We start from the raw sequence: 57,671 nt of genomic DNA, 5'->3' as shown, positions 1-57,671 counted from the left end.
CTCTTTCTATTAGGCGTTATCGGTTATGCTGCACTCTGTGTATACGCAAGTATTAATCTTTTGCCGTTATCGATGATAGCACCCTTGTGGTTATTTGGTCCTGGTGCAATATTCGAACTCGTATTTCCCCTTTGGTTAATGGTTAAAGGCTTTAATAAACCCTAATTAGATTTACTTCATCCGTTTTTTAAACCGGCTAAAAGTCTCTGGTGTAACGCCAATGTAACTCGCTAGATGTATTTGAGGCACTCTTTGAAGTAATTCAGGGCGTTCTTCACACAAAAGCTGATACCGCTCTTGAGGTGTTTTTAGCTTAAGAGCGGTATAATGTTGTTGCAATTCACTAAATTGCTTTTCAAACATCTGTCTTTTCATATGACTAATCTCTGGAGATTCCGCCTTGGAATCTTCATCCACATCTGTACAATCTACGAATACACAGTTCTCTAAACAAACTAAGCTATACCTTGAACAGCCCTCATTATCTTGAAAACTAAACATATTAATGGGTTGTCCCTCCGTATAGAAATCCACTGTAATTGCCTTTCCTTCTTCATCTGTCACATATTGTCTGATCAATCCACTTATGACATAATAGCTGTGACTTGGGATATCACCTTGCTCTAACAGTACAGTGCCTTTGCAAACCTCTTGTATGGGCACCTCGTCCAGCATATTGGCAATGCGCTCATCACTTAGACCTGTATATGCCTTTAATGCATCTACTAAGACCCCTTTACTTTGATCCATTTTATCCATCGCTATGACATCCTTTCGCATTATCAGAGTATATCTTATAAAGCTTATATGAATAGTATACCAGATTCAGCTTTTTTCAAATCAGCGATTTTCTAATGCAGAACAGATCATATGGACAACGCGTTCAGCGTCCACAGCCCCTTGAGCTTCATTAGGTGAAAATTCAGTAATCACCATGCCAGCAATTCTCTCATCTTTGCAAACCGCCTTTAGCAACTGTGTAACCGTCTCAAGTGGTAACCCCTTTGGACTTGGCATATAAACACTGCTCAGATCTGCTTGATTAATCACATCTAAATCCAAATGAATAATTACTTTTGCATCTTTATCAAGCCCTCTATGATAAGCCTCAGCCACTTTTGCTGGCCCTTGATCTAAAACAAGTTCTTTATCCAATAAATGGATTCCCTCTATTGGAAAAGAGTCATCAATATTGCTCTTATCAAACCCCATAGAGGTTATCTTAGCGTTATTGAACTGGGCCGGTTTTTGAATCCATTTATTTTTATGAGTAAGAAACCACAGTGTGTAAGCAGTAGCGCCCATACAGACTTCTGGATCTGGTATTTTCATATCAATGTGATGATCTATGGAGAGTATTTCAGCACGCTCTCCATATTGATTATGAAAATTCATAAATACACCTGTAAATGTACTGCAACCTCCTCCAAGTATCAATGTCAACTCATCTTCAACAAACCATGTCTTTTGATCGATAATTTTTTGCCATAGTATCTTAGGTGCAGGCCAATTTCTGACAGGTGCAATATTGTGTCTGAAAGATACATTATCTACTTCTAAATCACCCAAATCTAAAACTTGATGATGTTTTTCAAGTTGCTCTCTTAAATTTGCATTTCTAAAAAATTTTGGTCCTAACTCTGTGCCCGTATTTAGCGCACCTACATTAGATGGTATTCCAGCAAGTCTTATTTTCATCTTAGCCTCCTCGAAACTAGTAAAATACAATTTAAAGTGTTACAATCAATTTAAGCTTATCACATCTCTTCGTAACTATCAATACCATATTTAGGAGGTTACAGCCGTTGAATAATAAAGCCATCGATCTCGCCAATTCAGTTTGGTTTAAAAATAATAATCAGGGAGAAATACTTTACGACCAAAGTTGGTTTACAGAGCATTTTTTAACCGAGGATTCGACACTGGAAATACCACTAAAGGCTAGCTTTATAGAGCAGTTACTCACACTTAGGACACTGCTTTTAGAAATCCTGTCCACAGGTGAAATTTCTGAACTACAACGTGAACAACTTGATGAATACCTCTCCAAAGCAATCTATCACCCTAAAATTTCATACAAGGATGGTATCATGTCTTCAAGTTGGTTTTGCGTATCCGATTATGAAAATCAACTGCTCAGCGAAATCGCTCAAGATCTTATCCGCCTTTTTTCTGAAAACAAAATAGAACATGTAAAAACATGTTCTAATGATGAATGTCAGTACTATTTTATAGACCACAGTAAAAACAAAAGCAAGAAATTCTGTTCAAGCAAATGTAATAACCTAATAAAAATGCGTCGATACAGAGCCAAGTGAAAATCTTTCGCGAAAGCCTCTTGAAAACATTTTCATTATGTCTTAAGCTTGCGCTCTTTGATTTCATAAAGGTCATGTCTTCTATTTTTTAATAGAGTCACGGTTCCAGATTTCCTTGAACGCTTCAATAATTCAAGATCAAGATCACCTACTATTACCATCTCCAGATTCGGAGTACATTCAGCCATGATACCATCTCTTGGGAACGAAAAGTCTGAAGGTGTAAAAATGGCTGATTGGGCATATTGAATATCCATGTTTTCAACATGCGTCAAATTGCCCACAGTCCCTGCGATCACCGTATAAACTTGATTTTCAACCGCTCTCGCCTGAGCGCAATACCGCACACGCATATACCCTTGTCGCTCATCTGTACAAAACGGTGTAAAGATAATATTGGCACCTTTTTCAGTGACGATACGCGCCAGTTCTGGGAATTCCACATCATAGCATATCAATATCGCAATTTTGCCGCAATCTGTCTCAAAAACATTGATTTGGTCCCCAGTTGAAATCCCCCACCACTGTTGTTCATTAGGCGTTATGTGTAATTTGTATTGCTTTTCTATGGTGCCATCTCGTCTAAAGAGGTAAGAAATATTATAGATCTTACCATCTTCTTCAACAAAATGTGACCCGCCGATGATGTTGACGTTATATCTCACTGCAAAATGTGTGAAAATTTCAATATATTGCTCCGTAAAAGTTGTCAATTTTCGAACCGATAAGCTGGGTGTATCTTGATCCATAAAGGATAACAACTGCGTGGTAAATATTTCTGGGAAGACCACAAAATCAGATTTATAATTAGACGCCACATCTACATAGTACTCACATTGATGTGCAAATTCTTCAAAGGAATTGATTTTTTTCATCATGTATTGAATAACACAAATCCGCACAGGATAAGCGGTTTTGAAATGATGTTTACTATTTGACTGGTATTCTATGTTATTCCATTCCATCAGTGTGGCGTATTGAAGCGAAGCACGATCATCCGGTAAGTATTTCTTAATAATCCTCTTTAAAACAAACCCACTGCTCAATTGAAAAGTCAATATGGGATCATAAAGATTAAGCGAAATGACTTCTTTAACATATTCTCTTGGCGTCATTTTATCGGCATATTGAGCGTAGCCAGGAATCCGCCCTCCGATAATAATGCTTTTTAAATTTAGTTTCTCTGCAAGTTCTTGACGCGCTTGATAAAGCCTTTTCCCAATTTTCATATTTCTATAATCTGGATGAACCATCACTTCAATACCATATAGATTATGGCCTTCAGGGTTATGATTTGTGATATAACCATTATCCGTTATTTCAGCCCATGAATGCTGATCATTATATTCATCAAAATTGATAATCAAACTTGAACTAGAGCCTATGATAGTATCCTCCAATTCCACACAAATTTGTCCTTCAGGGAAAATATTTAAATGACTTTCTAATTCTGGTATTGTCCATGGGTCCATATTAGGAAAACATAACTTTTGAAGATTGATAATAGCTTCAAAGTCTTTTCTTTGAATTGTTCGAACGGTTACAACTTTTTCGAATTTTGATAAATCTAAATCGGGCATATGACCTCCTTGAATGCTAAGTTTTATACATTATCCCTAATTTTAGATACCCAAATTCCTTATATCTAAACGGTTGGAGCGTTTCAATGGCCTACGCGTTCATCGGCAATTCGACATGTAAGATAACCTGAAAACAGTGAATTTTGATTTTTCATAGAAGGATTCTAATATAAATGTTAAAATAAATGGAAATAGACGAGGCGTATTATTCTCAAATAAAACTCATAAAGGAGGCCACATGAAAATAACCTTAGTTGGACTGGGAGCAATTGGCGCATCCTATGCAGCACTGCTCAATGCATGTCCTGAAGTTGAGCTCAGCATCGTACTTGATGAAGAGCGACTAAAACGCTATCAATCAAGCCCATTTAAAATAAACGATGAGGTTCAAAATTTTTCTTATTGCAATCAAAATGAGGCTGTCCCCCCTGCCGATCTCGTAATGATCGCTGTCAAATATAACGATTTAAGAGATGCCATTGATGCCGTTAAAAATCATGTTGGAGACCACACTGTAATCATGTCTCTGTTAAATGGGATTGACTCTGAAGAAATTATTGGCTCCGTGTTTGGCATGGAAAAAATGATCTACAGCATGTGTCTTGGCATTGATGCTCAGAGAACTGGATTTAATGTAAACTATGGTTCTGTGGGCAAAATTGTATTCGGTGAAAAAACGGGAGAAAAATCGGATCGAATCCAAGCAATTGCTGATATTTTTAAAAAAGCTTCACTGCCCTTCGAATGTCCAAAGGACATGTATAAAAAACTATGGTGGAAATTCATGATCAATGTCTGTGGCAATCAGCCTACTGCCATTCTCGGTGCAAATTATCACTTTATAAATACCCCTGATGGCCACGAACTCATGCGATTGATTATGGAAGAAGTCAGACAGATTGCCCTTAAAAAAGGTGTGGAAATTACCGATTCTGATTTCGATGCTTGGTTAGAAATTTTAAATACATTGGTTCCTGAATCAAAGACCTCCATGCTTCAAGATATTGATGCAGGAAGACTTACAGAAGTGGATATGTTTGCAGGTGTTATCAAACAGCTTGGCAAAACTTACAATGTACCAACGCCGTATAACAACCTCATGTATCATATGCTCAAAGTAAAAGAACAAATTTACTTGAAATAGGGCCATTTTAAGTGTATATGATGCCCATTGGCTTAAATAAAAAGAGATCACATACCATTAAAAGCGCTTGGCTTAATGGCATGTGATCTCTCTTTATTTTTTAATATTCTGCTTACAACTGGGTATAATACAGCTATGCAACTGTTGGTTGACAAATTTCCATGCCTAGTTGGTAGTGGTAAACCTCAATAATTGGTATACTTCTATCATCAAATAACGAAAGGATAAACACTATGACTCTCGAAGCAAAAATAATGAAATACAGAAAGGAAATGGGATGGTCTCAAGAAGAACTGGCAGATAAATTGAACATTTCTAGACAGTCCGTTTCAAAATGGGAGAGTGGCACAAGCACACCAGAGCTCAATAAAATTATATTATTAGCGGATATTTTTGGTGTATCTATAGATACCTTAGTAAAAGATGATGTAGAAAGCTATGTTACGATAGATCCAGAAAATAAACTTAAGCTTAAAAAAATGAGTATTGATGATGTCACAAGATATGAAGCATTGAGAAATAAAAAAACTCGAATCATAGCCAAAAACGTCATGATTTGTATTTACGCTTGTGTCCCTCTATTCTTTTTATTAGCTATGAAACAAGGTGGCAAGCTGGGCATCTCCACAGAGGTTTCTGTAAGTGTTGGTTTAGCAAGTATGTTCATAATGGTTTCATTTGCAATTAGTGGTTTTTTTAAAGCCGATATTAATCGCAAAGACTATGATTTATTTGAAAAACAAAATTTTACACTGGAATATGGTATAAAAGAAATTTATCAAGAAAAATCAAAACATTATCGTCCGATTCGTAGCCGTAGACTCTCCATAAGTATTTCTATGATCATCATAAGCGTTTTACTGCTTATAATATCTGGCATATATCACTTTTCATCTATGAATGTACTCCTGATGTTTGATGTCATGATATTGCTCATTGGTGCAAGTGTTGCCATCATCATAGATACCGTTTCCAAATACAATACCTATCAAAGCATACTTCAGGAAGGTGTCTATTCAATTTCCGCTAAACAAGAAATGCCTCTCTATCAAAAATACGGTGCAGTCTATTGGCCAATCATAGTGGCTATTTATCTCGCTTGGAGTTTCTGGACCATGGATTGGGGAACGACTTGGATTGTCTGGCCTGTATCCGCCGTATTGTTTGCAGCACTAATGGGCCTTGTAAACTTGTTAAAAAACAAGAGCGACATCTAAATTTCTAGTACTTCTTCTATAAAAAAGATGGCTAATGCGCCATCTTTTCTTGTTATATCATTTGATATATGTTTATTTAAGTCTTATTTTTAAGAGTTGATCCTTCGTGATCACAGAATACTTGGCATTGGGTGAACTTCCTTTAGAGTCAGTTAACAGTAAACCCGTCACAGTTAACGAAAAATCAGGCACTCTTGTGAAATTCGAATCAGATACAGTGTTAATTTTATCTAGCACGGTCTCCGCCTCAGAATTTAACAAGGTATTTAAGGTTAAAAGCACACCATTTTTTAGATCAAGATTTACAGACTTTTCATCATAATGAGATTCTCCATCCTCTGTTAAATAGTTATTGTATATTTGAATCGTCGCATAATCGCCAAACTGATATGATTTATACATATCGATTTGATAGTCAGAAGTTGCGCCCGACGATTCTACAAGTGCCTTTGTTGCAGATTGAATGAGCTCATTTACACGTTTCGTTATGGATGCGTCCACGCCCTCATAAGTTAATGTCACAATTTGAATATCGCCTTCACTGGCTACATTCTTTTCAAAGCGGTGTTCAATATACGGATTATTTAGTCTATAAGCGCCTACGATATCCATGAGGTGATTATCTGTATTGAGGGTTTCGGCCATCATTTCCTTGGCAATCTTTGCAAAACCACTTGTCTCATGACCTTCTATGGCAACTGTCATTTTTTTGTAGTAAGAATCCGATGCATTTACCAACCTGTAGAGATAAGTGCCCTCAGGGCCTATGAGCATTCTGCTTACATAGGTACTATAAAGCTCTGTCAGTTCATCTTTAGCAAATCCGTTTGGTGCTTTTAACAGCATTTCTTCCATTGCATAAATTCTGTTCACCAAAGCCTCAACATTTTCTTCACGGAATAGGTTCTTATCATCATGGAAATCGACCACCATTTGGAATGGCTCTGTAAAAGTGGCTTGATACCCTTTTATCTTCACCCAATCTGTTTCCAAAACAGGCGTCTCTTCATATCTAACCATTGTCAAATCACTGTCTGCTACAGATTGATAAAAAGAACGCACCTTTTCATTTTCAATTTTACTGATCTTATCGGGCGCCAACACACCACCCATTGTGATGTTTAAAGCATCCATATACGCCGGTTCATATAGAATACCCTCATGGCTTCTCTGAATGAGTGCGGTTTGCATCTGAAGCAATATTTCAATCATTTGATCTGCTTCTTCTGGTGAAGCTTCTTTGATGTTATTTCTCACATAGGCTGCCACCAAAACACTGTCAGCATCATTTAATATTAAATTCTCTAGATTTTGAATCCGTTCACTTTTAACCTGTGGCGCTTCTTGATCAATCTCCTCACCTTGAGTAGAGACATCTCCTTGAGTGGTGATGACCTCTTGAGTAGTAATGTCTTCTTGAGTGCTTGCCTCTTCTTGAGTGCTCGCGTCTCCTTGCGAGGTTGTGTTGACCTCTACCTCCTCTGTGATTTTTTGAGGCGTGTTTACAGCGCAACTGCTCATAACAAACATGAGTATTGCAATAGCCCCTATTTTGATTACATTATATTTCAAAACTTGCCTCCTTTAAGTCTAATATTACTTCACTTCAAATACTGCCCTTATTGTATTAGACTAAACAAAAGCATAAAAAGTTCCCTTTTAATGTTTTATAAAAACTGCTTCTATAAATTATATCGTTAAAAATAACCCACAAAAATCTAGACTATTGTGAGTTATTTCTATAATCGATATTACATTATTTTATGTTAACATATACACGCTTAATTATAAAATTGGTGGTGTTCCTTCTTCGTTTGCTACGGCTGCATCGATTTGAATCAGGGCATCGTTCGTTATAGCCGATACGCCCAACAGCTCCATACGAAATAGAAACTTTGGACCTCCAAGTTTTTATTTTTCAGTACACAAATCCCTTATATCCTGTTAAACTGATAAGGTCACAATAAAAAACGCATTACATTAAAAGGAGATTGATATATTTAGACTTTGGGGACAAATCGTAAAGCAAAATAACACCGTTAAAAGTTATGTTTTTGAGATAGATAACGAAGATTTAAGTTTTGAAAAAAAACTATCCAAAGGCATAGAAGATTTATGTAACCGCTTTGATATTGCAAACCCAATGTGGCTGCAAGATAACACATTGGAAATGAATCAAGTCAATAAGACAAGGTTTAAAGCACAACACTTTATTGAAGAAATAGATTTTGATTATTTTGAAATTGAACACCTTATAGAGTCAGTAAATATTGACGCATAGTTTAACCTTCCACGAGTCTCTCTAAATTCTTTAAAGGAGGCTATACTCATCATCCTGAGGAGAACATAATGGTTTTGATTTTATTAAAAAGAATTGGATTACCGATTCTTCCATACGGGCTCTCTTTTATTTAAAAAAGCATCTACGCCTTCGTGCGCATCTTCAGTTGTGCACAGTGTCGCAAAATGATTGTTGGTTAAATCCAATGCCTTTTTAAAATCAAGATCCTCCATTTTATAAAATGATTTTTTCCCAAGCTGAAGCGCTAAGGGACTTTTATTTGCCAATTTTCTCGCATAGTTTAGCGTTTCTTCTTCTAAATTTTCGGCAGGAACCACTTTATTGATGAGACCAATCCTCTGAGCTTCAAAGGCATCAATCAGTTCCCCCATCATGATTAATTCTAAGGTCTTTTTTCTACCCAAGCTTTTTAACAAAGGCACTGCTGGGCCCATACAAAATAGACCTACATTGATGGCTGTGGCTCCAAATTTAGCATTGTCTGCTGCAATAGCTAAGTCACATGCTGCAACAAGTCCAATACCATTTGCAACCGCTATTTTCTGCACAGAAGCAATAACCGGTTTGCCCATACTTGCAATCGTTGTATTCATTTTTTCCATTAAACCTACCCATTCTAAATACTCGATATTGCTTTTGCCTTCTAAATCATTTATATCTATCCCCGTACAGAAATTTTTTCCACTGGCATTGATAATAATGACATTTACACGCTCATCATTTTCAAATTCCAAAAGCGCATTATTCAATTCTATTGCAAGCGGCACATTGAATGTATTATTAAATTCAGGTCTATTTAGTGTAATCATGCCGATTTTTTCATTTTTACTGACAATAACACTTGTATAATTCATGCTATTACTCCCTTTCATAAAAAATCATCCCTTGCCAAGTTGACCGTTTAAATAAATGATGTTAAATAATTAAGTATTATAAAAAATGAACAAGGCATTTTACGAATGAACGCACCGTACCTTGTCACATTTTATATGGTCTCAACTTTTAAACACTAACGATTTATTGAAATTTTAATATTTGATAAATTTATCTCCAGAGGCCCCACAAATGCTACATTTATCAGGAAGCATTTTTTCTATATTACCGCATATAGGGCATAAATAATAAAACACTTCTTCTTCCTGATCAATATTTTCTAATGCTTCCTTATAGAGTCTCGCATGCACTTCTTCCGCTTTCATCGCAAAGGTAAAAGTCATAAGAGCAGCTTTATTTCCTACCGCTTCAGCTTCCTTTACAAATTCAGGATACATTTCCTTATACTCATGGGTTTCACCAGCGATGCCATCCTTAAGATTATCCACAGTTGAACCAATTTTTCCTGCAACTTCAAAATGTTTCAGAGCATGGATCGTTTCAGCATCTGATGCAGCCTTAAACAGTTTAGCTGCATTCATTTTTCCATCTTTTTCAGCTTTTTTAGCATATGCCAAATACTTTCTATTTGCCTGAGATTCTCCGGCAAAAGCCTCCATCAAGTTATCTAGTGTTTTGTTTTCACTCATTTTTTATCCTCCTCATTTGTATTCTTCATCGTTTTAACTTCTAATCATATACTAACCCTATAATAAACATACGTCAATAATCTCTAGAGCCCTTTAATAAACCCTATGCTTTACATCGCTTGAATTTTCGTTCAAAATAATCTGAATTTCTTATTATTCCGATTGAAACAATTATTAATATCACACCCGCAGCTTTTGTAAAAGACATGTACTCCCTTAGTAAAGCCACGGATAAGCAGATGGACACGATAAGTTCCATCATACTCAAAACACCAGCTTTTGACAAATCAATGCCCGTTGAAATGCCGCCGAAATATAGAACATAGGGAATTGAAGATGATATCGTTCCCAGGCCAAAAGCTAATAGTAAAAAATCAGGGTTTTTAAATTGATTTACCAAATCATTTATTTGTATCATTGGTAAAGTGAATATGAAGCCAAACATAAACGCATATAAAACAATGGTTTCTGGCCTATATTTCTTCAAAGCAAGTTTACTGAACACACTTACAAGTGAATATGAAAGTCCTGAGGCTATCCCCAATAAGACACCTGTAATGGATAATTTTTCAAAATCTACAATACCACCTGTTATTGCCAAATAGCTACTTATGACACATAAAATTACTCCTAATATTTTTATACGGCTCATCTTTTCATTAAAAAACAAAATAGACCAAATTAGTAAAAATACAGGAGCTAAATATAATAAGACTGTCGCAGATGCCACACCAATCAATCTTATCGAATTAAAAAAAACATAATTGAATACAGTTTGAGTGGTCAACCCCATAATTGCAGTAATCAAAAGACCTCTTTTATCAATTCTTAGTAATTTTTTATTCTTGAATCCCAAATAGATCATTAAAGATAGAAAACCAAAGAACATCCTGATAAAGGCTATATTTTCTACACCGACACCCAGAGTTATAATGCCTTTCACAATTATTCCAGTTGAACCCCAACAGATGCCTGCAAGCATTACTAATATATAACCTTTGTTAAATTCATCATTTCGATCCATTTGTCAACCTCACTCTTTTTATCTTATGAATTGAGATCTACTATGGGAGCAGAAAATTCAGCTCCCATAGTTTAAATTGATAAATCATACCTTATGCTTTTAAAATTCATTTTTTTGCATTTTTTTCAACGACATCCATCCAGCACGCCACTTGGTGACCTTCAGAGATTTCAATCAATTCAGGTTCCTCTGAATGACATCTCTCCGTTGCGTATTCACATCTATTCGCGAATCTACAAACTTTTTTAGGTTCGATTGGAGATGTAATCTCTCCCTTTAAAATGATCCGATTAGATTTATAGTGTATATCTGGAACAGGTATAGCTGATAATAGAGCAATCGTATATGGGTGACAAGGATTGTTAAACAACTCCTCTGAGGTAGCTTTTTCAACGATTTTTCCCAAATACATAACAGCGATTTCATCAGAAAAGTGATTTACTACAGATAAATCGTGTGTTATGAAGAGATAGGTCAGCCCAAGTTCCTTTTGGAGGTCTTTCATCAAATTGAGTATCTGCGCCTGAATCGAAACATCAAGCGCTGAAACAGGTTCATCACAGACGATAAACTTTGGATTTAATGAAAGCGCCCTAGCGACACCTATACGCTGTCTTCTACCGCCGTCCAGTTCATGAGGATACGTATTCACCAAACGTTCTGCTAAGCCAACGATTTCCATTATCTCAAGAACTTTTTCCATCATTTCAGCTTTTGTTTTATATAATTTGTGAATGATCATCGGTTCCATTATCGTTTGACTAATTGTCTTTCTAGGATTTAAAGAAGAAAAAGGGTCTTGAAAAATAATCTGCAAATCCTTTCTTTTCTCTTCCATTTGAGATTTGTTAAAACTCGCTAAATCTTCACCTTCAAAAAATATATTGCCATCTGTAGGCTCTAAAAGTCTTAAAATCGTACGACCTGTTGTCGATTTACCGCAACCAGATTCTCCAACGAGACCAAGTGTTCTCCCTTTACTAATTTCAAAGTCAATATTGTCTACAGCATGAAGCATTCCGTGAGGCGTTTTAAAATATTTTTTTAAACCTTTTACTTGAATCAATGGTTTATCCACGTTTTATTAGCCCTCCCTTTTCTATGTTATCATCATTATAAAGATGGCATTCAACAAAATGCTGGTCATTTCTGTATTGCTTCTCTGGATATGCTTTTGAGCATATATCCATTGCATAATCACATCTTGGATGGAAAGGACATCCTGTTGGAAGATCTGTCGGATCTGGCATCAAACCTTTAATGGGCTTTAGTTTTGCCTTCCTATCCTTTAGATTTGGAAGAGAGTTAAAAAGGCCCTCCGTATAAGGATGTCTTGTATTGTCGAAAATATCTACTAAATTGCCATGTTCAATGATTCTCCCTGCATAAATAACAGAGACTTTGTCGCATATTTCTGCAATAATGCCGAGGTCATGAGTAATCATAAGCATAGAAGTATCGTATTGATTTCTAAGATTTTTCATCAAGGTGAGTACTTGGGCTTGTATTGTAACATCAAGAGCAGTTGTCGGTTCATCTGCGATCAAAAGTTTTGGTCTACAGGCAAGTGCCATGGCAATTACAACACGTTGTTTCATCCCACCAGAAAATTGATGCGGATATTCCTTACCTCTCTTAGGTGGAAGTCCAACAAGTGTAAGCATCTCATGCGTCTTTTTAATGGCCTCTTTATAACCACCCGATTCATGGTATTCAATAACTTCTGCAATCTGATCTTCTATAGTCATTACTGGATTTAAGGATGTCATAGGGTCCTGAAAGATCATAGAGACATCATTGCCTCTGATCTTTTCCATTTCCTTATCTTTTAAGCCTCTAATATTTTTACCTTCAAGCTCAATGATGCCATCCACAATGACGCCAGGAGGCGATTGTATCAAGTCTAATACAGAGAGCGCTGTTGTCGTTTTACCTGCACCTGTTTCCCCAACAAGGCCATGCGTCTTACCCTTTTCAATTTCTAAATCCAAACCGTTTACAGCTTTAACCACGCCGTCTTCAGTTCTATATTCAACTTTTAAATCCTTTATATTCAATATCAGTTCTTTTTCGCTGTTCATATGTCCCCCTCTATTTTAGTCTCGGGTCTAAAGCATCTCTTAGGCCATCACCTAAAAGATTTAAAGACAAGATTGTCACCATTATAGCTAATCCAGGAAATAGAGTCATATAGCTATACTCTCTCATATAAGTTCTAGCACTTGAAAGCATAGCGCCCCATTCCGGTTGTGGTGCGGAAACGCCAAGACCTAGAAAACTGAGTCCAGCTATGGTCAAGATAATAGTGGCCACACTGAGAGTGGTTTGAACGATTACCGGTGCTAAACTGTTGGGAATAACGTGCTGAGTTATTATTCTGAAGTTATTGGCGCCAATTGCCCGAGCTGCTTCAACAAATTCCACATCTCTGACAGTCATGACAGAACTACGAACGATCCTAGCAAATCTAGGGATACTGGATATAGATAATGCAATCATAAGATTTATGGTACTGGTGCCTAAAGCGGCTACAATGGTTATCGCAAATAGAGTTCCTGGGATCGCCAAGAAAATATCCATGGCTCTCATGATGATATTGTCTACATATCCACCATAAAATCCAGAAACAGCACCCAGCATCCCACCTACAATAAGAGCAAGAACAACGGTTATAAATCCAATGGAAAGTGATGTTCTAGAGCCATATATGATCCTTGCCATGATATCTCTCCCAAGTTCATCTGTTCCAAAAGGATGTTCTATTGAAGGAAATTGTAGTCGTTCGCTTATATTTTGGCTAATGATGTCTTTATCGTAATCATATATAAAACCCGAAGCAATTGAAAGGATTATAATAAATCCAATGATCACCAATCCCAATACGGAAGTTTTATTTTTCTTAAGTCTATGCCATATTTCTTTCAGTTGATTCTGCTTCTTATATTTTTTCTTGATCTTTAAAGCATCAACAGGGTTCCTATTATCAGTCATCATGTCCTCCTTTAAGAGTATTGGTTTTTAATACGTGGATCAACAAAAGCATAAATAATATCAACGATTAGATTTACAATTGAAAACGCCACGGTAAATACGATGATACAGCCTAAAACCATTGGAATATCTCTACCCTGTATGGACTGTATCATTAACCTTCCAATACCTGGAAGTCCAAAAACTGTTTCTGTGAGAACAGATCCCCCTAATAGAGTACCGATTTGAAGTCCCGCAACTGTAATCGTCGGTATCAATGCATTTCTGAGAGCATGCTTTGTAATAATTCTCTTATATGGTACCCCTTTGCTTCTCGCCGTTCTGATATAATCTTGGCGAATAACTTCAAGCATTGAAGATCGGGTAACTCTTGCAATAGCAGCCATACTTAAAAATCCTAAAGTAACGCCAGGCAAAATGAACGATTGCCAAGTCGAAGCCCCTGAAACTGGAAACCAGCCCAGCTTAAGAGAGAAGAACAATAATAGCATGAGTCCAAGCCAAAAGACGGGAATTGAAACCCCTAATAAGGCAATAAACATTGTCAAACTATCAAGCCACGTATTTTGCTTAACAGCAGCCAAAATCCCCAAAGGGATTGAAAGAATAATGGCGATTAAAATAGCGATTACTGCCAATTTTGCCGTTGTCGGTAGTCTTGCACCAATTTCTTCTGCCACACCGACTTTGGTTTTATAAGAGGTTCCCATGTCGCCCCTTAACAGACCCAAAAAGTAATTTTTATATTGAATTAGAACATTATCATTTAAACCTAATTCTTCTCTTAATTCTTCTATGGCTTCAGGACTTGCCTGCTCTCCAAGGATTGATTTAACCGGATCTCCAGGTGCCATATTCATAATCAAAAAGACTATGAAAGTAACTCCTATAATGACGGGAATAAGAGAGATAAAACGTCTAAATATGTACTTCCACATAAGCCCTCCTTGTATAACGCTTTTAAATATTGGTACACACTCTGAACTGTTTTCACTTAACAAACATAAAAAATTAAACCCATAATAACAAATAAATAATAGCAAATAATATAAAGAATTTCATAAGAAAAAGCTACTTCATCAATGCACATAAAAGAACATTGATGAAATAGCATAAAAAACTATAATTTATTGTCTATCATTTTAATAGCTATTTCCAACTCCACTCTTGAACTCTAAAAGATCCACCTGCAGTTATAAAAGTATTATCTAAGTTTGCTTTGTGCGCACTGATTATATAATTTTGATATAACGGCATTTGGTATGCCTCTTGGTTTAATATTTTAGAAGCTTCTTCAAGGATCAATCGACGCTCTTCTTGATCAACAGCTTTAGATGCTTTTCCTATTAGTTCGTCAATTTCAGGGTTATTTGTTCTTGTTTTGTTAGATGCATTTATATTTTCTGAATGGTATACGCCTTTTAGGAAACTTACCATATCATTCGTTGTATAGCCACCGATAAATCCAGTAAAATTACCAGCTGCTGTTTCTGATAAATAAGTTGCTAAGTCCATTGAACTCAAGTTAGCTTCGATACCAATTTCTTTTAAATTAGCTTGTATAACTTCTCCAGCTCTTCTCTTTGTATCGTTTGAACAAATGATATCGAGTTTAATTGTAGAAGGATCACCGCCCCAAGCTGCCATATGCGCTTTAGCTGCTTCTAAATCATAGTTATCAAAACCTTCAGGAGAGAAGCCCAATAAGCCTTCAGGTGTTTGTCCACCAGCTGGAATCCCTGCGCCATTTAAAGCAACTGTGATGACATCTGCTCTGTTGATAGCGCTGCAAAGTGCTTTTCTTACATCAAGGTTATCAAAAGGTTCTTTTTCATTGTTAACTGTAAGCCAGTTATGAGAAACACTTGGAACTTCTAAGACAGATACGTCTGGATTTGCTTTAAGACTGTCTAGAGAAGTTGAATCCAATTCGATGATATAATCGATTTCACCAGATTCTAATGCAATTGTACGTGAAGAACCTTCAGGTATAATTTTCCATACAATATTTTTTATCTTTGGTGCACGATTCGGATCAAAGTATTCTTCGTTTGCAGTAAACTTAAGTTCTTCACCTCTTGTCCACTCTACAAATTTATAAGCGCCTGTACCAATAGGATTTGTGTTGAAATCATTCCCAGCATCGATCAATGCCTTTGGTCTGATCATGTTCCCATGATGGCTTAAATCATAAAGTAATGCAGAAGAAGCACCATCCGTATATATTTTGAATGTTAAATCATTCACTTTTTCAACATCCACTACTGAAGTCGTATAAGTTCTTACCTCTGGTTTTGTTTTTGCATCTAATAAAGTCGCAATAACATCATCTGATGTAAGAACACTGCCGTCATGAAACTTAACCCCCTCTTTAAGTGTCATAACCCAGATGCTTTTTTCCCCATTTGCATCTTCTTCAATCGTGTATTCCTTAACAAGTTCTGGAATAGGGTTCAAATTATTATCTAATCGGAACAACCCATTGTACATCAATTGATTTACATAGTCTCCAGCAACAGCATTATGCCCTGTTGCAGATAAAGAAGGGGTTTCATCAGCTGTGGCAATTACAACTGTATCTTTATCTATAGCAGGCCCCGCTTTAACATTGTCAGATGCCGCTTTCTCTCCACTGCTGCTTTCACTGCCAGCTGGTTGTGCACTAGAAGACTCCTCCTTGCCAGAATTAGAGCATCCAATGATCGATACTGCTAATGATAAAATAACAAGCATGATCAACAAAGTTCTTTTAGTTTTAAACATAATCCACCTCTTTCATTTTTTTTGGTTCTTTTTTATAATATTTCTGTAATTATTATATAATCGTAATATCTACAGGTCAACTAATTCTTTTGAGCCCCGTAATAAATCTATATTTTTAAAATAATCTCAATGCTTAGTATATCAACATCTATGGAGGTTAAGCCTCTCTCTATAACGTCTGCAAATAATATATTATATACTGTGTTTTCCAATGAGATGCCAATAACATATCTGTTCAATTTATTTGAATTGTTCACCTATGCTGCCCCAATTTTTTAAGTATTCAGCCTTCGTGTATACCGGTTCAAATGCTTCAACGACCCTTTCCGCTTCTTGTGCCTCATTATATAAGAGATCGATGACACATAAAGTTAAAGCCTTTGCCGCACCAAGATAAGCTAATTCTCTGTCCACAAGGCGATAGTCATCTGAATGGAAGTTTCCAGAAGCACCTCCAATTCGAGCATGTATTGTGGGGACTATACTTGCAACATCACCGACATCCGAACTCCCACAACTGTGCTCTCCATGCTTTCTCACATTTGCTTCACCTAATAGTTGCTTTAAATTTTGATACATAATCTCTTGTAAATTTTCATTCGGCTTAATGGGAAAATAGCCTGGAAGCGTGTTTACAATGCATTTTGCCCCCATGGCATCTGCACCTGCATGCCATGATCTGGTCACTTTTTCTGTTGCACTTAAAATAGCCTCTACGTTAGCTCCGCGGACATAGTTTTCTAACCGCACATCGGAAGGAATGACATTTACCAGATCACCACCTCGTGTAATAATGGGATGTACTCTAATATAATCTTTCTCTCTGAAAGTTTCTCTTTGAGCATTGATGGCGGTCAAAGCAATCATCGCCGCATTGAGCGCATTCACACCTGCATGTGGTGCCGACCCTGCATGGGCTTCTTTCCCAATAAATTGAATTTCCTGCCCTACAAAACCGTTGGCAGAATATCCTGCTTCTGCTTTAATCCCGCTGTCGCCTTCGTTTTCGCTGGAAAACGTATGTTGCATAATCGCTACATCGACGTCATCAAAAGCACCTAGTTTGATAAATTCCTGTTTGCCACCTATGAAACTAATGGCACCACTTTGAATCAATTCATTTCTATAACCTATTTCAACAAATTCTTCTGCAGGAATTGCCATTATACTCACATCTCCTGATAAGCTTTCCATGATGTCAGTCTCTTTTAAAGCATAGGCAACCCCTATTATCCCTGCAATCATGCAATTATGCCCACAGCAGTGTGCAGCGCCTGTTTTGGGGTCACTATCAGGATGCTTTGGGGATATAACCGAATCCAGTTCCCCCATTACGGCCACATTGTACTTGGCACTCTTGCCCTTAATCTTCCCCTTTAACCCCGTGATACCAATCTTGTCCTCATAGGGTATCCCCATGGACTCAAAAACCTGCTTGACCTTCTCAGCTGTCTTAAATTCCTTATACCCCAATTCTGGCTCATTGTAAATGGAATCCCCTATGCTCAGAATAGTTTCCCTTCTCTTATCGATCGCATCCAATGCAATCTTTTTTAATACATCTTTTTCTATCTTCATTATAAACGCTCCTGTCATTTGGTTTTATTTAGGCAACGGGATAGTGATTTCATCTGTCATAGGGCACCTATAGGTTTTTCCATGCATAACCTCATCAAACTCTAACTTTGCCTCTTGGATAATCTTTGGATTTTCTATAGCTTTAATACCGGCAATCGCCATGACCTTTGCAGCCATGATCATGCCCTTTTCACCAATTGAACTGCCTGAACTTGCGGTAATTTGCCAACTGTGACCTGCTGCGCCTATATTATTTGTCGCAGTGGTAAACATAACACCAGGGACGATGTGTTGAACATCACCCACATCTGTTGAACCGTAGCCATTTTCATCTACAATAGCTTCAATTTCACTGTGGATGTGCATGCCTTCTGGAATCTTGCCAGAGCTAACCAGTTTATCATAATTGGCACTTACCTTGTTTAAGGCTTCTGCAAATTGAATTTCTGACTCAGTCCAATCTGGTGCGCCCACTTCTTGCATCGTCTCGTGAATAAGGTTCACAAGTACTTTGTTTTGCAGTGTGTTATAACATCCACCTAAAAATTCTATTCCAACTTCAGTTTCAGTCATCATAGCAGCACCTTTGGCAACTTTAAGCAGTCTATTGTAGGTCTCAACGACAACTTCTCTGGATAAGGCCCTTACAAAATACCATGACGAAGCCTTATCTGGGACTATATTAGGAGCGACACCACCTTCTATTGTAATATAGTGAATACGCACATCATCAGTGACATGTTCTCTCAGGTATTGCGTGCCAACATTCATCAATTCAAGTGCATCTAATGCACTGCGACCATTCTGAGGATCGCCTCCAGCATGAGCGGTTTGACCTTTAAAATGAAATTTTACCGTATTGAGCCCCGTGTTAACGCCTGTTGTCACCTTGTTTTTTGAACCTGGATGCCAAGCCAAGGCAATGTCTAGCTCTTTAAAAGCGCCACCGCGCGCCATAAAGCCTTTCCCAGTGAGCACTTCTTCCGCTGGACACCCATAGTAAATGATGGTGCCCTTGAGTTTCTTCTCTTCCATTTCTTTTTTCATGCCCAACACCGCACCCACATGAGCAACACCAAGCAGGTTATGACCACAACCTTGACCAGGTGCATCTGCAATTATAGGCTCTTTGATTGTCGAGATTTTTTGACTCATGCCCGGCAGCGCATCATACTCTCCTAAAAACCCGATTATAGGTTTTCCACTGCCCCATGTTGCTTTAATTGCAGTTGGAAGTCCCACATACTTCCGCTCCACTTCAAATCCCTGGGCTTCTAAAAAATCAGCTGTCCACTGAGATGCTTTCACCTCGTTGTAAGCCGTTTCTGGATTTTCCCAAATCTTCTTTGCAAGATCATAAAGTGGTGTTTTCATTTCTTCAATACCTTTTTGGGCTAATATCCCTGTCATTTTAATGCCTCCATTTTCCGAATCTTTGTTATGTCTCCCCCATTTGAAAGAACTATATTAAAAAAACAACCTTGCTTACAAATCAATTTTAAACAAGGTTGCTCTCGGGTTACCGATATAACCCGAATAAAAATTGAAGATTTTTCATGTATTATATACTTTTAGCTATTTTAAATACCGATCAAACCATTCCGTTATCTCTTTAAGCCTTCTGATTCTGTGCTTTGGTTTGCCAGATCTGCTGAGTTCATGATTTTCTTCTCTGAATAGACAGAGTCTGGATTCTACACCGTGATATTTTAATGCGGTGAACATCTGAAGGCCTTCTGCCATCCAGCATCTATAATCTTCTTCCGAGTGTATGAACAGTGTAGGTGTTTTAACTTTGTCAGCAAATTTTAAAGGGGATTGATCCCAAAGGTTTTGCATGTCCGTCCAAGGCGTTGAAGCTTGTTGATCCGCAACAAAGTAGTAACCAATATCCGTTGTGCAAAACTTGGAGATCCAATTAGAAATACTTCTTTGAGATACAGCTGCCTTAAACCTATCCGTATGCCCAATGATCCAATTGGTCATATAACCGCCGTAAGAACCGCCTGTGACACCCAATCTATTTTTATCGATAAATGCATATTGATCCAATATAGCGTCTGTGAATTGCATGATATCCTTATAGTCTATATCTCCAAATCTACCTCTTATATCAGAGAACTCATTGCCTCTGCCATCGCTGCCTCGTGGATTACAGAAGAAGACCGCATAGCCTTCATTTGCCCAATATTGCATCTCATGGAAAAAAACTGCGCCATATGCGGCCTTAGGCCCACCATGTATATTTAATATGCCCGGATATTTTTTATTTTCATCAAATGATACCGGCTTCATCAACCAGCCTTCTATTGTAATGCCCTCATCCGTTTTAATGACCAACTTTTCAGGTGTAGATATTTTTTTGGTTTCTACTACCCACTGATTAAATTGCGTTAACTGAGTCTCTTTTTGATCCTCAAACTTATAGAGTTCTTGAAGTTTATTGCCTCTCAAACCTATGAAGGCAATTTGCCCTTTGAAGACATCAAATCCATCCACTGCCCCTGTTTCTTTGGTGACTCTTTCACAATTGCCATCACGATCTATTCTATTGATATAGGAGCTGTCATGTTCTGTTGTTGTGAAATAGAGGTATTTATCCTCTGTTTTGATATTGCTGTAACTGCCATATCTCGTGTCAGAACCCACAGTATTTCTAAGGCTATAATCTAAAGTTGCATCGGTTAAAGCCTTAATTTCTCCAGTGCCATTTAATAGATAAATAAGATCATTTTTATTGATCCCAAAACCTTCCATATCAGAACCTGCGAAAATAATATCATCTTTTATAAAATCGACAAAGCTATACTTAAAGGTTTCTGGCATTGACAGATCTTTCAGACGCTCTGCCTCTATGGTGTATTCATATAGTCCAGAGCCGAGCTCCATCTTATCTTTAAATGTATTCCCAATGAAAACCACTTTAGACTTATCTGGTTTCAATGTGAAATACTCTACATTTGTGTAGGTTTCTGTAATGGGTTTCAGTGTATTCGCTTTTTTATTAAAAATATACAATCGGTTTCTCTTCTTGTTAGAATATCCCTTGCCGTTTTGCCAGAAGGGTATTTCATCTATGACTTCATAGTCTTTTTCATCATTGGAAAGACTGTCTAGAACTGGGGCATTAACATCATACAATGCCTTAACGATAAAAGTATCATCATCTATACGCTCTATTTCTGAAACATTTAAGCCAATCTCAAATACCTTTTGGGCTTCTCCACCTTCTATGGATATTTCATAATAACAAGTTAATTGTTCGCCATTTGTTTTTCTCTCTTGATCGACTTTGTCCCTTAAAGATGAAAAAAGTACAGTTTTGTCATCTTTAAATATAAACTGACTTTCTTTATCCCCTGAAGTGAGTTTGAAAGTTTTATCTTTATCTAAGTTGTAAATATAGATATTGGATAGATATCTGTTATTTTTTTCGTCCATTTCATGAAGCACGAAGCCTATATTTTTGCCATCTGGTGCATATTTTACGCCGGATAAAGACTTGTACTTGATCATGTCTTTTAATTCAATTTTCTCCATAATAGCCCTCACTTTTTGATTTATGTTTGATTGCATCATTTGACATTAATGTGAAATATTAAGGCTTTAAGCCTGTTTGATTTCAACCTTAATGGCTCAATATGTATTTTGATAATTCTGATTTATCTATCAATTCTATAGTATCATATCTTATTCTGATTACAAGGTACTTATATTCTATTGACACATTTATTCTATCAGCTCAGTTATTTCATCAAAATTTTTTTATAAGCCAAGTATATTAAGTTGTTTATATTTTGAGAATGCTATTGACAATAGTACGATTCCGTACTATTGTAAAAGTACTAAATCATACTTAGAGGTGCAATTATGAATCTTAAACAATCTGAAACAATCCATCGAATCAATTATTTGACTTCGGAAATGGAAGCACTATATCATCAAGCCTCTTTGAAGCTTGGTATTACAGATAGCGTTTCTATCATCTTATATACTATTTTGGATACAGGTGAAAATTGTTTACTCAGCGATATCTATAAGAAATCTGGCATTAGCAAACAAACTGTGAACTCAGCTATTCGAGGTTTGGAAGCTGATGATATTCTATACCTAGAAAAACACACAGGCAGAACAAAAAAAATTATCTTAACAGAAAAAGGAAAGGACTTTATGAATAAGACTGTGACCAAGCTTTACAAAGCAGAAGTACGGACTTTTGAATCTTGGTCAACAGAGGAGATCAACACGTACATCCACCTCATGGAGAAATACACAAATTGTTTTCGTGAGCAAGTTAGTAATTTATAGAAGGAGAAAACCCATGAAAATTATTACCATCAGTCGTGAATTTGGCTCTGGAGGGCGTGAACTTGGAAAGCGTCTTTCAGATATTATGAACTTTGACTACTACGACAGCGAGATTATTACTGCTGTTGCTAAAAATAGTGAATGTGATGCGAATTATATAGAGGAGAAGTTAAATCACCACAGTTTACAAAATTTTCCCATTTCTTTTCGAAATACAATCGCTTCTACAGCATATATGCAATCCAGCAAGGTGCCTTTTCTACTTGAGCAAAGAAAAGTAATTGAGGGCATTGCCCTCTTAGGTAAGGATTGTATCATTGTAGGCAGAAATGCTGATGTGATCTTAGGGCAATATAAGCCATTCAATATTTTTGTCTGTGCCACTATGGAGGCAAAGATAAAACGTTGCTTTGAACGTGCTTCAGAAAATGAACAACTTACAGAAAAAGAGCTCATCCAAGAGATGAAGGTAATTGATAAGATTCGCTCGCAGACAAGGGATATCCTTTCGAGCGCCACTTGGGGAAGACGTGATGCGTATCACTTAACAATCAACACAAGCGATTGGTCTATTAAAGATTTGACACCAGCTGTTGCAGACTTTGCAACGTTTTGGTTTGGGAAAAGAATATGAGGATACAGCTTTCAGATCGCTTTACCTATGGTAAATTGATAAAATTTACATTGCCATCTATTGCCATGATGATTTTTACATCCATTTACAGTGTGATAGACGGTTTTTTTGTCTCTAATTTTGCAGGTAAGATCGCATTTTCAGCAGTCAATTTGATCATGCCCTTTTTAATGATCGTGGCAACTGTTGGCTTCATGTTTGGTACTGGAGGGACTGCCATTGTCGCCAATACATTTGGGGCTGGTGATAAGGAAAAGGCCAATAGATATTTTTCCTTGTTTGTATATGTGGCTTTTGCACTTGGCGTCCTATTCGCTATATTAGGATTTGTATTTATTCGTCCAATTGCCACACTTCTCGGCGCAAAAGGCGACCTTCTCAGTCATTGTATTGTTTACGGTCGAATCATTCTTGTGACATTGCCGTTTTTTGTTTTACAACTTCTCTTTCAGAGTTTTTTAGTAGCCGCAGAAAAACCTCGACTCGGTCTTTTAGTCACAGGCGCAGCCGGTGTGACCAATATGATTTTAGATGCTGCTTTGGTCATTCTTCTGCCACTGGAATATAAGTTGGCAGGGGCAGCGATCGCCACAGCTTTTAGCCAGTTTATAGGCGGTGTTATTCCTCTGATCTATTTTTTAAGAAAAAATAACAGCATTCTTCGCCTTGGCAAAACTCACTTTGATGGCAAAGCACTTTTAAAAGCCTGTACCAATGGCTCTTCTGAATTTATGAGCAATGTCTCCATGAGTATCGTGGGAATGCTCTATAATATACAGCTTTTGAAATTTGCTGGAGAAAACGGTGTGGCAGCCTACGGTGTCATGATGTATGTCAGCATGATTTTCTCAGCTACATTTATAGGCTACTCTATTGGAGTCGCCCCTATAATTGCTTATCACAATGGCGCAAGAAATCACGATGAACTCAGAAGCCTTTTAAAAAAGAGCTTTTACCTACTTGGTATTAGCGGACTCGTTATGGTAACTGCTGCACAGTTGCTTGCAGGCTCTTTGACACAAATATTTGTGGGTTACGACAAAGCATTGGCCACCCTGACCGTTTCTGGATTTCGCATCTTTGCGCTTGCATTTCCTTTCATGGGATTTGCTATTTTCGGCTCAAGCTTTTTTACCGCTTTAAATGACGGTCTAACCTCTGCTCTAATTTCCTTTTTACGGACGTTGGTATTCCAAATCAGCGCCGTTTTGATTCTCCCAATCATATGGGGAATTAATGGCATTTGGGTTTCCATTGTTGTAGCAGAAGTGATGGCAGTCGTGTTTACATTAATATTCCTTATTGTAAAGCAAAAAAAATATCATTATTGAACAAAAGGAGCACCTTATATGAATTTTAAATTATTACCTGTCAATCAAGAAGATTTGGCAGAATATAAAAGGGATATGCAAGAGGCCTTCCAAAACGGAGCTGCTGGGTCAACAACTGATTTGGACATAGAGATACTTCCTGAAGAGGATATTAATCTGGTATTGTCAAAAAAAGAGACATTTGCATACAAAGCAGTTGTAGATTCAAAAATGGTTGGAGGGGCTATCGTTGAAATTGATGAAGAAACAAAGCACAATCATCTTGATTTTCTCTATGTAAAATACGGCATGCAGAGTCACGGTGTAGGACAAGCCATTTGGAAAGAAGTAGAAAAGCTCTACCCCGATACAGAGGTTTGGGAAACCGTTACCCCTTATTTTGAAAAGCGAAATATTCATTTTTATGTAAATCGCTGTGGTTTTCACATCGTGGAATTCTATAATTCTCAGCACAAAGACCCTCATACACCTGAGGAAATGACAGATGAAGATGATTTCTTCCGTTTTGAAAAGAAAATGAGCCCGCTTTAAAAGATTGTATTCATTTTTTTCAATCTTTTATTCAATCAAATTGAAAAAGGATTCTTGTAAATAATGCCTTTTCCCATGCACATTTACAAGAATCCTTTCTTTCAATTAAATAATTCTGACTTTAGAGTAATTTATTTGATGTTAAAGTTATTTATTTCGAGCTCATAGTTTATGCCTTAACCAAACTATACAATCTGCATCATTATATCATCTATCTTTTTGCCTTCTTCTAATACTTGAATCGATTCAAATTGATCGCTGTTTGTAACGATAACCACCGTTGTCGATCTGTATCCTGCCGCTTTTATGGCCTCAATAGGAAAGGATATGAGTTTTTGTCCACGTGTGATACTTTCTCCTGCTTTTACGAACATCTCAAAGCCTTCACCTTTCATTTCAACCGTATCGATGCCCACATGGATGATCATTTCGATACCGCTCTTGCTTTCAAGCCCCAATGCATGTTTCGTTTCTGCAACATAAATAATTTTACCATCGCAAGGTGCATATACCACATTGTCCTCTGGCTCAATTCCGGCACCTAATCCAAGAAGTCCTTCAGAAAACACGCCATCTGCAAGCTCTTTTAAGGGTATTACTTTGCCCGCAACAGGCATATATATTTCTTGATTGCGATTCAATTTGCTTTTTAACTTATCTAATAATCCCATGTTGTCTCCTTCTATCTGCTATATTAATCAAGGTCTTTGCCATTGGATGCAATCACCTTTTTATACCAGTAAAAAGAATCTTTGCGCCATCTGTCAAGGCTTCCATTGCCTTCATTGTCCTTATCAACATAGATAAAACCATATCTTTTTTTCATTTCTCCAGTTGAAATACTGACTAAATCAATACATCCCCAAGGTGTGAAACCCATTAAATCTACACCATCTTTAATGGCCTCTTCCATCTGTTTGATATGCTCTCTCAAATAATCAATTCGATAGGAATCGTGAATGACATTGCCAGCTTCCACCACGTCAACTGCACCCAATCCATTTTCAACAACCATCATTGGGATCTGATAACGTCCATACAACTCATTGAGCAGGTAACGGAGACCCTTTGGATCAATTTGCCATCCCCAATCGCTTGCTTTTAAATAAGGATTTTTCACGCCCATAATGACATTGCCTGAGGCTTTTTTAGCTTCTTCATCTGCTGTTGTGCATGTGCTCATATAATAGCTAAAACTATAGAAGTCCACCGTGCCCTGTTTTAATACTTCCACATCTCCATCTTCCATGTCAATAGAGATGCCGCCCATCTCTTCAAGCATGCGCTTAGTATAGTATGGATATTCGCCTCGCACTTGCACATCGCCACAGAAATAGTTCATTCTCATTTCTTGCTGAGCTAATACAACATCCTCTGGGTTGCAAGTATAGGGATAAATCGCCCCGCCTGCAACCATACAACCTATCTTGAACTCAGGATTGATTTCATGACCAAGAACAACTGCTTTAGCACTGGCAACAAACTGATGATGCGTCGCTTGGAACCTGTTCTGCTTCTGCTCTTTCGTAGCCACCGAATTGAAATCCTGTAAAGGACTGTCTTCACTTGGGATACCCCCAGATAGAATATCGCCGACTCCCATTACCATGCAATTTATTTCGTTAAAAGTGAGCCAATAGGTCACCAAATCTTTGTACTCTTTAAATACAGTCTCACAAAAATTTAAATAGAAATCAATACAGTCTCGACTTAACCATCCACCATACTGCTTCATTAGGTGATATGGAATCTCATAATGTGAAATTGTTACCAAAGGCTCCATACCATACTTCTTACATTCTTCAAAAACGGCCCTGTAAAAATCCAGACCTTTTTGATTTGGTTTATCTTCATCACCTTTTGGAAAGATTCTCGTCCAATTTAGAGACAAGCGAAATACTTTAAAGCCCATTTCAGCAAATAATGCAATGTCCTCTTTGTATCTATGATAAAAGTCAATGGCTTCATGTGACGGATAATTGTTTTCACTGCTGATCACATTTGTAAAATAACGTGGTGTGCTTACAGTGCCTGCTGTGATGTGGTCACAAACGCTTTCGCCTTTTCCGCCTTCATTCCAGCCACCTTCAAACTGATTGGCTGCTGTGGCGCCACCCCACAAAAAATTCTTTGGAAAACTCATGCTTATGCCTCCTAATTACTGATAGATACTCTCACCTTTATAAACAATCAACGTGGTTACAAAGGTTATAACGACGCCTAAAATAATACTGATCACCATAAATATAAAATTAGAACTTGTTGGCCCTACAAAACCTGCTATACCAAGGAGCCCGGCACTCCCCCCTAAACTGTACATATACACTTTCATTAAACCTGCAAAAGCAGCTGAACAAAAATTGCCAAACATAGCAGCATACAAAGGCTTCTTTAATTTCATGTTGATACCAAACATAGCGGGTTCTGTCACACCGCCGAAAATTGCGGTGATTGCACTGGAACTTGCCGTTGTTCTGGTTTCTTTATCTTTACATTTGAATGCAACCGCAGCAGCTGCCGCACCTTGATTGATATTGGATAAAACATTTGCAGTTGCAACGATAGGTTCATAACCAAGCGTTACTAAAGAATGGAACATGTACGGGAATAATGCGCCATGCATGCCTGTTAAAATTAAAAGCGGATAAATCGTTGCTAGTACTGCCACACCAAAGAATCCAGTAGTATTATATAACCACATGATCGCTGCCGCTAAATAATTCCCGAAAAAAGCACCTGCTGGCCCTATTAATCCAAGCGTTAACGGTAACATAACCAATATAGTTCCAAGCGGCACGATAATTGCTTTTATGGATTCTGGTGCTATTTTCTTAAAGAATTTTTCCACATGCGACATCACATAAACTGCCATGATAATTGGAAAAATAGTGCTTGCATAATTTGATGCGTACACGGGAATTCCAAAAATACTCATTGGTATGGCACCGGCTACATTGGCTACCATAGTAGGATGTATCATAATAGCGCCAAGAAGCATACCCAGTCCCATATTGGCCTTGAATTTGTTTGCAGCTGTCGCCCCTAAAAACACAGGCAGAAAATAGAAACCTGCATCCGATGCAAAAGTAAGGACTGCATGTGTTTGCATATCTGGTGTCAAAATGCCTGTCAACTCACATAGAATGATGACAACCTTTAACATACCTGCACCGATGATCGCAGGGAGTAGAGGTATTAAGCTCCCTGTGATCCCATCAATAATGCCTGCAAAGCTGATTTTTTTCTTACCCTTATCCAAATTTTCGTTAATGGCTTTTTCAGCTCGAATACCCGCTTTTTCGGCAACCATACCATACACTTCGCCAACAGATTGTCCAATGATAATTTGCAATTGTTCGTTGGACCACTGTGCCCCAACCACACCTTGCAGTCTTTTGATTTCATCTAAATTGACGATGCTTTTATCCTTTAATTCAAGTCTAAGACGTGTCATACAGTGCCCCAAGAAACTGATATTATCCTTTCCCCCAACCAATACGAGCACTTTCGAAGCTAACGCTTCAAATTTCTCTTTCTTTGTCATTTTTTTCCTCCTCATTTTTATTGCAACAATAATTGTGTTTTAAACCAATTATTGATTTGCCCTGATCCATTAATCCATGCGATTAGCAACATTTGTGTTGCCTTAACAAAAAAAACCGAGGAAACGTACAATAATCGTACGCTTACCCTCGGTTATGCCTCCATGACGAGTAACAATCCTCAGATGGATATATTATTTTTTAAAATGCGCTTGATGTGTATCATCAAATATAAAATCTCGTCCTCAGTGCTCTTTGATTTCAATCTTTCGTCGATGATTTCAGCAATATGCATTGCACATTCAAAGACTTCTGGACTTTCACTTTTTACAGCTTTAAACAATGCACTATTATCATCCACAAATTGCTTTTTTTCTTCAATGCGTTTCATATAATATCTTAGATGCATCACAAAGCGGTTATAATTAAAACCTTTTCGATCAATTTCCACTTGAAAGATGGCCTCGATTTCATTCGTGATATGCTGTATGATTTCATCCATATTCACATCAGAAGATGAGGTCACATGTTCCTCTTCTGCATTGACAAAATGCATCGCAATATTGGTGATCTCACTCTCTGGTAATTTGACAAAAAGATTCTTTTCAATGACTTTAACGGCGTATCGCGCCAGTTCAGTTTCCTTTGGATACAGTTGCTCAATATCATAGGAAAATAACATTTTCATTTTCTTATATTTTTTCATTCGAGCTAATGCAAAATTAATGTGGTCGGCAAGTCCTGGTAGTAGGTTTGGATTCAATTTACAATCTAAAGTTCTCTGTGCTTTTTTCACAATTATGGCAGAGACCTCAAAAATTTCGGGTGGGATTTCTTCTAATAACTTGTAATAGCTTCGATCCATCTTATAAAACGTCATTGAAATCAGACTTAAATCTGTGATTTTATAAGGTACTGCTGGAAACCCTAAGCCCTTCCCAAAGGCAACCAGCTCTTTCTTGTTATCGTCCTCGCATATTACAACATTATTATTAATTTTCTTAATAGCTTTCATGATCTACCCCCACATGATTGTATATAAGAAACAAAAAACTCTCTAAAACATACCACAAAAAAAACAGGTAATGCCTCAAAGAGTAACAATCCATACTATGCGACCAGTATAGACGAAAATATGTCTTCTGTCAATCTACTAATTTCATAAAATGCTAATTTTAGAATTCATCTTTAATGTCATTTTGTGCAATTTCAAGCGATTATCCCTCCAGAATCCAGTGATAAAAAATATTTTGAACATAGATCATTTTTGCCCCTGCAATCATGTAAAATTTACCTTCTTCAGATTGTATTTATTCAAAATACCGTTATTATTTTAAATACGCCTATGAGTATCAAATACAACTGAAGCGCAAACAGAGCATGGGCAAAACCTGCTGCGAACTGAAATAAAGGCTTCCAGCTTGCTTTAAATAGTCTAGGGATAATCACCAGCAAAATTAAGGGGATCAGAAGGTTAACAATCACAACTAAAGGCATATATGTTTGTGAACTGCTCAAGAGCATACATCCATACAATGTTAATAGTGCAAACAACATTCCAAATATCACATTGGTTTTTTTATGAAATCCTTTCCCTCTGTCGATAATAGGTGCCATTGTGTTTTCTCCTGTCAGTGCATTTACGATCTTAGACTGAATGCGATCATATACAATGGTTTCCCCGTTTCCGAAGTTGCCTTTTACAAAAGCGCCTGATATGTTGTCATTAATATTGTACAGAATTGCAATACCAAGCCCTCTGGAAGGGATTAGCATCATGTTAGCATGATAATTCTCTGCACTTCCACCATGATGTACGAGCTCATCATAATCGAACCAGCCTAGTCCGTAATGATCACTCGCTTTTGATGATTTTGTGTGGAGCGTGCATATAGCACTCTCCGACAAGATTCTTGAATTGTTATAACAACCACCATTCAAGTTTGCAATCAAGTATTTTGCCATATCCTCAGCACAGGATACAATATATCCTGCTGGTATGATTTCAGGATGAAAGTCATAAGCCGTCTGACGCAATAAACCTAAAACTGGCTGATAGCCCTTTTCCAAACCATAGTTCAATGCCTTCTGGTACTCGGCAAAAGTACACTTCATATCCAATGGCTCGAATATATTCTGAACCAAATAAGCTTCATAAGACATACCGGATACGACTTCAACAATTGCCCCAAGTAACACATAATTAAGATTGGAGTATTCAAAGGATGCACCGGGTTTTCTGCTCAATCTGAAATGATGTAATTTTTTTATAAACTGTGATAAGCGGCCACCGGCTTTCTCATTAAATACTTTCATGCCTTCATAAGTTGAAAAGCCACTGGTATGATCAAGGAGCTGACGAATAGTGACTTCATCAGCATCTTTTATCGATCCAAACTCAGGCAAGTATTTCAAGACTGGATCATCAATATTTAAAACGCCAGCTTCTGACATTTGCATGATTGCCATAGCGGTAAATGATTTACTGGAGGAACCAATAATAAATGCGGTTTTTTCTGTGACTTTATCGCCTGCATCGTTTATCTTCCCAAAGCCCTTTAAATAGATTGGCTCTGAGCCTGATACAATGGCAATCGCCAAACCGGGAATTTGCATTGCCTGCATTTCTTCCTGAATGATTTGATCTATAATCTCTGTATCCAAAAAACTGTTCATAGGCATCTTCATCTCCTCTACTATGAATCCTTACTATTACTCGTACTCCATATTGCTGGCACTCGCGATTACTGTCGCCTGCTACACTCTCCAGCTATCTCCTAAAATCAAATCTGCGTATGCATTGATTTCTTTTACATACGCCTTTGTCTCGCTATCCAACGCCATTGCATTTAAGTCTCGTAAAGGTATAAGGACTGCATGTGGATTTCCATTTTCAAGAGCTCTCATAAAAGCTACAGGTGTCAACTCTACAGCTGTAATTAAGGTTTGATGCACGCCATTCAACTCGCCTTGAGAGATGGTCAAATTCGCAATAAGACTTAAAACCGTCGCAGCAGAACCATATGCTGGTGTTAAATTGCCTAAACTATATAGAATTGGGACCAGTTGATCAGGCCGACTTTCAGGCTTGTACATCTCGTAGGGCTGACATACATGAGGATGATGACATATAATTGCGTCAGCACCAAGTTCTGCAAATTTATGAGCCCATTCTAATTGATCTGGATGAGGATAAAACTCGTGTTCAAGCCCCCAATGCAAAGTCACCACCACCAGATCACAGCCTGCATTTTTGGCTTCTTTTATCTGATATTCTATTCTTGAAGTATCCACATCTTTTACCATATGAAATGGTGTGATATCACATAGCCATGCTTTTTCATCAGGTAATTTTTTACCATTTAAGCTGAAAGTATGTGTTACCCATCCTATTTTAACTTCGTCCATCATCGTGTAAGTAACACGGTTTGCATCCGATTCATTTTCATAGACACCTAAAAAAGCAATATCATCACATTTCAATTGATCCATCGTAATTCTGGCACCTTCTTCACCACAATCCATAATGTGATTATTGGCGATCTGAACGGCATTGAACTTGTACTCTTTATGTTTCACCAATGCATCGTATTGAGGCTTGGTAATATTAATATGCGGTGTCTCACCTGTCTCTTTAACCGAAAATGCCTTGGGTGCCTCTTTTGATAGCGTGGACTCGAGATTGGCATAAGCAAAATCACTTTTGAAAATCAATGATTCTACATGATCATACAGAATATCTTTAGATGCCTCAATATGCTTGGCAAACATCAAGTCTCCAGAAGCACTTAATTTATACTCTTTTCTCTTAATAAAATTTTCCGGTTGCCACGACTGTTTAGACTTTTTGAAAGGCTCGAAATAGGCTTCAAGATTGTGCCCCTTCATCCCCTTCTTTATTGGGTTTCTGCCCTTATGCAACCAGTATGCTGCAAACTCAATGTTACTAGGATCAAAAATCATGTCTTCCGGTGTCGACCATTGCCCCTCTGACAGCTTTTTTTCAATAATGGATTCAACCATTTTTAAAACTTCTGGCGACATGGCACTCGCCATATAATCCAAGTTACGTGGCAAATCAATTGGTTTATAATTTCTACTCATCACTTTTCAGCTCCTTTATGCTCGATTCTTCTAAATGCTCATATTCTTCTAAATGCTCATGGTCATATCTGCGTATAAATGATTTGCCGTAAACGATCATCTCTACTTGAAATTTTTTTCACTTTCTCAGTGATGCTCATTATATCGTCCCCCTTTAAAATACCATGCTATTTAATGGGCCTTCGCTTTGTGTCCCTATATTTAGTATATTCTTACGTTCATTTGATTTGTAATATATATTATTTATGCTTAGACATAATAATCCTTTATGTTCCTGAAATCTCTATTTTAAGATATTAAAACAATTCACATTGATTCATTACCTTCTGTATGATGATTTTATTTTTTTTAAAATTGCATTATAATAATGTCAATATAGCATTTATCGATGAGGAGGCTTTCCATGACTTTAGATCAAATCTATTACTTTACTGAAATTGCAAAGACCGGTTCAATGAGTCAAGTCGCAAGGAATTTACACATCTCTCAACCCAATATCAGCATGACCATTGGCGTTCTTGAAAAAGAGCTCGGCTATACGCTCTTTAACAGAATGCCCAAAGGCGTTGAGCTCACCAGGCAAGGGGCAGAATTTTTACATCATGCTGAATTGATTATTTCCAACATAGAAGAGATGCGCAACATTCGTCAGACAAACAAGGATAGCTCTATTGACTTTTCTGTATCTGCTCAATTTTCTTCTGCATGTGTTTACCCCCTTATTGAAATGCTCCACCTATTTGAAAAAGAAAAGAAAACTTTCTCCATACGACAAAATCCATTTTTTGATGTTGTTGAGGATGTTAAAAGCGGCCATTCTAATCTGGGCATTCTCAATATCTCTGCCGAACAAGAGAATTTTATTAAGATACTTCTAGCGAAAAATGGACTCGAATTCGTATTAATTACAGATACTCAAATGTCCATTGGACTCGCCGAAGGACACCCGCTTTATGATTGTCCTCAAATTGCCCTGTCTGACTTAAAAGCCTACCCACTCGTACTTGTCGAACACTCAGTCAAAGACTACTTAAGTGTTGAGACTATAAAACAACTGGAAACGGAATCCTTTAAAACAAAAATCTTTGTTCAAGATATGCTTCTTTTCTATCAATTGCTAGATACCGTTCACGGCGTCACTTTTGTTGCAATCAGTAAAAACCATGACATCACTCATATTTTTGACAAATATCATATGAACTTAAAATTAATTCCTCTTGCGGAACCTGTAATCATCAAAATGGGGTATATTAAACAAAAATCACGTCCTTTGAATTTTGCAGAGCAACATTTTGTGGACTCTCTGTATCATTTTCTAAATGATTAGATTATGGTATCATAGGTTTAACTGAGCAGAACTCGCCTCAACTTATAACATCTTTATACGTAGAAGAGGCTAAAGAATATCCCCTATTCTTTAGCCTCCACCCATATGTTTTTTAAATTTTAACTATTTTATCATTTTCCTTCATTGCTAATTTGATTCATTTTCATCTGCATTTTTACTTTCAAAATAATCATCCATTTCGACTTTGCAAATTCTAAGCATATATTCTGAATACCATGTTTCTTTGCATTTTTCTTTTGCGCACCAATATGTCATCTAGGGCTGTACAGGGAAATCAACCTCCTTTACAGCACCATCAATATATAAAGCTTTTCCATCATAAACTAATTTGCCTAAAGGTTCCTCTCTTCTTTTCCCGATATTAAGCATCACGCTATATATATTCACCCCATCGGATTCCGCTTCAAATTCAATGCCCTCGTTGTCGTTATAAAAAGTATAAGCATACGACTGATGATTTTGCAAATCGTATAAAGATAGACTATGATACAGCAATCCAGAACCCAGATTTGAATGGCATAAAATCTCGTCATTGCCATCTCGGTTTAGATCTGTAATAAAAAACTGTTGTACACTCATCCCATTTAACATGGCAACGACCTCATCACCTTCTAAAACTGCAATACTGTCTATCCAAGCATAGGATAGCTGGACGCGCACCAATGCAATGTCGCGATCATCCTCTTTATAAATTAGAGCACATTCCAACTGATCTTTTGATACGTCATGAATCCCATTCACTTGCATATATTTTTTAATACGATCATGAACCGCCTGATCAACGGGTTGTACCTCAATATCGGCCAGTGCATAGGTTTCCAACTTAACAGGACTCTCGTCTGGCAGAAACATCACAAGCTCAAATTCACCTTTGCCCACAGGTGCAACACTGGAAACCAGCATTTTGAAAACATCTTCCGAACGCGTTTCCAAGTTATCTGTCAAAAGCAGTGAGCCAAACTCTGGCGCTTCTTTATCTTGCGCGATCTTAATATAATGATATCCAAAGGCTTCAATAGAATCTGCTCTGCTATCAAACAAGTAATACTGCCCTTCATAATAGCATAAATCCTGAAAAAACATGTCTCTTTTATGGTCATCCATGAACATCACAAAACGAACTCTATAGGCTTCATCCTGATTCGCCTTATCATGAAATGTATTCACGAGTTCTAAAATGGCCTCAGTTGACATTTCGTATGCCTCAATACAGCCATCGGCTAATGCCTCCTCATAGGTATAACCTTGAGGCATACTGTCAAATCCGGTATACAAGGCTCTACCATCTTTTTCGTAGGCAATTTCACTGTGCATCACATGATAATCGGTATTTTCAACGGACACATCCGCAGAGCCACACGATGTGAGCAGTCCAACTGCCAATAGTAAATACAAGATGCTTAAAGCGACCATCATCCGCTTTGATATCCGTTGATAAAACACAATTGCATGGATACGAGTTTCAAGTCCTGTGCCACTAAAAGCAGTGATGAAGCTTTGCAATTGTTCATTTGCTTCCACTAAGGCAATGGCATACTCTTTTTTGGACGCTCTTGATAAACCTTTAATAACGGTTTCATCACAAGCGAGTTCTACATCTCTTGAAAAAGTTATCATCATCCACCAAGCCAATGGATTAAACCAATGGACCACAGTGGTTAATGTGATCAAAAGTTTCCACAGATTATCTTTCCGTTTAATATGTGTATGCTCATGTAATAAGACGACGTTTTCGATTGCCTCACTACAATTAACAGGCAAGACTATCTCAGGTCTAAAAACCCCAATCACCACCGGCGAATGCAATTTGGAGGACTTAAACACATCCATCCCTTGATAAGTTTTATAAAAAGTCTTGTTTAAGCCCAGCCTAAATTTGAGCATACTTATGCCAATCAATATGCCGAAGAATATGAAGCCGCAGGCCCATAAGATGCCCATCCGCTGAAATACAATCTCCAGTTTTGAGTTCTCAAATGTCAGAGGTTCATAATTTTCTGCCAACTGCACCGTGTTCGTGAATAAGAATGTAGGCGCCACAGGCATTTCTGAAACTTTTACTTCCACGGTTTCTATAAACGGATTTGCCAAAGCTGTGACAATGCTGAAATCACTATGAATCGCAAAAGGTATCATCAAGCGGATCACCACGAATCCCCACAGTAAGAGTATCAGATTTTTAGGCAACCACTTCTTGAAAACCACACGCAAAAACCATACAAGCCCCATGACCAAAACACCCAATATACTCATGTTCAGTATGTAATAAATAGCTTCACTTAGCATCTTGTGCCCTCCAGTTACAATTTCTTATCAATTATGTTTCGTAAACTTTTTAGCTCTTCCTTAGTCAGCTGCTCATCTTCAATAAATTTGCTCACCAATAATTGAGATGACCCTTCATACAATTTATCGACCAGTCTTTTTGCTTCTTTGATTTGAACTTGCTCCTTGGATATAAGTGGAACACATATAAAATTAGGTTCCTTTCTCAAAACAGCCTCTTTCTTGATAAGCTTTTTCAAAATCGTATAAGTTGTATTTTTGTTCCATTCATACCGCTCAAAAGCAATCAGACTTACATCCTTTGCTTTTAGGTCCCCTTCTTGCCATAAAATCTCCATGATCTTTAATTCAGAATCGAATAATATCAACTCACTCATTTATAAAACCTCCAGACTATTATAAAAGCATTCAAACTGTTATAAAAACATTTAAACTATCGAAACAGACTATTGCAGTAGTATACTTTTATAATTAAACTACCACTATAGTCTGACTATGTCAACACTTTCTAAGTCATTAAACTTATTCTGAAGAAACTTATATGTCGTGTGTGCATATTTAAAGGGATTATCTATAAAAACACATTAGATAATCCCTTAATCTTTTCCTTTTTAACGAAACCATAGACGCATGATTTTGTTTTCTGTCCTATTCATTTTTCTATCTAATGATTTGCGTTAAAGGTCCCTAAACTGCCTACATTTGTCGCCGTAAGCGTTTCAGTGATACTGCCATCACTGCCGTAGTGATTCGTACTTAACGTATCACCACTGAGAGTGCCAATACTTGTGATATTGCCGCTTTGTACTTGACAAAGCGTTACGACTTCAAATTTATTATTTCCAGGGCTATTTTTGCCAACACTCATGGTCATTGGCTCTACTCTATCGTAATGTAGCCCAGTCCCAGCTGTTTCTGTGTCAATAATCGGATCACCCATCAAATTAATGCCGCTGTAATTAAATACCACAATACTTTGAGGGCGCTCACTTATTAGGACGCCATCCTTCGCCACCATAATTCTTTCTTCTTTATCTTCGCTGTTATAGTCCATTTGAATCGAAAGACTTCTGGCATTGTCATTTGCTTTCACCTGTCGTATGCTCCCATCGTCATAATACATGATATAAATACTATACGTCTTATTGTCCAATGCAAGTTCAAAATTCTTATAACCATTAGCTTCATTTATGAGTTTAAGCTCGGATTCATGTGTGAACATATAGTCCATAACTGACCGGCCATAATCTATATTATCAGTTGCCGCATGCAGCATTCGATTTGCTTCATCCCCCAGTTTGTCATAAAAGAGTTCCAGATCATGTTCATAATACTTCACAACGAAGTCTTGTAGGACTGACTTCTCCTCTTCCAGCTCACCTTCCACAGTGACATTCACCTCATCTGTATAGGATTGGTTGCCCTCTTCATAGTTGACAGTCAGCCTTATTGTATCCACACCAGGCACCGCAGGTGTATACAGTCCAGTTTCGTCAATAGAGCCTTGATCGGCCTGCCAGATCACCTCATCTGGAATTAAATAAGTCTCTCCATCATTATCATAACTGTAGCTGAACTTGTAAGCTTCATCCATGTTCAACGTCACAGCTCTATCGTCTATCTTCACTGCAATTGAAATCACATCAGAATATCGATAGGTCAGCTTTTGCCCCATGTCAAGGATATAAATGTATTCGTCCTTAACCGATTCAATCCCCTTTTTGTCCACAATTAGAGTCCTGAGATGAATCTTATCTTCCATATTGGGATCTGACGGCAATAACTTATAGAGCCTTGCCTTAAATGTCACGCTCTTATTTTTATAGGCTTCGTCGAATATGATGGTATCATTTACAATCACCTGTGTATGACATTTTTGAAGATCATAAGCATCACTGTCCAGCGTCACTTCAATTTCGCCGATCTTGTTGATGTTATCTCTATAGAACAGTCGAGACATGAAAATTTCATACTCAATCTGCCTCATTCTGGTGTAGTTCATGTATCTATCCAGTACTCTCATCACAAGCGGTCTGAAATACAGGTGCTTGTACTCTCGCTGAATGCCAATTTGTACCGTTGAGGATATCTTAGCAGGCAGATCGAACTTATCCCTAAACAGTTCATTTTCACTTGACCAAAATTCCAGTAAATACTGATCGATCTCATAGTCCAACAATTTAAAGGCATGATAGATATTTTCATCTGGCTTGAGCTCTTTTTTCATGATCTCCTCAAACCGAAAATGCCAATAGGATTCAGGTCTTGAATCCGAACCGTTGTAATAGACACTATAGGCCTCTTTAATCGCTTCATTTGTCAGGAACTTATCGTATTCTGAAAACCTGTCAAATGTAAAAATCCAACACGATGTGATGAATCCAACCGGTCCTGAAATAGCTCCCCCTCCTGCATCCGCCAATGCTTTTAGACTCTCATAAATCACCTTGTCATAATTGGCTTTCTTAAATTCATCGTAAATGATGACTGTGCCAAGGACATTGGATGCCAGCGAAAGACCTGCCGTGGTGCCCTTAAGCGAATTTCTAAGCGTTTGGCCGCTGTATTCAGTTGCGGTTTCCACAAGCATGTGATTGTTGAAGTTGCTGAAATAGGCCACATCAATCTCTTTTGCCTTTACAATATCTGCGTAGTCGATACCTATATCACATAACTTTACAAAGAGTTCTGGCTGTGTATATTGAGACTTCACTTTTCTAATCGTGCTCATTGCAGAATCCATTGCCGTAACTTCTTTCTTAGGATTTTTCTTGGCGTCTTCAATCAGTTCAAAGGACTGCCTTAAATCCTCTGGAGATACGTCAGAAGCATAAATCCCCGTCTTGCGCTTATAGACAAATGTTGGCTCAGTCAAAGGCTTTAAAAGCTCATCTTGCTCAATAATCTCTCTTTTAAACGACTTGAACTCTGTAAAGTGATTAGTCAGAATCACTGTTTTGCCAATATCCAAATCATAATAGTAGGCAACATCTTGCCACTGATCCTCTTCTGGATCATAGAACTTATACGATTTTCCCTCCAGTTCTTTCAGTGTTAAATCCAACGTCATTTGGATATAGTCTGGCAACATATGAATCGATTCGCCAGCTTCATCCATCAGGGTAAACGCATAGCCATCCGTCTGATCGCTATACTCTAAAGTGTCTACTTTCAGCGTATAATCCTCACGCCCAAAGTAAGGAGGGATGATTAAATCCACATGAGTCAAATCCACAACTTGCTCTTCACCAGTGCTTAAGAGCTGAACTTCTTCAGTCAAAATGACATTTGATCCAATCTGACTACCCCATTGATAATACGCACTTAAAGGCATTGAATAGCTGTAAAACAAAATGCCACCAAATCCTGCCCACAAAAGTAAAATTTTAAGCCATTTCATGCGCTTAAAGATCAATATTAAAGCATATGTCACAATAAATAAAATCAAAAAATCGAAAAATAGAGCCACAAAGGTTGCATCCACATTCATTGAAATCGAATCATTAAATATGCCTTTGCTTAATTTATGAATGCCAATGATCTCATTAAATCTATAGAATACAGGCAACACCTTATTGGGCAATATTATAAATACGCCTATAAGCCCACAAATTATCCAAAAATAAAGCCATCCAAGTAGTGACTTCACTTTATGCTTTGTCTTTGCTTCAACTTTCTTTTCCTCCATATTGGCACCTCCAAAACCCAATCGTTTTTTATTTTTACGATGATTTTATCTTAAAAAGCACAAAAAAAAATCACCAAAAATTGATGATTTTTATCTATTTGCGTTGAAATCACTGCATTTCTGACTCAATGAGATCTCTCAACTCCTGTTTTTTAGTAATTTCAAGCTTGGTGTATGCCCTTTTAATATGTGTCCTGACGGTGTTGGGACTCACATTTAAATGTTCCGATATCTTGATTGCCGTGTCCCCTCTATAATAGAAATATATGGTTTCTTTTTCCCTACTCGTCAGCTCTTTTAAAATTGGCAATTCTAAAAACAAATCATAAGTGCTATCTGCTGACAGACTTGAATGCTCTTGATCACTCTCTTGATCACGCTTTTGAGCAATGTCATGATCTTGAATCGCATCACGTTCTTGGCCAGTTTCATACTCTTGAACCCCGCTAGAATGCGTCCAACCAAATTCATGATAGAATATGAGCACAAGGCCTATGAGCATTGGCGTAAAAGTAGCCAGTCCAAGATAAACTGAATCCAGATGTTTATTTAAAACAGTGGCTGCTATGCCACTCCCAACAATCACGCCCAATAGTATACAGATGATAAAATAACCAAAATAACCGTACTGTCTATATCTCTTGGCCAATCGCCAAGCATATGAAAATGCAAAGACATTGGTAAATCCCCATCCAATTTGAAGAAAAGTCTGGACCACAAGATAACTGATCAAACTTAACTTCAGCATAAAACCCGATAGCGCAATCATGAGGCATATAATGCCCAATGCCAAGTTAGAAAGATTATTGAAATACTTACCGCTGACAATGGCAACAGGCATGATCCCTATCAACGGCAATACATTATAAAATTGATCAAAGGTTCTGAATGGCTTGAAATATGGATATATCCCTGCATAGGAAATGCCCCCGCCTATATAGACAAGTATCAATGCTATGGCTGGTATGATCACTTTCAGGACTTTGCCTTCAGCATTTTTTCCCTGCTGTGGCGGCGCCTCTTGAAGCACCTCAATGAGCGCTTTTTCCAGATATCTCTTATGAGCTATGTAAGCAATGATAATCAAACTCATCAGTATTATCTTAGCAGCTGTAACGTGAATCACCGTATAAGAGACATTGATCATATAGAGCACACTAAAAGCCACGCCAAATGAAATGCCCATATACTTTTCACTTTCATTGACAGCCATCGTACTGACAGCCACAATGGTAAAACTTCTACAAATACTTGCTATGAAAAAGCTGATAGTCCCAACCATTAGCAGATTGATTAAAAGGATTTGATTACCTGAGAGACCTACTAATATCGCTATCCCCATTAACAAAAATAACATGCCTCTTTGAATCAGCTCTTTAAATTTAGGGTTTAAAAACGCCATTATAAAGGTGAATAAACTTATAAATGACCCCAATTGGATGTGTTGACCCAATAATACATGTGAAAGCGGCCCAAAGAGACAAAAACTGATCACAACACTATATGAAATTCCAAATACAAACGCCTTAAAATTGTTCCCCAAAACAACCACCCAGTTCATTAGTTCTGCCATTCAATTATAGCATATGTGATGGCTGATGCAAATCAGCCTACTCTGGGAGACGGCATTTCATGATCTAGCCATAGCTCAATGACCTGACATCTTATTTTTTTATAATCATGCTGTCAAAGGATTCTGGAATGGCTTGATAACCCTCTTTTGCAAAGTCACACCACATTTTTCGAATTTGTTTCCCAAATGCTTCAACATAGCCTTTATCAATATCTTTAAGTAATTCCGACTTTCCCCATACCTCTTTGTCCCAGAAAATCAATGGCAGTTCCATTGTATGGGTTGATTTTAAGCCATTTGTTTTTGAACCAAACCGAAGTTCATAAAGAGCAATCTTTCCACCAGCCCTTTTGTAATCTTTATAAAAGGCATTTGCGCCTTTTTTATAGATTGCCCCAGTCGTCACTTTTAGTACTATTGCCTTAGCGATATTGCCCACAAAAGGTAATGCCATCGCTTTTTTTACAGCTTCAAGCAATGGCAAAAACACGGCTGTTTCCTCACGATTATAGCCAACGATCACTTCGAATTGACTTGCCCTTTCTGCCCAAATGTGTTCCACTTCTCCTTCATTAGGCAGTGGCGCCATGCCATATTGCATTCCAAAAGGCATCCCTGACTTCAAACCAAATCCTCCAGCCTTTTCAAGCATCTTAGACTGAATCGACATCAGTTCTTCATAACTTCCATTTAAATCGAACTCTTGGCCGACTTTAATCATTTGATTGATCATTTCTGTCTTATCATTTCTCAGTCCAAAAGGCGCACTTTGAATGATCACTTTATGAAATAAGCCTTCAACCCCTTGCGCCGCCATGAGGTGTGCTACTAGATCTCCACCTGCCGATTGGCTAAATAGCGTAATATTGCTTGAATCGCCGCCAAAATATTCAATGTTGTTTTTAATCCATTTTAGAGCAAGGATAACATCCATAAGCCCTAAATTTGCCGGAATGTTTTTATACCCTCCTAAAAAGCCTAAGATGCCCAACCGATAACTGACACTAACCACTAAAACATCGTTTTCCCTTACCATCTGAGTCGGATTAGTACCGACGAGGTCTCCACATCCTGAAATATATCCGCCGCCATGAATCCAAACCATTACCGGCAGTTTTTTCTGTTCACTAACCGTTTCTTGCCTTGTTATGCTTAAATTCAAACACTGTTCACCAATGGTTAGCCCCTCTAAAACTTCATGACCGAATATTCTGCTAAAATAAGGATCACTGATTTGAGGAGATGCCACTGAGGGCGCATTTGCGTAAAAGGGCGTCGGCAACTTGTCTACCTCTTCAGGTTTTTCAAAGCGCTTCGCCCGGCCATATGGAATACCCATTATTCGAATAACTTTATTTTCTGTCTTTCCTATAATTGTACCTAATGGTGTTTCAAATTGCATTTAATCACTCCTTTGGCTTTACCTGTTTTAAACCTCTATATTTGGGATATGCCACCCCATAATTTTCCTCGAATGTAGGTCCATAATAGATATTAGGACGATTTTACCTGCTGATTTTTAATTTGAGCTTTCACATATTTATGTAAATTCATTACGCTTTATTATAACAAATTATTTAGACCCATTTAATCTATATTTTGTTTTAGTGAAATAAAAACGTTGTATTTTGCCTTATTTTAGAAATAATAACTTTGTAAGATTTGAAGTGCCCAAATGGCATAAAATAAATGTAAAGTTAATTATTCAATATGTTGGGTAGTAAGTATCTGTGTAGAAATATTATACAAGGAGGTATAAACATGAAACATGAACTTGCCATCGTTTTATCTGGAGAAGCAGGTCAAGGGCTTCAAACCATAGAAGATTTCTTGGTGAAAGCCATTTCAAAATCTTACTATGTTTTTTCCACTCACGAAGTAATGAGCCGTGTGAGGGGCGGTAACAATACACTAGAAATTCGCATCAGCAATACTCCGGTAGCCGCTTATAGGTCTCATATAGACTTTCTTTACCTGTTGAACAACCATAGCTTTTATCGCATTCCTAAAAGAGTTGCTGAAGATTCTTTGATTTTTGGAGAGCCAGATTTTATAACTCAAGAAGAACGTGATCACATTGTTGGTACTTTTGTCCCTTTCACACTGAGTGATTATGCAAAAAAAGCTGGAAGTATCCTCTTTGGCAATACAGTATTGTTCGGCCATATTGCTGGAATGCTCACACTGGATCAGGATTACTGTCATACTTTAATCCGTAATAGATTCTCACACAAAAGCGATCAGGTTCAAGACGACAACATAGAGGCTTTCAACATTGGTTATCAATTGGGCGTGGCTTATCAAAGCCATCACAACTTAAAAACGAGAGAAGACGTGCCTCTTTTAGTCCTTTCTGGTAATGAAGCACTTGGAATTGGTGCTCTTGGTGGTGGTTGCAATTTTTTGACTTCCTATCCCATGTCACCAGGAACCGGTCTGCTAACTTATCTAGCTGGTAAAATGAATGACTTTGGTGTTTTCGTAGAACAAGCTGAAGATGAGATTGCTGCCCTCAATATGAACATTGGCGCATGGTATGCCGGCGCAAGAGCCTTGACAACTACATCAGGAGGCGGTTTTGCTTTAATGGAAGAAGCGGTCAGTTTGTCTGGCATCACCGAAACACCATGTGTCATTCATATCGCGCAAAGGCCTGGTCCAGGTACAGGTTTGCCCACAAGAACCGCTCAAGAAGATTTAAATTTGGCTATTTACGCAGGCCATGGAGAATTTCCACGTTTTATTTATGCACCCGGACATCTGAAGGATGCCATCGAACTGGCTCAAAAAGCCTTCTACTTTGCAGATAAGTATCAAGTCCCTGCATTTTTGTTATCAGACCAATTTCTAGTGGACTCCAAATTTCAGATGGCACCTTTTGAACTCGATTCAAAGTATCTGGAATCATTTGTAATCAAAAGTGATAAAGATTACAAGCGGTATGCCTTGACAGAAGATAGCATTTCTCCTAGAGGCATTCCAGGACATGGTGAAGGACTGGTCAAGTGTGATAGCGACGAACACACTGAGGCAGGTTTGATTACAGAATCTTTCGATGTCAGGATTCAAATGAACGAAAAACGCTTATCCAAGCAAGCCTTACTAATGGCAGATTATCAATATCCTGAGCTGATTGGACCCAAGTCCTATAAAAAGCTTATGGTCGGTTGGGGCTCCACCTATGGTGTCTTAAAAGAATATATAGATCAATATGGGGACGGAGAAACCGCTTACTTATATGTTAAACAACCTTTTCCACTTCACAAAGATGTTAAGCGATATTTCGATCAAGCTGATGTGATTGTCAATGTAGAAAACAATGCCACAGCCCAATTTTCCAAAATTTTATTATTGGAATTAGGGGTTGCTGTGACACATAATCTATTGAAATATAATGGCGAACCCTTTTCAATCGAAGAAATTGTCGCTTATATGAAGGAGGTATAATCATGAAATATTTTGAAATGGATCCTTCAACCGACATAGCTTGGTGCCCCGGTTGTGGAAATTTTTCTATACGAAAGGCCCTAATAGAAGTCCTGCAAGAAATGGATTTGGATCCCACCCAAGTCGTCATGGCCTCCGGTATAGGCCAAGCGGCTAAGATGCCACAGTACATCAACACTAATTTTTTCAACGGTCTCCACGGTAGAGCTCTGCCTGTTGCAGTTGCTATAAAGGCTGCCAACCCTGACTTGACGGTGATTGCTGAAGGTGGGGATGGCGATATGTATGGTGAAGGTGGCAACCATTTTATCCACAATGTAAGACGTAATCCGGATATTGTTCATATTGTCCATGACAATATGGTCTATGGTTTGACAAAAGGTCAAGCAGCGCCTACCAGCCCTCTAGAATTCAAGACACCTGTTCAAGTCAACGGCGTCATCAACGATCCCATCAATGCTTTACCCTTAGCCATGACTTTAGGTGCTACATTTGTTGCAAGAGCCTTCTCAGGCGATACAGATGGCCTCAAAAAAATATTGGCTGCTGCCTTTTCACATGAAGGTTATGCCTTGATTGACATCCTTCACCCTTGCGTTTCCTTCAACAAGGTTAACACCTTTAAGTGGTTTAAAGAGCACAGTTATCCACTAGAGGAAGACTATGACTCAAGTGATTTTGAAGCTGCCATGAAAAAAGCCCTTGATACCGAAAAGTTTGCTTTAGGTGTCATTTATCAAACTAAAAGCAAAATACCATTTAATAAGCGTACCTGGCTTTATAAGCAAGATGCCACCCCTATTGTAAAAAGAAAAAGAGATATCGCTACAGTCAATGCTCTATTTCGAGCCAATTCATAAACCATGGATTAAATCATTACCAGATTTGCATCTACTTTTGGGCTTTTGGAGATTTCTCCATAAGCCTTTTCTTATATATCATTAATTTTCGTCCAGATTAGAGTTTAATCTCATCATCCAAGAATATGTGAGTACAAGCAACTTCGTAGTAAAAAAGGACAAGTAAGAGCATTGAAATTCTTCAATGCCAATACTTATCCATCTACGGCCATTCCTGTGACCAGTCCTCTACTCCGTCACTTGAAATTGTCCCATCATGCCAGCATCTTCATGTTCGAGATTATGACAATGATACATAAATACGCCTTCCAAAGTAAATTTAACCAATATCTCAACCTTTTCTCCCGGCTTCAAGAACACAGTATCTTTCCAGCCACGCTCACCTTCTGGCGGCAAAGCACCATTCCTTGAAAGCACTTGAAATTGCAGCCCATGTACATGAAAGGAATGCTCCGTTCCGCTACTCATCATGCCCATGCCACCAGAAGAATCACTCACATTTGAAACGGTCCACTTTTCAAGTCTTCCAACGGGTAGAGAAAATGCGACGCTATTCATGTCAAAGCTTTCGCCATTGATAGAAACCATGTGAGCAACCCCTTCTAAATCAAAATAGCGCTCATTTTCAACATCTGCTGAGTCCCATTTTTCGATTTCAACCAGCTGATCTTTTAAAACATAATTGTTTGTTTTTGTGCCATTACTTACGAGCTTAAGGCTCTTTGTGTTAGAGACCATTAGAAATACGGCATCCCCTTTTTGGGTAGACTGCAAATCTACCATAATCTCTGCTCTTTCTCCCGGAGCCAATTCTATAGATGTCATTTTAACGGGGGATTCCAACAATCCACCATCAGATGCAATTTGATAAAAAGGGCGCTCATCTGAAAAATTCATTTTATGCTGTGCGGCATTGCTACCGTTTAAAAGACGCAATCTAACCCATGATGATGGCACTTCTGCATAAGGACCCACTTTGCCATTAATCATAATGACATTGCCCACCGCACCATTCATCATATTGGGATTATAATACAGTGAACCATCTTTATAGAACGCCCTATCTTGAATGATCAAAGGCACATCATCTACGCCATATGTTTCCGGCAATCCCAGTGATGAAGATGCCTCATCATCGTGAATCCATAAGCCACCAAGCCCTTGATAAACTTGCGTTGCAGTCTCGCCCATCAAGTGTGGATGATACCATGCTGTCAGTGCAGGCTGAGTCAAAACAAATTCAGGTGACCAAGTCTCACCCGTTTCAATAATCTGATGCGGTCCACCATCCACTTTGCCAGATACGATCAAGCCGTGCCAATGAACGGTCGTACTGTCCATAAGATTATTCTTAACATGAATTATGACAGCTTCGCCCACTTTGGAACGGATTGTCGGGCCTAGCAGGTTGCCATTATACCCCAGAGTATTTGTCGTCATATTCGGAATGATCTCTGATATGCCATAATCGGCAGTAAGTGTATACTCTGCAATTGCAGGATCAGAATTTTCATCTTCGAGTAAAGGGGGAATTGGCAAAGACAACGATGAACCTTCTGCCAAACTCGGCTCTGTTTTTTGCTCAACTTTTTGCACATTTAGTTCACTGCTTACTGGATCTGTCAAAGCTGTATCGCCAGTTTCTATCTTATTCGGTGCCATAGTGCAACCCACAAGTACAATCAGTATAACGCCAATCGATAGCCATTTCATTTTTTTGATCATCTCAATCACTCCTTGCCTATTAGAAAAATATAACTAGATGCTTTCAACTAGAGATTTTCAAGCGCATGCTTTGCATTCTCCTATATGTTATTTATCCATATATACATTTCTTAACCATAAATATACAATTTTGAACACTTTCTTGTCTTATTGTTGGCTAAAAAAGTCTCAGAATACAGCTGGCGGATGTGAATAGAGATAACTTCTAGGGTATAACTTTTGAAATCTTATAACTAGAACCACTGCTTTAAAAGAGTAGTTACTGGCATTTGTTATTCTTTATCTCAAGATGATAATCTATAGGATTTGATTTTCTTGAGAGATTTAAAATTTGAAATAATACGATCTTTTGAAATCGGCTTTCCATGTGCAGGATAGACTTTTCTATAATCCAATGCCATCATTTTTTTCCAGCTGTTTTTATATTCGAGTATGTCCTCAATCCAAATGATGATATGATGACGACTAGGGAGTCCATTCATTACAGCGTCACCACAGAATAAAATTTCATCATTCAATAACAAGCCAATTGAATCCTGTGTATGACCTGGTAAGTCTATTATCTTGCCAGAGAGAAGTTCTTCGATTTTTGCTCTATTCTGCTCTTTAATGATCAAGAATCTATCACTCACTTCAACAGGCTGAAATTTATGTTCTCCTTTTCCTGCCAACTTCATGACTTGACAAAAAAGCCACGCCAACCTAGTGCTGCAACCGCCTTTAAAAGAATTTTGCCCCTTTGCCAACTGTGGTACGGCTTTATGATGGGTGATAATTTGAGCTGTGGTTTCTGCCATAAGTTGATTTAAGAATCCCACATGATCATCATGAGCGTGAGTGACAAAGATATATGCAATTTCATCAAGACCAATGTTGTTCTTTTGAAGTTCACTTTTAAAGGTTTCAAAATACGCTTCATAACCTGTATCAACGAGGATATAGCCCTCTTTTGACTCCACTAAATAGATGTTGCTTATTCTATTGCCCACGTTAATAATTCTTTGCTCTATTGGTTTTCTCAAATTGAACTGTCTACGCACCTCTTTTGCCAAATCCTTATTTACTGTCATGATCTTTTCAATATATGCATCATAGCATTCATACGGATCAACCTCTTTGCCCAATAGAATAATTTCCATTTTCTTTCGCATCATATGAGCCATTTGAATTTCAGAATGATTCTCAATATTTTCAAGCAGCCACAATGTATCCACAAGGCTATCCATTGCCTTCGCCTGTGAAAAAGGTTTGCTATTAATGACTGAAATCTCTTCAACATCCGGTATCATTGCTTCTTTATCTTCGATAATGGCATTAATACGCTTTTTAGCGTGTCCAATTATACAGGCTTCACCACTACAAGTTTTACAGTACTCCGTTCCCATGCATATGCTATCTAAATCTTCTCTTATGTGCTCATAGTAATTGTGCAGAAGTTGTGCTTTTGCTCTATAGGCAGATTGTATCCCTGCTTTTCTGTGACGGAAAAGTTTTACGACCATAAAACCCGTAAGCCCTAATAATATCACCAATACTGGCAACACATATTTTACTTGTAAATAGGCTTCTGGCACTGTACTAAATAGTTTTTGAATCCCAAAGAACATAAATATTGTGGCTGCAAATAATTTTATGCCAATTTCAGGCACTTTGTCCCCCATTTTCTTACCGACAATAATCCCCAAAGCACCTGTTGCAATCATCCCTGCAACCGTTCCTACCAATATAAAAAAGGGATACTTGGCATCCGCCGCCAACGTTATGGCTGTCAACTGGGTTTTGTCTCCAAGTTCCCCTAAAAAAAAGGCCAACGACACCGTCCCCACTGGACCGAATTGAAACTTTGGCTCTTCATCATCCTCATCTTCCTCAATTTTCAACGTCCAAATTGCAAAACCTACAAAAGCGGCGCCTGCTATCATTTGAATTGTACTGATCGGAACCACCGACGATAGATAACTGCCCAAAAGAACAGCTAGACCATGATTCAAAAATGCGCCAATACCAATGCCTAACAATACTTTTTTCACAGGAAATCGTGTTGCAAAGGCCATGGCCAATATTTGAGTCTTGTCCCCCATTTCAGCTATAAATATAAGTATAAATGCCTTGATTATTTCTCCAATCATAATATAATACTCCCTTTCAATTTATTTTACTCACCTATCCTTGAAAATAAATTACCATTTTCCATGTCATTTTCTCGCCATTTTTTTCAACGCTGCATATACTCTCCTTCCAAATAAAAAGAGACCTATAGATTAAATGGCGTAAAACACCAATTAATCCATAAGTCTCGCTCCATCAATAGTCATTAATGTCAATAAGACCAGGATTGCTCCAGTATGTTGATCTTATTTTGGTTTCCCATAGCTACTCCCTTATAGAGTTAAACCAATTTTAGCAAACGTTCTTAAGATTGTCAACATTTTCACTATAGATAAAGACGACATATTTCTCGGTAGGAAGTATGAGCGCACATGAATGTTCTCGTTAAATCAGTGCTAAACCGATGCTATGCCTAATTCCATAAACTGCTGGATATGAATATCCCAAAATTTCCAATCATGAATACCATCATCATAAATTGTATGAATGTCTAACCCTTTCTCTCTTGCAAATTCAATAAAGACTTCTGATGATGGATATAAAAAGTCGTTTTTCCCACAATAATGATAAAGTTTAGGTAAATTTTCATATCGCCTGCTGTTTTCAAGAATACGGAACAAATCATCCTTATCCTCTACGTCTTTTTCTCCAAAGATCAGATCAAATCTCGGTCCCATATCTATTAAATCTTTCATTTTACCAGTTTTACATCCATCTATTACACCTTTAATATTGCGTAAACCTGATAGACTCCAGACGGATGCGAACCTTTCTGGATATGTCAAAGCAATCTTGACACTACCGTATCCACCCATTGAATTCCCACCTATGTGATTATCCTGACGCAACTCTGACAGAGGAAAATAGGTTCTTGCAAATTCAATTACTTCCTCGCTGATATAGTCAAAATATCTTTTCCCATAGCACATGTTTGTATAGAAGCTTGTGCTTGCCTCTGGCATGACGACAGCTATATGATGTTCATCTGCATATCTTGAAATAGCAGTATTCTGACTCCATGAACAACAATTATCCGATAGCCCATGTAACAAATATAATGTCTTAAGTTTCTCATTTTTTTCACAATCAGAGGGCAAATGTATGACGATTGGAGTAGATTTTTTTAATACTTTCGAAAAAAAATGACATTGAAAAAAAGGCATTGTCTTCTCCTTATATACTATAATCTAGATTGATAGAGGTAACCCATAATCCTTCGTTAACTGTATGATTCAAGGTACACTCTTATAATTATTCTATTAGATAGAGTGATATTGACACATCTCTGATACTTAGATATCGTTCCTTAAAGAGTATTGTTTTTCGCAAAGATAATGTACTTTTATGGTACACCCATTATAACTCATAGTCCAGTGAATCAATTATAAAATGAATTGAATTAAATGATGATTTTTAAATAGAGCCCCTAGTAAATAAATTGTCATATATTACCACTCGTTATTAACATGAGTATTAACAACAGATCCCCCAAGACTTCCACTCTTCTTGGAGAATCTACGAAAAAAAAATTTAAAATTATGTATTTGGAAATTTTAGTTAGGCGGAATATGTGTTACAAAAGTAAAGTTCTTAACATATTCCGCCGCACCATAAAAATTCTCCTGTTATATCTATAGAAAATATCAAATTATTCTAAATATATAGGAATGAAAAGCCAATGCCAAATATAATCAAACAATAAAACGAGGTAATCAGCATAGATTTTAATGGATCTACGTTTTTATGAAGAATAGAACCAACAAGACCTGCGATAACAAATGTGTTCAAATCTGCCGGCGGTAGCCCTTGGCCTGCAGCAGCAATATGTGATGCTGCAATAGGATCAAGCAGTGTTTGAGTCATAGTTTACAACAAATACACTTAATGTCTTTTTAATCTAAGTGTCTTTGTAATGCTCTTCTTACTATAAATCGACTTCTATTAAAATTGGCGTATGATCTTGTCTTTCACCAGAGTCTACCATTTCAGACTTAAGCACTTTTTTTGCCAGTCTATCGCTCACTAACCAATAATCAATCCTCCAACCTGAGTTGTTGATTTTACTTGTTTTGACCCTTTGGCCCCACCATGTATACATGCCAGTCACATCTCCATGAAGATATCTAAATGTATCCGTAAACCCTTTGCTCAAAAGCTGTGTAAAGCCATCCCGTTCTTCTTGTGTAAAACCAGGTGATCTAAGGTTACTCTGTGGATTTGCTAAATCTATTTCTTTATGAGCTACATTATAATCTCCAGTCGCCAAAACTGGCTTTTCTTGGTCTAATTTATGAAGATATGCTGCATACTTCTCATCCCAAACTTGTCTTTCATTTAACCTTTTTAAGCCATCTCCAGCATTCGGCGTATACACCTGAGTAATATAAAAAGCTCCAAAATCCAAAGTTATAATTCTACCTTCTGAATCCATCGTATCTGGCGCCTCAATCTCAGGATAAGAAACTTCTGGAGAATATTTAGCCTTATACAAAAACATTGTTCCCGCATAGCCCTTCCTAGCTGGTTCTTGAGAACATCTCAAGACATAAGAATAGCCTTTAAAATACGTTTCTAAAAGCTCTATATGCTTCTTACTTAAACCAGTAACTGGTAATTTGGTTTCTTGTAAGGCAATTACATCTACATCCATTTCCATAATTTTATCAATTACGTTCCTTGTAAGCACTGCCCTATTTGACTCACTTGTTAAAGCTGCATTTAATGAATCAATATTCCATGAAATTAACTTCATGTGCACCTCCTAATATTTTAATTAACTCAACTAATCATTTTTGCGTAATCTTATTTATAAATACCCATTTAATTGTCTCAGTAAAATGTAAATCCACTATTATCAGAAGTTTCATACTGCTTTCTTGGGGCAAGTTATATTTTTCAGTTCATCTCATATCTCGTCAATCTACCCTTACCCACTTTCTCAGTCAGATGTTTGTCCAGCATCTCTTTAAGAATATTTACCGCATGTGTCGTTCCCACTCCAAGTGAAATAATTTCTAAACGATTTGAATACAGGTTTATAATCGTGTTGCCACTAAAAGCATATTCTCACCCTTTATATCAGTTTCTTTCACTTCTACCAGTATTCTATCACTGATAATGTTTTAGAAAACAAGTCAATCCATATGTTCTTTTTCAAAATCAGCTCTTTCTACAATCAGTTCGGCTGCAGTATGCCTGTGAGCTGCCATCATTTTTTTACGTCAGTCAGATATTTTCTTCTTCATAACGCATTTCCAAGCTTTCATCACTATCACCAACTGCAGCAATATAGGTTAAATATTCTACAGCCGATGAATGTATTGTTACATCATTCTTATTTTTCATCCAGTTGCCCCTCGCTTTCGTTTGGTAATTGTAGCTCTATTTACTTACTTCTACTTCTTTTCAAACTTCACCAAAAACTACTGCATGCTCTCGATAAACCTGCCATAAGTTATTCGATTTCTTGTGTATAATGTTAAGAACGATTTTTTTCTTTTAGTGCTAGCCCTGTTTTAATCGGGTAAGCATAATCATCACGCGAATTATTTTTTGCTATTTCACTTGCTTTGTTCCAGTCATAGTTCACTTCTACATACTCAATCTTATTAATGATTTTATTTTGTGTTGTAATAATTACATACTTCGCAAATGGTGAAAGGGTTTCAATAAAATGCGGCAGTGGCTCTTCATCAGTATACGCAGGTAAACCAACACTTCCTGCATTAATTACCACTTTGTTATCTGATACATACACTGTTTTACACATGTGGCTGTGCCCGCATACAATATAATCCTGTATTATGTCTCTTAGCTCAAATTGAAGTTTCTCTATTGACTTTGATACAATACCTTTACTTGTGACTTCTTCAAGTAAATATTGATGGTTAGACTGTGGAGAAGCATGGCAAAACAGGATGTTCTCATATACCCATTCTCTTTTAAATTCTCCGAGCCATTCAAGCATCTCAGGTGTTAATAACGGTTTTGTAAAATCATATGATGAGGATGTGATTTTATCTTGTAATAACAATTCATCCCCGTTCCCCATAATATTTATTATATCCTTCATGTCCATTAATCTTTTCGCAGTACTAACTGGATCTATTGGACCTATTAGCACATCTCCTAAATTTACTACTATGTCTATGTTCCTTGACTGTATATCACCAAGAACAGCATCCAATGCAAAAACATTACCATGTATATCAGATATTACTGCAATTTTTTTCATGACATTCCCTCCACATTATTAGTTTTACTAATCATCAGAATCGAATATACCCATTGATATCAATCACTTCATTTACATACTTATTTTTGTACAAAAAGCAATTTCGAATCAAAGCATCCTGTAGCTTACTTCTATCATTTTTCCACACTATGCGTCAGCTGAATTCCCGTCTCTACATGTGTCGTGTGATAAATAGGAATATTGTTCTTTGCCCATAGTAATTGTCAATTGAGGACCGCTTTTTAATACGAAAGTTAATTGATGAGGGTCTTTTTGACCTTTGTCATCAATGCCTCCGAGTATAATCTTCTCGATAATAGACTCAAAGACATCAGCATCAAACTTCTTAAGAGGCTTGTTGGCATCAAAGTACTTCCTAAAGCTTTTAAGCCTTATTTTCATTTCTTTTTCTTCACTAGCTGTTAATGAAAGTTCATTGGTTTCTTTGATCAATCGTTTTTTATCCGTATTAAGTTCAAGAAGCTTATTATCATAATTTTCTCGGTCAATAGCGCCATCAAGATGAAGATCAATCAGCTTCTTAATTTTATCTTCCACCTTACTCAGCTCTTTATTTAGCGTTGTAAGGTCCTTCTTACTGGTACTTTCATTTAAGGCACTTTCAATAGTCAATATGAATTCTTCTATGATTTCTCTGTTATATTGGCACATTTCATTAAAGACTTTAATAAATGCTTCTTCAATAACGGTTTCATGAATACCCTTGCTATCAGGACAATGCTTCTTGCCATGCTTACTGGATTGGATACAGTGCCACACCACTTTTTTATTCTTGGTACCTGAGTTCCAGGCTCGTCTGCCAACAGTGGTTTCACAGAAGCCACACTCAATCTTACTGCTGAAGGTGTACTGCCTGCTATAGCGTTTCAAACGCCCCATTTCCATGTTACAATTACGCTTGTTTCTGATAGTTTGGGCTTTTTCAAAGGTTTTTTTACTGACGATTGGCTCATGGTGATCTTTAATGTAATATTTTTCTTCTTCCCTCATATTGTCAAGGCGCTGCTTAGTAATTGGATCAACAGTAAAAGTCTTCCCTAGGAGTAAATCACCCATGTATTTTTCATTCTTCAAGATACCTCTGATGGTACTATCAGGCCAATTGGTACTCCCTCTTTTGGTCTTATAGCCTTTTTCTTTAAGTTCATTGCCAATAAGACGAGCACCCTTGCCTTGGTTATAAGAATCAAAGATAAACCGAACGACTTCAGCTTCTTCTTCGTTGATGATAAGTTCTTTGGTTTCTTTGTCATAGTCATAGCCTAAACAACCTTGAAAACCAACCAACTCTCCACGCTTCATTTTCATCTTTAGACCCATTTTTACATTGGTTGAAATACTCTCGCTTTCCTGTTGGGCTATTGAAGTTAAAACAGTCATAGCAACTTCACCTTGCATAGAGAAGGTGTTTATATTCTCCTTTTCAAATAATACAGCCACATTATGCTTTTTTAACAATCTGGTGTATCCAAGTACGTCTTTTGTATTTCTACCAAATCTTGAGATGCTCTTAGTAATGACTAGATCAAACTCACCAGCCACGGCATCCCGAATCATCTCTTGAAAGCCAAGGCGTTTATCAATATTGGTGCCACTAATACCGGCATCAGAATATATTTTTGCCAGTTCCCATTTAGGGTTTTCTTTAATCTTCTGCTCATAATATGCTACTTGAGAATCATAACTAGCCATCTGCTCAGCCGAATTGGTACTGACTCTGCAATATGGGGCAACTCTTATTTTTGAAAGTTCTTTCCCTGAGGCTCGGTCAAATTTGTTCTTTTTAGGTTTTATAACTTCTGCTTCTTTCATGACATCACTTCCTTTACGGAATCTAAAACAGGGTTACTTCTTATGTGTCCATTCATGTTCTTCTAAATACACATCAAAATCATCTTTTTCAGTTGCACTTAAACGCTTTTGATTAAATTTCTCATATTCTTTGTCAGCAAGCTCCTTAGCCACTTCATGTGAAATAGTACCTGCACCAGTAAGAATATCTCGCTCATTAAATTTTAGGAAGGCATTGAGCTTTTCTTCCCAATCCTTCATATGCATAGGATTCCGTCTTTCTGCCTGATCTTCTGCATAATCGAGATACATGGTTACAATACGGTTAAGGGATTTTATCTCTTTTTCCGTCAAATAATTCTTGGCAACGGTAATATCGCCTTTACGTACCTTATCCCCTTTCCAAGTGGTAAGTCCCATATTATCTTTTGAAGCATCAGCTCTTTTCTCAATAAGTTCTGCAGCTGTATGACCATGAATAGCAAAATGAAGTTTGTTTTGCACCGTTGCAAAGAACTTTTTAGCTTCTTCTGATTTTCCATCATAATCTATAGATAAGGCATAAATATCAGTGATTTTCTTATAAAATCTTTTTTCTGAGGCTCTAATATCACGAATACGTTCTAAAAGCTCATCAAAGTAATCATCACCGATGTTGCGCATAACCTTTAGGCGTTCATCATCCATGGTAAAGCCCTTGACTAAGTACTCGTTTAGTCTTTCTGTGGCCCATCGTCTAAATTGGGTGCCTCGACTAGAGCGTACACGGTAGCCTACGGCAATAATTAATTCTAAGTTATAAAAACGTACTGTTCTCTCAACCTCTCTACTTCCCTCAGTTTGAACTATTCGGTTTTCCCGAATAGTTCGATTTTCTTCAAGTTCTCCTTCAGCATAAATATTTTTTATATGCTCATTAACGGTATTAACGCCTTTTTGATAAAGCTCAGCAATCGCCTTCTGTGTCATCCATACGGTTTCATTTTCAAGTCTTACATCTATTTTTGTTTTTCCATCTTCTGTCTGATATATGAGTAGATCATTATTATATTCCAATGTAGCCCTCCTTCTCCATATGTAGCTTCAATCCATCAGACGCTGCCTGGCGTTTTTTAGTGAACTATCCGATAATTCCGGATAGTTCATCAATTTATGTTCCCAATTATCATTTTAATTTTATCATAGTAGATAATTAAGTGCCACTTAAACCGCGTTTCATTTATTTAAAACTCGAATATCTAAATGATATTCTTTGCAGTATGTGGTTAAATTTTTTAATAAATGGAAGCGATCTGACACTTTAATATACATAATATCGTTGTCTATCTGATGGCTAAGATGAGTATTCCGGACTAAATTGAGCAGTGGTTCCGATGAATGAGACCAGTGGGTACATTTTTTTAGACCACCCATTCTTGTCTATTAATCGCTTCATTATTGAGAAAATTGAATGCTACAAATACTATATGGAATATTGTTGTACATCTTATATGTAAGCATAGGTTAAGCATGACCATTCTATAACGTTGCCTGACTAATAATGTTATCTGTATAATTAGATTAACCTGATAAAGTCGATTTTTTTTAAATTCAAAAAGGATTTTGTGAATTTATGTCGAATAAGTATAAGTAAGAAACCTAAAAAGAAAGGAAGATTACAATGCTTATTCTAGATTACCCAAACTGGGAACAACCAACT

At 37.5% G+C, this 57,671-nt stretch carries 44 protein-coding genes (1 of these 44 running past the window's edge); 11 read left to right on the top strand and 33 right to left on the bottom strand.

Annotated elements, in window-relative coordinates; genetic code table 11:
- Positions 1-165, top strand: the end of a protein-coding gene (locus ISU02_RS20905; RefSeq protein WP_194703797.1) for a DUF4386 domain-containing protein. 438 nt of this gene lie to the left of the window's left edge; only the last 165 of its 603 coding nucleotides appear in the window; its start codon lies beyond the left edge, outside the window; the stop codon is at positions 163-165.
- 6 nt (positions 166-171) lie between these two features.
- Here the strand turns inward: ISU02_RS20905 and ISU02_RS20900 are convergent, their stop codons facing one another.
- Together ISU02_RS20900 and ISU02_RS20895 are read right to left on the bottom strand one after the other, a co-directional pair.
- Positions 172-759: a Crp/Fnr family transcriptional regulator gene (locus tag ISU02_RS20900; protein ID WP_194703796.1), complete on the bottom strand. Its 588-nt coding sequence runs from the start codon at positions 757-759 to the stop codon at positions 172-174.
- An 81-nt stretch (positions 760-840) separates the two neighbouring features.
- Complete coding sequence (locus tag ISU02_RS20895) at positions 841-1,698, bottom strand: arginase family protein (RefSeq protein WP_194703795.1); 858 nt, start codon at positions 1,696-1,698, stop codon at positions 841-843.
- A gap of 107 nt (positions 1,699-1,805) precedes the next feature.
- On the opposite strand from ISU02_RS20895, the gene ISU02_RS20890 reads away from it, so the two are divergent.
- The gene (locus ISU02_RS20890; protein ID WP_194703794.1) at positions 1,806-2,318 is read left to right on the top strand and encodes a CGNR zinc finger domain-containing protein; all 513 of its coding nucleotides are present in this window, start codon (positions 1,806-1,808) and stop codon (positions 2,316-2,318) included.
- 35 nt (positions 2,319-2,353) lie between these two features.
- Here the strand turns inward: ISU02_RS20890 and ISU02_RS20885 are convergent, their stop codons facing one another.
- Complete coding sequence (locus ISU02_RS20885; protein ID WP_194703793.1) at positions 2,354-3,898, bottom strand: bifunctional GNAT family N-acetyltransferase/carbon-nitrogen hydrolase family protein; 1,545 nt, start codon at positions 3,896-3,898, stop codon at positions 2,354-2,356.
- A gap of 238 nt (positions 3,899-4,136) precedes the next feature.
- Here ISU02_RS20885 and ISU02_RS20880 point away from each other — a divergent pair, with 238 nt between their 5' ends.
- Together ISU02_RS20880 and ISU02_RS20875 are read left to right on the top strand one after the other, a co-directional pair.
- The gene (locus tag ISU02_RS20880) at positions 4,137-5,042 is read left to right on the top strand and encodes a ketopantoate reductase family protein (protein ID WP_194703792.1); all 906 of its coding nucleotides are present in this window, start codon (positions 4,137-4,139) and stop codon (positions 5,040-5,042) included.
- 233 nt (positions 5,043-5,275) lie between these two features.
- Positions 5,276-6,259: a helix-turn-helix domain-containing protein gene (locus ISU02_RS20875; RefSeq protein WP_207736467.1), complete on the top strand. Its 984-nt coding sequence runs from the start codon at positions 5,276-5,278 to the stop codon at positions 6,257-6,259.
- Between the two features lie 72 nt (positions 6,260-6,331).
- On the opposite strand, the gene ISU02_RS20870 is transcribed toward ISU02_RS20875, so the two are convergent.
- From ISU02_RS20870 to ISU02_RS20815, 12 genes are all read right to left on the bottom strand, one after another.
- The gene (locus ISU02_RS20870; RefSeq protein ID WP_194703790.1) at positions 6,332-7,831 is read right to left on the bottom strand and encodes a hypothetical protein; all 1,500 of its coding nucleotides are present in this window, start codon (positions 7,829-7,831) and stop codon (positions 6,332-6,334) included.
- Between the two features lie 807 nt (positions 7,832-8,638).
- Entirely contained in the window at positions 8,639-9,415 is a 777-nt protein-coding gene (locus ISU02_RS20865; protein ID WP_194703789.1) for an enoyl-CoA hydratase/isomerase family protein, read from the bottom strand.
- A 174-nt stretch (positions 9,416-9,589) separates the two neighbouring features.
- Positions 9,590-10,084 (bottom strand): rubrerythrin family protein, encoded by a 495-nt coding sequence (locus tag ISU02_RS20860; protein ID WP_194703788.1) that lies wholly within the window; start codon positions 10,082-10,084, stop codon positions 9,590-9,592.
- A gap of 103 nt (positions 10,085-10,187) precedes the next feature.
- The gene (locus ISU02_RS20855; RefSeq protein ID WP_194703787.1) at positions 10,188-11,108 is read right to left on the bottom strand and encodes a DMT family transporter; all 921 of its coding nucleotides are present in this window, start codon (positions 11,106-11,108) and stop codon (positions 10,188-10,190) included.
- A 106-nt stretch (positions 11,109-11,214) separates the two neighbouring features.
- Positions 11,215-12,186, bottom strand: a complete 972-nt coding sequence (locus ISU02_RS20850) for an ABC transporter ATP-binding protein (RefSeq protein WP_194703786.1) — start codon at positions 12,184-12,186, stop codon at positions 11,215-11,217.
- Complete coding sequence (locus ISU02_RS20845) at positions 12,179-13,189, bottom strand: ABC transporter ATP-binding protein (protein ID WP_194703785.1); 1,011 nt, start codon at positions 13,187-13,189, stop codon at positions 12,179-12,181. The genes ISU02_RS20850 and ISU02_RS20845 overlap by 8 nt, the downstream gene beginning before the upstream one ends.
- Before the next feature lie 10 nt (positions 13,190-13,199).
- Positions 13,200-14,099: an ABC transporter permease gene (locus ISU02_RS20840; protein WP_194703784.1), complete on the bottom strand. Its 900-nt coding sequence runs from the start codon at positions 14,097-14,099 to the stop codon at positions 13,200-13,202.
- A gap of 11 nt (positions 14,100-14,110) precedes the next feature.
- A complete protein-coding gene (gene nikB, locus ISU02_RS20835; protein ID WP_194703783.1) occupies positions 14,111-15,037 on the bottom strand; it encodes a nickel ABC transporter permease in 927 nt (308 codons plus the stop codon).
- Positions 15,038-15,248: 211 nt separating this feature from the next.
- Positions 15,249-16,862 carry an ABC transporter substrate-binding protein gene (locus ISU02_RS20830; RefSeq protein WP_194703782.1) on the bottom strand — a complete coding sequence of 538 codons (1,614 nt, stop codon included), beginning with the start codon at positions 16,860-16,862 and terminating at the stop codon, positions 15,249-15,251.
- A 240-nt stretch (positions 16,863-17,102) separates the two neighbouring features.
- Positions 17,103-18,440: an amidohydrolase gene (locus tag ISU02_RS20825; protein ID WP_194703781.1), complete on the bottom strand. Its 1,338-nt coding sequence runs from the start codon at positions 18,438-18,440 to the stop codon at positions 17,103-17,105.
- 24 nt (positions 18,441-18,464) lie between these two features.
- A complete protein-coding gene (locus ISU02_RS20820) occupies positions 18,465-19,850 on the bottom strand; it encodes an amidohydrolase (protein ID WP_194703780.1) in 1,386 nt (461 codons plus the stop codon).
- A gap of 165 nt (positions 19,851-20,015) precedes the next feature.
- Positions 20,016-21,980 (bottom strand): alpha/beta hydrolase family protein, encoded by a 1,965-nt coding sequence (locus tag ISU02_RS20815; RefSeq protein WP_194703779.1) that lies wholly within the window; start codon positions 21,978-21,980, stop codon positions 20,016-20,018.
- A gap of 330 nt (positions 21,981-22,310) precedes the next feature.
- Between ISU02_RS20815 and ISU02_RS20810 the strand changes: the two genes are divergently transcribed.
- The 4 genes from ISU02_RS20810 to ISU02_RS20795 are packed head-to-tail and all read left to right on the top strand — an operon-like array spanning position 22,311 to position 25,244.
- The gene (locus ISU02_RS20810; RefSeq protein WP_194703778.1) at positions 22,311-22,748 is read left to right on the top strand and encodes a MarR family winged helix-turn-helix transcriptional regulator; all 438 of its coding nucleotides are present in this window, start codon (positions 22,311-22,313) and stop codon (positions 22,746-22,748) included.
- 13 nt (positions 22,749-22,761) lie between these two features.
- The gene (locus ISU02_RS20805) at positions 22,762-23,382 is read left to right on the top strand and encodes a cytidylate kinase-like family protein (RefSeq protein ID WP_194703777.1); all 621 of its coding nucleotides are present in this window, start codon (positions 22,762-22,764) and stop codon (positions 23,380-23,382) included.
- Positions 23,379-24,713 (top strand): MATE family efflux transporter, encoded by a 1,335-nt coding sequence (locus ISU02_RS20800; RefSeq protein WP_194703776.1) that lies wholly within the window; start codon positions 23,379-23,381, stop codon positions 24,711-24,713. The genes ISU02_RS20805 and ISU02_RS20800 overlap by 4 nt, the downstream gene beginning before the upstream one ends.
- 18 nt (positions 24,714-24,731) lie before the next feature.
- On the top strand, positions 24,732-25,244 hold the full coding sequence (locus ISU02_RS20795) for a GNAT family N-acetyltransferase (protein WP_194703775.1): 513 nt from the start codon (positions 24,732-24,734) through the stop codon (positions 25,242-25,244).
- A 185-nt stretch (positions 25,245-25,429) separates the two neighbouring features.
- Here ISU02_RS20795 and ISU02_RS20790 read toward each other — a convergent pair whose 3' ends face one another.
- The 6 genes from ISU02_RS20790 to ISU02_RS20765 form a co-directional block, all read right to left on the bottom strand.
- Positions 25,430-25,915: a PTS sugar transporter subunit IIA gene (locus ISU02_RS20790; protein WP_194703774.1), complete on the bottom strand. Its 486-nt coding sequence runs from the start codon at positions 25,913-25,915 to the stop codon at positions 25,430-25,432.
- 23 nt (positions 25,916-25,938) lie between these two features.
- Positions 25,939-27,387 (bottom strand): glycoside hydrolase family 1 protein, encoded by a 1,449-nt coding sequence (locus ISU02_RS20785; protein WP_194703773.1) that lies wholly within the window; start codon positions 27,385-27,387, stop codon positions 25,939-25,941.
- 15 nt (positions 27,388-27,402) lie between these two features.
- On the bottom strand, positions 27,403-28,788 hold the full coding sequence (locus ISU02_RS20780; RefSeq protein ID WP_194703772.1) for a PTS transporter subunit EIIC: 1,386 nt from the start codon (positions 28,786-28,788) through the stop codon (positions 27,403-27,405).
- Between the two features lie 179 nt (positions 28,789-28,967).
- A complete protein-coding gene (locus ISU02_RS20775; protein ID WP_194703771.1) occupies positions 28,968-29,801 on the bottom strand; it encodes a PRD domain-containing protein in 834 nt (277 codons plus the stop codon).
- A 299-nt stretch (positions 29,802-30,100) separates the two neighbouring features.
- Entirely contained in the window at positions 30,101-31,468 is a 1,368-nt protein-coding gene (locus ISU02_RS20770) for a serine hydrolase domain-containing protein (protein ID WP_194703770.1), read from the bottom strand.
- Positions 31,469-31,543: 75 nt separating this feature from the next.
- Positions 31,544-32,890 (bottom strand): CapA family protein, encoded by a 1,347-nt coding sequence (locus ISU02_RS20765; protein ID WP_194703769.1) that lies wholly within the window; start codon positions 32,888-32,890, stop codon positions 31,544-31,546.
- Positions 32,891-33,293: 403 nt separating this feature from the next.
- Between ISU02_RS20765 and ISU02_RS20760 the strand changes: the two genes are divergently transcribed.
- Entirely contained in the window at positions 33,294-34,217 is a 924-nt protein-coding gene (locus tag ISU02_RS20760) for a LysR family transcriptional regulator (protein WP_194703768.1), read from the top strand.
- 276 nt (positions 34,218-34,493) lie between these two features.
- Here the strand turns inward: ISU02_RS20760 and ISU02_RS20755 are convergent, their stop codons facing one another.
- The 5 genes from ISU02_RS20755 to ISU02_RS20735 form a co-directional block, all read right to left on the bottom strand.
- Positions 34,494-36,524: a M56 family metallopeptidase gene (locus ISU02_RS20755; RefSeq protein ID WP_194703767.1), complete on the bottom strand. Its 2,031-nt coding sequence runs from the start codon at positions 36,522-36,524 to the stop codon at positions 34,494-34,496.
- 14 nt (positions 36,525-36,538) lie between these two features.
- Positions 36,539-36,901: a BlaI/MecI/CopY family transcriptional regulator gene (locus tag ISU02_RS20750; RefSeq protein ID WP_194703766.1), complete on the bottom strand. Its 363-nt coding sequence runs from the start codon at positions 36,899-36,901 to the stop codon at positions 36,539-36,541.
- A 287-nt stretch (positions 36,902-37,188) separates the two neighbouring features.
- Positions 37,189-40,212 (bottom strand): hypothetical protein, encoded by a 3,024-nt coding sequence (locus ISU02_RS20745; RefSeq protein WP_194703765.1) that lies wholly within the window; start codon positions 40,210-40,212, stop codon positions 37,189-37,191.
- A 109-nt stretch (positions 40,213-40,321) separates the two neighbouring features.
- Positions 40,322-41,755, bottom strand: a complete 1,434-nt coding sequence (locus ISU02_RS20740; protein WP_207736466.1) for a LuxR family transcriptional regulator — start codon at positions 41,753-41,755, stop codon at positions 40,322-40,324.
- A gap of 121 nt (positions 41,756-41,876) precedes the next feature.
- Positions 41,877-43,187, bottom strand: coding sequence for a carboxylesterase family protein (locus ISU02_RS20735; RefSeq protein ID WP_194703763.1), 1,311 nt, complete (start codon positions 43,185-43,187; stop codon positions 41,877-41,879).
- A gap of 359 nt (positions 43,188-43,546) precedes the next feature.
- On the opposite strand from ISU02_RS20735, the gene ISU02_RS20730 reads away from it, so the two are divergent.
- Entirely contained in the window at positions 43,547-45,232 is a 1,686-nt protein-coding gene (locus tag ISU02_RS20730) for a 2-oxoacid:acceptor oxidoreductase subunit alpha (protein WP_194703762.1), read from the top strand.
- Between the two features lie 2 nt (positions 45,233-45,234).
- Positions 45,235-46,092 carry a thiamine pyrophosphate-dependent enzyme gene (locus tag ISU02_RS20725; protein WP_194703761.1) on the top strand — a complete coding sequence of 286 codons (858 nt, stop codon included), beginning with the start codon at positions 45,235-45,237 and terminating at the stop codon, positions 46,090-46,092.
- Positions 46,093-46,320: 228 nt separating this feature from the next.
- On the opposite strand, the gene ISU02_RS20720 is transcribed toward ISU02_RS20725, so the two are convergent.
- The 7 genes from ISU02_RS20720 to ISU02_RS20685 form a co-directional block, all read right to left on the bottom strand.
- Positions 46,321-47,817 carry a multicopper oxidase family protein gene (locus ISU02_RS20720; RefSeq protein WP_194703760.1) on the bottom strand — a complete coding sequence of 499 codons (1,497 nt, stop codon included), beginning with the start codon at positions 47,815-47,817 and terminating at the stop codon, positions 46,321-46,323.
- Between the two features lie 284 nt (positions 47,818-48,101).
- Positions 48,102-49,946 carry a TMEM165/GDT1 family protein gene (locus tag ISU02_RS20715; RefSeq protein WP_194703759.1) on the bottom strand — a complete coding sequence of 615 codons (1,845 nt, stop codon included), beginning with the start codon at positions 49,944-49,946 and terminating at the stop codon, positions 48,102-48,104.
- A 375-nt stretch (positions 49,947-50,321) separates the two neighbouring features.
- Positions 50,322-51,089, bottom strand: a complete 768-nt coding sequence (locus ISU02_RS20710) for an alpha/beta hydrolase (protein WP_194703758.1) — start codon at positions 51,087-51,089, stop codon at positions 50,322-50,324.
- A 761-nt stretch (positions 51,090-51,850) separates the two neighbouring features.
- Entirely contained in the window at positions 51,851-52,678 is an 828-nt protein-coding gene (locus tag ISU02_RS20700; RefSeq protein WP_194703756.1) for an exodeoxyribonuclease III, read from the bottom strand.
- 726 nt (positions 52,679-53,404) lie between these two features.
- Positions 53,405-54,160 (bottom strand): metallophosphoesterase family protein, encoded by a 756-nt coding sequence (locus ISU02_RS20695; RefSeq protein ID WP_194703755.1) that lies wholly within the window; start codon positions 54,158-54,160, stop codon positions 53,405-53,407.
- A gap of 147 nt (positions 54,161-54,307) precedes the next feature.
- Positions 54,308-55,993: a recombinase family protein gene (locus ISU02_RS20690; RefSeq protein WP_194703754.1), complete on the bottom strand. Its 1,686-nt coding sequence runs from the start codon at positions 55,991-55,993 to the stop codon at positions 54,308-54,310.
- 33 nt (positions 55,994-56,026) lie between these two features.
- Positions 56,027-57,028: a virulence RhuM family protein gene (locus tag ISU02_RS20685; protein ID WP_228727909.1), complete on the bottom strand. Its 1,002-nt coding sequence runs from the start codon at positions 57,026-57,028 to the stop codon at positions 56,027-56,029.
- Between the last annotated feature and the right edge of the window lie 643 nt (positions 57,029-57,671).

The organism is Fusibacter ferrireducens (assembly GCF_015352425.1).
Classification (GTDB): Bacteria; Bacillota; Clostridia; order Peptostreptococcales; family Acidaminobacteraceae; genus Fusibacter_A; species Fusibacter_A ferrireducens.
Note: the sequence above shows the minus strand (reverse complement) of the source record. Positions and strands in the feature narration are given on the sequence as shown.

Excerpts from the sequence above, each read along its gene's own strand:
- ISU02_RS20900 (WP_194703796.1), bottom strand. The coding sequence starts at position 759 with ATGGATAAAATGGATCAAAGTAAAGGGGTCTTAGTAGATGCATTAAAG.
- ISU02_RS20895 (WP_194703795.1), bottom strand. The coding sequence starts at position 1,698 with ATGAAAATAAGACTTGCTGGAATACCATCTAATGTAGGTGCGCTAAAT.
- ISU02_RS20885 (WP_194703793.1), bottom strand. The coding sequence starts at position 3,898 with ATGCCCGATTTAGATTTATCAAAATTCGAAAAAGTTGTAACCGTTCGA.
- ISU02_RS20880 (WP_194703792.1), top strand. The coding sequence starts at position 4,137 with ATGAAAATAACCTTAGTTGGACTGGGAGCAATTGGCGCATCCTATGCA.
- ISU02_RS20875 (WP_207736467.1), top strand. The coding sequence starts at position 5,276 with ATGACTCTCGAAGCAAAAATAATGAAATACAGAAAGGAAATGGGATGG.
- ISU02_RS20865 (WP_194703789.1), bottom strand. The coding sequence starts at position 9,415 with ATGAATTATACAAGTGTTATTGTCAGTAAAAATGAAAAAATCGGCATG.
- ISU02_RS20860 (WP_194703788.1), bottom strand. The coding sequence starts at position 10,084 with ATGAGTGAAAACAAAACACTAGATAACTTGATGGAGGCTTTTGCCGGA.
- ISU02_RS20855 (WP_194703787.1), bottom strand. The coding sequence starts at position 11,108 with ATGGATCGAAATGATGAATTTAACAAAGGTTATATATTAGTAATGCTT.
- ISU02_RS20845 (WP_194703785.1), bottom strand. The coding sequence starts at position 13,189 with ATGAACAGCGAAAAAGAACTGATATTGAATATAAAGGATTTAAAAGTT.
- ISU02_RS20840 (WP_194703784.1), bottom strand. The coding sequence starts at position 14,099 with ATGACTGATAATAGGAACCCTGTTGATGCTTTAAAGATCAAGAAAAAA.
- nikB (WP_194703783.1), bottom strand. The coding sequence starts at position 15,037 with ATGTGGAAGTACATATTTAGACGTTTTATCTCTCTTATTCCCGTCATT.
- ISU02_RS20830 (WP_194703782.1), bottom strand. The coding sequence starts at position 16,862 with ATGTTTAAAACTAAAAGAACTTTGTTGATCATGCTTGTTATTTTATCA.
- ISU02_RS20825 (WP_194703781.1), bottom strand. The coding sequence starts at position 18,440 with ATGAAGATAGAAAAAGATGTATTAAAAAAGATTGCATTGGATGCGATC.
- ISU02_RS20820 (WP_194703780.1), bottom strand. The coding sequence starts at position 19,850 with ATGACAGGGATATTAGCCCAAAAAGGTATTGAAGAAATGAAAACACCA.
- ISU02_RS20815 (WP_194703779.1), bottom strand. The coding sequence starts at position 21,980 with ATGGAGAAAATTGAATTAAAAGACATGATCAAGTACAAGTCTTTATCC.
- ISU02_RS20810 (WP_194703778.1), top strand. The coding sequence starts at position 22,311 with ATGAATCTTAAACAATCTGAAACAATCCATCGAATCAATTATTTGACT.
- ISU02_RS20805 (WP_194703777.1), top strand. The coding sequence starts at position 22,762 with ATGAAAATTATTACCATCAGTCGTGAATTTGGCTCTGGAGGGCGTGAA.
- ISU02_RS20800 (WP_194703776.1), top strand. The coding sequence starts at position 23,379 with ATGAGGATACAGCTTTCAGATCGCTTTACCTATGGTAAATTGATAAAA.
- ISU02_RS20795 (WP_194703775.1), top strand. The coding sequence starts at position 24,732 with ATGAATTTTAAATTATTACCTGTCAATCAAGAAGATTTGGCAGAATAT.
- ISU02_RS20790 (WP_194703774.1), bottom strand. The coding sequence starts at position 25,915 with ATGGGATTATTAGATAAGTTAAAAAGCAAATTGAATCGCAATCAAGAA.
- ISU02_RS20785 (WP_194703773.1), bottom strand. The coding sequence starts at position 27,387 with ATGAGTTTTCCAAAGAATTTTTTGTGGGGTGGCGCCACAGCAGCCAAT.
- ISU02_RS20780 (WP_194703772.1), bottom strand. The coding sequence starts at position 28,788 with ATGACAAAGAAAGAGAAATTTGAAGCGTTAGCTTCGAAAGTGCTCGTA.
- ISU02_RS20775 (WP_194703771.1), bottom strand. The coding sequence starts at position 29,801 with ATGAAAGCTATTAAGAAAATTAATAATAATGTTGTAATATGCGAGGAC.
- ISU02_RS20770 (WP_194703770.1), bottom strand. The coding sequence starts at position 31,468 with ATGCCTATGAACAGTTTTTTGGATACAGAGATTATAGATCAAATCATT.
- ISU02_RS20765 (WP_194703769.1), bottom strand. The coding sequence starts at position 32,890 with ATGAGTAGAAATTATAAACCAATTGATTTGCCACGTAACTTGGATTAT.
- ISU02_RS20760 (WP_194703768.1), top strand. The coding sequence starts at position 33,294 with ATGACTTTAGATCAAATCTATTACTTTACTGAAATTGCAAAGACCGGT.
- ISU02_RS20755 (WP_194703767.1), bottom strand. The coding sequence starts at position 36,524 with ATGCTAAGTGAAGCTATTTATTACATACTGAACATGAGTATATTGGGT.
- ISU02_RS20750 (WP_194703766.1), bottom strand. The coding sequence starts at position 36,901 with ATGAGTGAGTTGATATTATTCGATTCTGAATTAAAGATCATGGAGATT.
- ISU02_RS20745 (WP_194703765.1), bottom strand. The coding sequence starts at position 40,212 with ATGGAGGAAAAGAAAGTTGAAGCAAAGACAAAGCATAAAGTGAAGTCA.
- ISU02_RS20735 (WP_194703763.1), bottom strand. The coding sequence starts at position 43,187 with ATGCAATTTGAAACACCATTAGGTACAATTATAGGAAAGACAGAAAAT.
- ISU02_RS20730 (WP_194703762.1), top strand. The coding sequence starts at position 43,547 with ATGAAACATGAACTTGCCATCGTTTTATCTGGAGAAGCAGGTCAAGGG.
- ISU02_RS20725 (WP_194703761.1), top strand. The coding sequence starts at position 45,235 with ATGAAATATTTTGAAATGGATCCTTCAACCGACATAGCTTGGTGCCCC.
- ISU02_RS20720 (WP_194703760.1), bottom strand. The coding sequence starts at position 47,817 with ATGATCAAAAAAATGAAATGGCTATCGATTGGCGTTATACTGATTGTA.
- ISU02_RS20715 (WP_194703759.1), bottom strand. The coding sequence starts at position 49,946 with ATGATTGGAGAAATAATCAAGGCATTTATACTTATATTTATAGCTGAA.
- ISU02_RS20710 (WP_194703758.1), bottom strand. The coding sequence starts at position 51,089 with ATGCCTTTTTTTCAATGTCATTTTTTTTCGAAAGTATTAAAAAAATCT.
- ISU02_RS20700 (WP_194703756.1), bottom strand. The coding sequence starts at position 52,678 with ATGAAGTTAATTTCATGGAATATTGATTCATTAAATGCAGCTTTAACA.
- ISU02_RS20695 (WP_194703755.1), bottom strand. The coding sequence starts at position 54,160 with ATGAAAAAAATTGCAGTAATATCTGATATACATGGTAATGTTTTTGCA.
- ISU02_RS20690 (WP_194703754.1), bottom strand. The coding sequence starts at position 55,993 with ATGAAAGAAGCAGAAGTTATAAAACCTAAAAAGAACAAATTTGACCGA.